At 39.6% G+C, this 57,671-nt stretch carries 54 protein-coding genes (2 of these 54 cut by a window edge); 30 read left to right on the top strand and 24 right to left on the bottom strand.

The window, feature by feature from the left end:
• The 3 genes from prs to NGC85_RS13290 all read right to left on the bottom strand — a co-directional run.
• On the bottom strand, positions 1-325 hold the 5' portion of the coding sequence (prs, locus tag NGC85_RS13300; RefSeq protein ID WP_254731790.1) for a ribose-phosphate diphosphokinase. The gene continues 554 nt to the left of window position 1, outside the view; the window shows 325 of its 879 coding nt (coding positions 1-325); its start codon is at positions 323-325; its stop codon lies beyond the left edge, outside the window.
• A gap of 196 nt (positions 326-521) precedes the next feature.
• Positions 522-1,361: a hypothetical protein gene (locus tag NGC85_RS13295; protein WP_254731788.1), complete on the bottom strand. Its 840-nt coding sequence runs from the start codon at positions 1,359-1,361 to the stop codon at positions 522-524.
• Between the two features lie 3 nt (positions 1,362-1,364).
• Positions 1,365-2,087 (bottom strand): hypothetical protein, encoded by a 723-nt coding sequence (locus NGC85_RS13290; protein ID WP_254731786.1) that lies wholly within the window; start codon positions 2,085-2,087, stop codon positions 1,365-1,367.
• 297 nt (positions 2,088-2,384) lie between these two features.
• Between NGC85_RS13290 and NGC85_RS13285 the strand changes: the two genes are divergently transcribed.
• Positions 2,385-3,560: a zinc-binding dehydrogenase gene (locus NGC85_RS13285; RefSeq protein ID WP_254731784.1), complete on the top strand. Its 1,176-nt coding sequence runs from the start codon at positions 2,385-2,387 to the stop codon at positions 3,558-3,560.
• A gap of 51 nt (positions 3,561-3,611) precedes the next feature.
• On the opposite strand, the gene NGC85_RS13280 is transcribed toward NGC85_RS13285, so the two are convergent.
• The 4 genes from NGC85_RS13280 to betI all read right to left on the bottom strand — a co-directional run bounded on the left by NGC85_RS13280 (position 3,612) and on the right by betI (position 8,328).
• A complete protein-coding gene (locus NGC85_RS13280) occupies positions 3,612-4,403 on the bottom strand; it encodes a TorF family putative porin (protein WP_254731782.1) in 792 nt (263 codons plus the stop codon).
• Positions 4,404-4,467: 64 nt separating this feature from the next.
• A complete protein-coding gene (betA, locus tag NGC85_RS13275) occupies positions 4,468-6,162 on the bottom strand; it encodes a choline dehydrogenase (RefSeq protein ID WP_005056776.1) in 1,695 nt (564 codons plus the stop codon).
• Positions 6,163-6,239: 77 nt separating this feature from the next.
• Complete coding sequence (betB, locus tag NGC85_RS13270; RefSeq protein ID WP_005057712.1) at positions 6,240-7,709, bottom strand: betaine-aldehyde dehydrogenase; 1,470 nt, start codon at positions 7,707-7,709, stop codon at positions 6,240-6,242.
• On the bottom strand, positions 7,702-8,328 hold the full coding sequence (gene betI, locus NGC85_RS13265; protein WP_005057711.1) for a transcriptional regulator BetI: 627 nt from the start codon (positions 8,326-8,328) through the stop codon (positions 7,702-7,704). The genes betB and betI overlap by 8 nt, the downstream gene beginning before the upstream one ends.
• A gap of 413 nt (positions 8,329-8,741) precedes the next feature.
• Here betI and NGC85_RS13260 point away from each other — a divergent pair, with 413 nt between their 5' ends.
• Together NGC85_RS13260 and NGC85_RS13255 are read left to right on the top strand one after the other, a co-directional pair.
• Positions 8,742-10,802 carry a choline transporter gene (locus tag NGC85_RS13260; RefSeq protein WP_254731780.1) on the top strand — a complete coding sequence of 687 codons (2,061 nt, stop codon included), beginning with the start codon at positions 8,742-8,744 and terminating at the stop codon, positions 10,800-10,802.
• Between the two features lie 270 nt (positions 10,803-11,072).
• Positions 11,073-11,915 carry an alpha/beta hydrolase gene (locus NGC85_RS13255; protein WP_254731778.1) on the top strand — a complete coding sequence of 281 codons (843 nt, stop codon included), beginning with the start codon at positions 11,073-11,075 and terminating at the stop codon, positions 11,913-11,915.
• A 24-nt stretch (positions 11,916-11,939) separates the two neighbouring features.
• Here NGC85_RS13255 and NGC85_RS13250 read toward each other — a convergent pair whose 3' ends face one another.
• From NGC85_RS13250 to mqo, 3 genes are all read right to left on the bottom strand, one after another.
• On the bottom strand, positions 11,940-12,395 hold the full coding sequence (locus NGC85_RS13250) for a hypothetical protein (RefSeq protein ID WP_254731776.1): 456 nt from the start codon (positions 12,393-12,395) through the stop codon (positions 11,940-11,942).
• 39 nt (positions 12,396-12,434) lie between these two features.
• On the bottom strand, positions 12,435-13,676 hold the full coding sequence (locus tag NGC85_RS13245) for an MFS transporter (protein ID WP_254731774.1): 1,242 nt from the start codon (positions 13,674-13,676) through the stop codon (positions 12,435-12,437).
• Between the two features lie 70 nt (positions 13,677-13,746).
• On the bottom strand, positions 13,747-15,387 hold the full coding sequence (gene mqo, locus NGC85_RS13240; protein WP_005057699.1) for a malate dehydrogenase (quinone): 1,641 nt from the start codon (positions 15,385-15,387) through the stop codon (positions 13,747-13,749).
• A 490-nt stretch (positions 15,388-15,877) separates the two neighbouring features.
• Here mqo and NGC85_RS13235 point away from each other — a divergent pair, with 490 nt between their 5' ends.
• Positions 15,878-16,327: an N-acetyltransferase gene (locus tag NGC85_RS13235; RefSeq protein ID WP_254731772.1), complete on the top strand. Its 450-nt coding sequence runs from the start codon at positions 15,878-15,880 to the stop codon at positions 16,325-16,327.
• A 63-nt stretch (positions 16,328-16,390) separates the two neighbouring features.
• Here NGC85_RS13235 and NGC85_RS13230 read toward each other — a convergent pair whose 3' ends face one another.
• The 4 genes from NGC85_RS13230 to NGC85_RS13215 all read right to left on the bottom strand — a co-directional run bounded on the left by NGC85_RS13230 (position 16,391) and on the right by NGC85_RS13215 (position 21,400).
• Positions 16,391-17,674, bottom strand: a complete 1,284-nt coding sequence (locus NGC85_RS13230; RefSeq protein ID WP_254731770.1) for a ribonucleotide-diphosphate reductase subunit beta — start codon at positions 17,672-17,674, stop codon at positions 16,391-16,393.
• Between the two features lie 107 nt (positions 17,675-17,781).
• Complete coding sequence (locus NGC85_RS13225; protein ID WP_254805607.1) at positions 17,782-18,009, bottom strand: CRISPR-associated protein Cas2; 228 nt, start codon at positions 18,007-18,009, stop codon at positions 17,782-17,784.
• Between the two features lie 350 nt (positions 18,010-18,359).
• Entirely contained in the window at positions 18,360-18,491 is a 132-nt protein-coding gene (locus NGC85_RS13220) for a preprotein translocase subunit YajC (protein ID WP_254731768.1), read from the bottom strand.
• 74 nt (positions 18,492-18,565) lie between these two features.
• Positions 18,566-21,400, bottom strand: coding sequence for a ribonucleoside-diphosphate reductase subunit alpha (locus NGC85_RS13215; RefSeq protein ID WP_254731766.1), 2,835 nt, complete (start codon positions 21,398-21,400; stop codon positions 18,566-18,568).
• A 543-nt stretch (positions 21,401-21,943) separates the two neighbouring features.
• Between NGC85_RS13215 and bfmR the strand changes: the two genes are divergently transcribed.
• Positions 21,944-22,660: a response regulator transcription factor BfmR gene (gene bfmR / locus NGC85_RS13210; RefSeq protein ID WP_004669852.1), complete on the top strand. Its 717-nt coding sequence runs from the start codon at positions 21,944-21,946 to the stop codon at positions 22,658-22,660.
• A 40-nt stretch (positions 22,661-22,700) separates the two neighbouring features.
• On the top strand, positions 22,701-24,341 hold the full coding sequence (gene bfmS / locus NGC85_RS13205; protein ID WP_254731764.1) for a sensor histidine kinase BfmS: 1,641 nt from the start codon (positions 22,701-22,703) through the stop codon (positions 24,339-24,341).
• Between the two features lie 97 nt (positions 24,342-24,438).
• Here the strand turns inward: bfmS and NGC85_RS13200 are convergent, their stop codons facing one another.
• Positions 24,439-24,795: a hypothetical protein gene (locus tag NGC85_RS13200; protein ID WP_254731762.1), complete on the bottom strand. Its 357-nt coding sequence runs from the start codon at positions 24,793-24,795 to the stop codon at positions 24,439-24,441.
• A gap of 92 nt (positions 24,796-24,887) precedes the next feature.
• Entirely contained in the window at positions 24,888-26,306 is a 1,419-nt protein-coding gene (locus NGC85_RS13195) for a sensor domain-containing diguanylate cyclase (RefSeq protein WP_254731760.1), read from the bottom strand.
• 396 nt (positions 26,307-26,702) lie between these two features.
• Here NGC85_RS13195 and ndhC point away from each other — a divergent pair, with 396 nt between their 5' ends.
• The 16 genes from ndhC (at position 26,703) to NGC85_RS13115 (ending at position 43,688) form a co-directional block, all read left to right on the top strand.
• Positions 26,703-27,254: an NADH-quinone oxidoreductase subunit A gene (gene ndhC, locus NGC85_RS13190; RefSeq protein WP_005056744.1), complete on the top strand. Its 552-nt coding sequence runs from the start codon at positions 26,703-26,705 to the stop codon at positions 27,252-27,254.
• Between the two features lie 6 nt (positions 27,255-27,260).
• Positions 27,261-27,938, top strand: coding sequence for an NADH-quinone oxidoreductase subunit B family protein (locus NGC85_RS13185; protein ID WP_004638049.1), 678 nt, complete (start codon positions 27,261-27,263; stop codon positions 27,936-27,938).
• Between the two features lie 85 nt (positions 27,939-28,023).
• Positions 28,024-29,811, top strand: a complete 1,788-nt coding sequence (gene nuoC / locus NGC85_RS13180; protein ID WP_004655448.1) for an NADH-quinone oxidoreductase subunit C/D — start codon at positions 28,024-28,026, stop codon at positions 29,809-29,811.
• A gap of 12 nt (positions 29,812-29,823) precedes the next feature.
• Positions 29,824-30,333: an NADH-quinone oxidoreductase subunit NuoE gene (gene nuoE / locus NGC85_RS13175; protein ID WP_171549368.1), complete on the top strand. Its 510-nt coding sequence runs from the start codon at positions 29,824-29,826 to the stop codon at positions 30,331-30,333.
• Positions 30,330-31,655 (top strand): NADH-quinone oxidoreductase subunit NuoF, encoded by a 1,326-nt coding sequence (gene nuoF / locus NGC85_RS13170; protein ID WP_005056741.1) that lies wholly within the window; start codon positions 30,330-30,332, stop codon positions 31,653-31,655. Before nuoE ends, nuoF begins: the two co-directional genes overlap by 4 nt.
• An 11-nt stretch (positions 31,656-31,666) precedes the next feature.
• Entirely contained in the window at positions 31,667-34,351 is a 2,685-nt protein-coding gene (nuoG, locus tag NGC85_RS13165) for an NADH-quinone oxidoreductase subunit NuoG (protein ID WP_254731758.1), read from the top strand.
• A 3-nt stretch (positions 34,352-34,354) separates the two neighbouring features.
• On the top strand, positions 34,355-35,371 hold the full coding sequence (nuoH, locus tag NGC85_RS13160; RefSeq protein WP_005057680.1) for an NADH-quinone oxidoreductase subunit NuoH: 1,017 nt from the start codon (positions 34,355-34,357) through the stop codon (positions 35,369-35,371).
• 18 nt (positions 35,372-35,389) lie between these two features.
• Positions 35,390-35,932 carry an NADH-quinone oxidoreductase subunit NuoI gene (gene nuoI, locus NGC85_RS13155; protein ID WP_005056734.1) on the top strand — a complete coding sequence of 181 codons (543 nt, stop codon included), beginning with the start codon at positions 35,390-35,392 and terminating at the stop codon, positions 35,930-35,932.
• Entirely contained in the window at positions 35,932-36,450 is a 519-nt protein-coding gene (nuoJ, locus tag NGC85_RS13150; RefSeq protein WP_254805606.1) for an NADH-quinone oxidoreductase subunit J, read from the top strand. Before nuoI ends, nuoJ begins: the two co-directional genes overlap by 1 nt.
• Positions 36,450-36,758, top strand: coding sequence for an NADH-quinone oxidoreductase subunit NuoK (gene nuoK / locus NGC85_RS13145; RefSeq protein WP_004770776.1), 309 nt, complete (start codon positions 36,450-36,452; stop codon positions 36,756-36,758). The genes nuoJ and nuoK overlap by 1 nt, the downstream gene beginning before the upstream one ends.
• Entirely contained in the window at positions 36,755-38,650 is a 1,896-nt protein-coding gene (nuoL, locus tag NGC85_RS13140; protein WP_254731756.1) for an NADH-quinone oxidoreductase subunit L, read from the top strand. The genes nuoK and nuoL overlap by 4 nt, the downstream gene beginning before the upstream one ends.
• A 1-nt stretch (position 38,651) precedes the next feature.
• Positions 38,652-40,250: an NADH-quinone oxidoreductase subunit M gene (gene nuoM / locus NGC85_RS13135; protein ID WP_005056728.1), complete on the top strand. Its 1,599-nt coding sequence runs from the start codon at positions 38,652-38,654 to the stop codon at positions 40,248-40,250.
• A gap of 3 nt (positions 40,251-40,253) precedes the next feature.
• A complete protein-coding gene (nuoN, locus tag NGC85_RS13130; protein ID WP_254731754.1) occupies positions 40,254-41,750 on the top strand; it encodes an NADH-quinone oxidoreductase subunit NuoN in 1,497 nt (498 codons plus the stop codon).
• Positions 41,751-41,856: 106 nt separating this feature from the next.
• A complete protein-coding gene (upp, locus tag NGC85_RS13125) occupies positions 41,857-42,492 on the top strand; it encodes a uracil phosphoribosyltransferase (RefSeq protein WP_005056724.1) in 636 nt (211 codons plus the stop codon).
• Between the two features lie 119 nt (positions 42,493-42,611).
• Entirely contained in the window at positions 42,612-42,905 is a 294-nt protein-coding gene (locus NGC85_RS13120; RefSeq protein ID WP_254731752.1) for a cold shock domain-containing protein, read from the top strand.
• Positions 42,906-42,992: 87 nt separating this feature from the next.
• Positions 42,993-43,688 (top strand): cold shock domain-containing protein, encoded by a 696-nt coding sequence (locus tag NGC85_RS13115; RefSeq protein ID WP_254731750.1) that lies wholly within the window; start codon positions 42,993-42,995, stop codon positions 43,686-43,688.
• Between the two features lie 10 nt (positions 43,689-43,698).
• On the opposite strand, the gene gigC is transcribed toward NGC85_RS13115, so the two are convergent.
• Positions 43,699-44,583 carry a LysR family transcriptional regulator GigC gene (gene gigC, locus NGC85_RS13110; protein WP_254731748.1) on the bottom strand — a complete coding sequence of 295 codons (885 nt, stop codon included), beginning with the start codon at positions 44,581-44,583 and terminating at the stop codon, positions 43,699-43,701.
• 84 nt (positions 44,584-44,667) lie between these two features.
• Between gigC and NGC85_RS13105 the strand changes: the two genes are divergently transcribed.
• On the top strand, positions 44,668-45,429 hold the full coding sequence (locus NGC85_RS13105) for a ferredoxin--NADP reductase (protein WP_254731746.1): 762 nt from the start codon (positions 44,668-44,670) through the stop codon (positions 45,427-45,429).
• 83 nt (positions 45,430-45,512) lie between these two features.
• On the opposite strand, the gene NGC85_RS13100 is transcribed toward NGC85_RS13105, so the two are convergent.
• On the bottom strand, positions 45,513-45,935 hold the full coding sequence (locus NGC85_RS13100; RefSeq protein WP_005056716.1) for a hypothetical protein: 423 nt from the start codon (positions 45,933-45,935) through the stop codon (positions 45,513-45,515).
• Between the two features lie 209 nt (positions 45,936-46,144).
• Here NGC85_RS13100 and NGC85_RS13095 point away from each other — a divergent pair, with 209 nt between their 5' ends.
• The 3 genes from NGC85_RS13095 (at position 46,145) to NGC85_RS13085 (ending at position 48,557) form a co-directional block, all read left to right on the top strand.
• Positions 46,145-46,345, top strand: a complete 201-nt coding sequence (locus tag NGC85_RS13095; protein WP_254731744.1) for a hypothetical protein — start codon at positions 46,145-46,147, stop codon at positions 46,343-46,345.
• 221 nt (positions 46,346-46,566) lie between these two features.
• On the top strand, positions 46,567-48,162 hold the full coding sequence (locus NGC85_RS13090) for a mechanosensitive ion channel (protein ID WP_034710279.1): 1,596 nt from the start codon (positions 46,567-46,569) through the stop codon (positions 48,160-48,162).
• Between the two features lie 212 nt (positions 48,163-48,374).
• Positions 48,375-48,557: a hypothetical protein gene (locus NGC85_RS13085; RefSeq protein ID WP_005057657.1), complete on the top strand. Its 183-nt coding sequence runs from the start codon at positions 48,375-48,377 to the stop codon at positions 48,555-48,557.
• Positions 48,558-48,600: 43 nt separating this feature from the next.
• Here the strand turns inward: NGC85_RS13085 and NGC85_RS13080 are convergent, their stop codons facing one another.
• Positions 48,601-49,797 (bottom strand): NAD(P)/FAD-dependent oxidoreductase, encoded by a 1,197-nt coding sequence (locus tag NGC85_RS13080; RefSeq protein ID WP_254731742.1) that lies wholly within the window; start codon positions 49,795-49,797, stop codon positions 48,601-48,603.
• A 138-nt stretch (positions 49,798-49,935) separates the two neighbouring features.
• On the opposite strand from NGC85_RS13080, the gene NGC85_RS13075 reads away from it, so the two are divergent.
• Entirely contained in the window at positions 49,936-50,301 is a 366-nt protein-coding gene (locus NGC85_RS13075; protein ID WP_254731740.1) for a hypothetical protein, read from the top strand.
• A gap of 42 nt (positions 50,302-50,343) precedes the next feature.
• On the opposite strand, the gene NGC85_RS13070 is transcribed toward NGC85_RS13075, so the two are convergent.
• The 4 genes from NGC85_RS13070 to NGC85_RS13055 all read right to left on the bottom strand — a co-directional run bounded on the left by NGC85_RS13070 (position 50,344) and on the right by NGC85_RS13055 (position 54,683).
• Complete coding sequence (locus tag NGC85_RS13070) at positions 50,344-51,210, bottom strand: 1-aminocyclopropane-1-carboxylate deaminase/D-cysteine desulfhydrase (protein ID WP_254731738.1); 867 nt, start codon at positions 51,208-51,210, stop codon at positions 50,344-50,346.
• Positions 51,211-51,280: 70 nt separating this feature from the next.
• Complete coding sequence (locus tag NGC85_RS13065) at positions 51,281-52,348, bottom strand: HlyD family secretion protein (RefSeq protein WP_254805605.1); 1,068 nt, start codon at positions 52,346-52,348, stop codon at positions 51,281-51,283.
• Between the two features lie 126 nt (positions 52,349-52,474).
• Positions 52,475-54,121, bottom strand: coding sequence for an MFS transporter (locus NGC85_RS13060; RefSeq protein ID WP_254731736.1), 1,647 nt, complete (start codon positions 54,119-54,121; stop codon positions 52,475-52,477).
• Positions 54,122-54,134: 13 nt separating this feature from the next.
• Positions 54,135-54,683, bottom strand: coding sequence for a TetR/AcrR family transcriptional regulator (locus tag NGC85_RS13055; protein WP_254731734.1), 549 nt, complete (start codon positions 54,681-54,683; stop codon positions 54,135-54,137).
• A gap of 183 nt (positions 54,684-54,866) precedes the next feature.
• On the opposite strand from NGC85_RS13055, the gene NGC85_RS13050 reads away from it, so the two are divergent.
• The 3 genes from NGC85_RS13050 (at position 54,867) to NGC85_RS13040 (ending at position 57,410) form a co-directional block, all read left to right on the top strand.
• Positions 54,867-55,547 carry a DUF1345 domain-containing protein gene (locus NGC85_RS13050; protein WP_254805604.1) on the top strand — a complete coding sequence of 227 codons (681 nt, stop codon included), beginning with the start codon at positions 54,867-54,869 and terminating at the stop codon, positions 55,545-55,547.
• Between the two features lie 94 nt (positions 55,548-55,641).
• Positions 55,642-56,400, top strand: coding sequence for a class I SAM-dependent methyltransferase (locus NGC85_RS13045; RefSeq protein WP_254731732.1), 759 nt, complete (start codon positions 55,642-55,644; stop codon positions 56,398-56,400).
• Between the two features lie 386 nt (positions 56,401-56,786).
• On the top strand, positions 56,787-57,410 hold the full coding sequence (locus tag NGC85_RS13040; RefSeq protein ID WP_254731730.1) for a LysE family translocator: 624 nt from the start codon (positions 56,787-56,789) through the stop codon (positions 57,408-57,410).
• A gap of 56 nt (positions 57,411-57,466) precedes the next feature.
• On the opposite strand, the gene NGC85_RS13035 is transcribed toward NGC85_RS13040, so the two are convergent.
• Positions 57,467-57,671, bottom strand: partial view of an MBL fold metallo-hydrolase gene (locus NGC85_RS13035; protein WP_254731728.1) — the 3' portion only. The gene runs 764 nt beyond the window's last position; 205 of the gene's 969 nt are visible here — the last part of the coding sequence; the start codon falls outside the window, past its right edge — the gene reads right to left on this strand; it ends in the stop codon at positions 57,467-57,469.

The following is a 57,671-nucleotide window of genomic DNA, read 5'->3' as shown; positions in this document are numbered from 1 at the left end:
CTGCAAATTTTTCACTATTGCTATTCAATAACTTGGTCATTAAATCCAGTGAGAAAGCCTGACCTTGTGCGCAGATACGATCTTGACGTGCGTAAGGAAAATAAGGGATTTCCACCGAAAGGCGCGAGCCTTGTTCAAGTAATACATTTTCCAATAACAGATAATCCATCACATCTGTACTGTTATTCAGTGAGGCTTTGACCTGAGTGTCGGCTGTTAATTGGTTTAATAATTCAGGTTGCAGTTGAATATGACGTTCGCCACCTGAAAACTGCAAAAACTCGATGGGAACATTCGCTTGAGCTGTCATAAGTTGGATCGTCATTTTTAACTTCTCTTTTATAGTGGCTTAGAGCCAGTAAATATATATTGGCATAATGACACTAATAAAAGCAAGCACTAACTTTGCCTTTAAATAAAAGAAGTGAAGGAGAAATCTTGAATATATAGTGTTTAAAAAAGACAGCACGAGGGCTGTCTAAATTGAGATATTATGAAAATCAATTGTTTATTGCATATTTTTACTTTGTGCTAGCCGCATTAAGTACAAAAGTACGCTTAGGTTTCAAAATATAAATATTTTTATTTTGGTCGAGTAACCATAGCCAATCTTGCTGTTGTTTAATCATATAGCCTCGTATTTTTTCATCATGAATCGTTGTCGCGATAACAAAGTCTGTTTGAGGTGCTTGATTGACATCTACATTTGAAAATACTTCAGTCAGTAAGGTTGCACTGTCCAGAAATGTATTTTTCAGCTGTGATTCATCCACATCCTCCCAAGTGATTTGTTTTTCGGGATGTACTGCTTCTTGGGCAAGATTATGGAAAATATATACTTGAGCTTTGGTTATTTCATTTTTTGTATTTTCTTTCGATGTTTTTAATTGATACTTAAAAATCATTTTGATTGTATTGAGTGCCGAACTCAAATGATATTCAGGGTCAATTTCGAGTTGATAGGAACGCCCATCTGACCATTTTGGTTGTTTGATGAGCTCAGTGGATAGTTGGTTCTTTAATAAAATATGTGGATTGATTGATTCAGAAAGTTTTAATAATCGCGGGATTCTTTTCTTTTGTTCAGCCTGCTCCGAAGTAGAACTAATTTTATCCGCAACCATATAGCCAACGATCACACCCGTAAGAGCAATAATCGGATCTACACCTTGAACGTTTTGGATAGGAACAGGAACAGCGGATGCATTGTTACTATCAATACTAAATTCCGTTTGATTTGATTTTAAAGTCAGTTGTATGGATGGTTGAGCTAAGGTCTGAACCTCATCTGCATATACAGATGAGGTTAGAGTGGGCAAAACAGCAACCACAAAACTAAATAGTTTGTTTAATTGCTTCATAAATTAATTAACAACAGCAGGGGCTGAAATTGCTTTATTGAAAAACTGTTTTTTATATTCTTGTTTCGAAGCTTCTACAGCTAAATCGACTGCTTGAGAAACATTTGGATAAGATGGTGGTTGGTCCCATTTACCACTTACAGGTTTAACCACATTTACTGGTTTCCACCATTTAATTTCATTTGTTTTTACATCTACAAGATGTGCGATTCCACCATATAAGCCTTGAGGGGCTGAAGTTGGAACAAACCCATAATAAGAACGAGTAGTACCAACTTGATTACTCGTAATGATGAAAACAAGATCTTTATCTTTTAAATCAGGTACAGCTGCAAGATTCATTTGGAATAACGCAGGATTTTTCTTCTGTTCAGCAGTTTTTTCTAAGGCAGGAATATTCTTTGGATCTAGCTTTACAACAGTTGCATCGAAACCACGTTGATCAAATTCTTTTTCAATGTCTTGTGCTAATGCGCTATATGGTTCGAACTGTAAGCTTTCAATAAAATTATCAAATTTATTTGAAATAGCATTGTTAATCGCAACGTCTAGTAGACCTTGATTACCTGCTTTGTACGCTGCTGATTTAGGTAATTCATGTACAACAACTGCAACCTTTTTATTCGATTGTTGCCAAAAATCAGGTTGTAATTCCATCGGTTTAAGCGTGGCGCAGCCAGTAAACATGAGTGTGGTTAATAGAGGGGCTATTAATAAAAAGCGCATTAAATGATCCTTAAAAATGGATTAGTTGTAGATATTTTTTAATGTTTAGTAAATTAATGTTAATTGTAAATGATTATATTCTCATTACAATTCCTTAAATTTTGTTTGAATAATTTTTAACCCATCTTATTGAGTGATTTATAAAGCTGACCTGATTTGATAAAAATATTGATATTTAGGTCATGGAATCTGACAATGTGTTTTGTCAGAATTAAAATGAAATGAGTTAGTCTAACTGTGTGAATATAAAATTCAGATCAGCTAACAAATGCAATAAAACAATAAGGAATGCATCCTATGAAATCTCTAGTTTGTCAAAATGCTGAGTTGAGCCTAGAAAATAGTCTTCAATTGCTGCCTGCAAAAGGACAGGTACTCCTTGAAGTGGTACGTTGCGGTATCTGCGGTTCAGATTTACATATGCAACACCACTGTGATCATATGCATGATTTGGCAGCACGTGTGGGGTTTAATGGGGTAGCAAAATCCACTGATAAGCTAGTTTTCGGTCATGAGTTCTGCGGTAAAGTGTTAGATTATGGTCCAAAAACACGCCGTAAATTAAAAGCCGATACTTTGGTTTGTGCCATGCCTTTATTGAATGTTGATTCTGTAGGTTATGCTCCGACTGGACTTTCACCAAGTGCTTCGGGTGGTTATGCTGAGCAAGTCTTGGTTCAGTCGAGCTTAATGTTTGAGGTGCCGAATGGTTTAGATGCAGACAGCGCAGCGTTGACTGAGCCGATGGCTGTTGCTTTACATGCAGTACGTCGGAGTCGCATTAAGAAAAATGAACCAGCGATTGTAATTGGTTGTGGTCCTGTTGGTTTAGGCGTGATTATTATGCTCAAAGCCGCGGGAGTTAAAACAGTGGTTGCTAGTGATTTTTCACCGAATCGTCGCAGGCTAGCTGAACTATGCGGTGCAGATGTCTTGATTGATCCTAAACAACAATCTCCATTTAGCAGTTGGAAAGAGCTTGGTCTACTCGGCAATGTTTCTGAAGCAATTAATATGGGGATGGGTATTTTTGATAAAGTTCAGACTTTCTCTTTGCCGTGGGTTAATGCTATGCGCGTGGGGGATAAGCTTGGTCTATTACCGAAACGCCCTGTGATTTTTGAATGCGTGGGTGTTGCTGGCATCATGCAGCAAATCTTGGAAGGTGCACCATTGTTCTCACGTATTGTGGGCGTAGGTGTCTGCATGCAAAGTGATAAGATTGAACCTGCATTGGCGATCAATAAAGAATTGGAAATCCAATATGTATTGGGTTATACACCACTTGAGTTCCGTGACACCCTGCATATGATTGCTGAAGGTAAAATTGATGTCTCACCGTTGATTACGGGTGTGGTTGGTTTAGAGGGTGTGGAGAATGCCTTTGATGCCTTACGTGATCCAGAGCAACATGCAAAAATCCTGATAGATCCAAAACGAGCAGGATCAGATATTCAGTTGATCAATGCTTAAATTGTATTGAATAAAAAAGCTGCATTGATTGCAGCTTTTTTATTGTGCGACTTAAAAACTTTTTGTCAGTGAGACAGCCACAGTGGAATCAATTGGATTGGAGACTTTGGCATTTGGATTACCATTGCTATATTGCTTGTAGTAATCATCTTTATCCCATGCTTTGCTATAACTTAAACTTCCCAAAAGGTTGTAGGGGAGTTCTTTATTAACGGCAAAGCTGATGTCTTGAAAGTTTGCATCAGAGAAGTTTTTGATTCGCTGATGACCATAATGCGCATCTGCCGACCAGCCTTGCCCTAAAGGTTGATGCCAACTGACATCAAGATAACCTGAACCGCGAGAATGTTTATTAGTACCAATACCTAAAGTATCCGAGTTATTCCCGAAGTAATCTTGGGTGTAGGTAATCGAATATTTAACACTTAATGGGCCATAGCTGATTTCTGGGATAATTTCACCGTAATCAAAGCGAGTATTTCCTGTTTCTGCTGTAGTTTTGGCGCCAGGATAATAGTAGTAAGCCACTTTAGTGCCTAGAGTTAAATCTCCAAAACTACGGCTGTAACCTGTATACACATCCCACTCTACTGATGCATCACGAATAAAATGATCACTCACTGTCGATGCCCAAGTTCCAGCATAAAAACCATTATCATGGTTATAGTCTAGTCCACCTTGAATTGCAGGCTTGCCCCAAGTTTGTTGAAAACCACGTGATACATACTGGCTTGTGAGTGTTAGGTTAGCGCTATAAGGTGATGTTATTCCTGTGCTTGCTTCAGTGGCATGTGCAGTGTGCAAGTAGAAACCGAAAGGGAGTATAAATAAAATTCTTTTCATTTGAATTTTCCTAATGGTTGGCAGCACCTTAGTGTCATAAGGTGCTGAACATAACTGGACTAGGTTATGCAAATGGACGTAAAGGTGTTTGACGAACAGGGTTTGATCCTGCTTTGAAGTAAGGTGCTTGCGAAGGTGGTAATTTTTGTCCGCGAATTTGATCAGCAATTTTTTCAGCCATCATAATCGTGGTGGCATTTAGGTTACCTGTGATAATGATTGGCATGATAGAGGCATCAATTACACGTAGCCCTTGTACGCCGTGAACACGACCTTGACCATCGACAACAGCCATTTCGTCTTCACCCATTTTGCAGCTACATGATGGATGGTAGGCAGTCTCGGCATGTTCTCGGACAAAAGAGTCTAGTTCAGCATCGGTTTTTAACTGCATACTTGGGCTAATTTCTTCGCCACGATAAGGGTCAAGTGCAGGTTGATGCATGATTTCACGCGTGATACGAATCCCATCTCGGAATTCGCGCCAGTCTTGTTCGGTGGACATATAATTAAACAAGATACTTGGATGCTCAAATGGATCTTTAGATTTGAGTTTGATGCGACCACGAGAAGGTGAACGCATTGAACCAACATGGGCTTGAAAGCCATGCTCATTTACGGCATTACTACCATTGTAGTTAATTGCAACGGGTAAGAAGTGATATTGAATATTTGGCCATTCAAATTCATCAGATGAGCGAATAAAACCACCAGCTTCGAATTGGTTACTTGCACCGATACCTTTGCCGAGGAATAACCACTCTGCACCAATCGCAGGTTGGTTGTACCATTTCAACGCTGGGTAAAGTGAAACTGGTTTTTTGCATTTGTATTGTAAATACATTTCCAAATGATCTTGCAGGTTTTCACCCACGCCAGGTAAGTCTTGAATGACTTCAATATCCATCGATTTGAGGAAAGTGCTTTGTCCAACACCTGAGCGCTGTAAAATTTGCGGTGATGCAATTGCACCTGCACATAACAAGACTTCACGTTTGGCATGTGCTTGTTTCATGTTGGCTTGATCTGCACCAATAATGTATTCGACACCAATTGCTTGTTTATGACTAAATAAGATTTTATTGGTCATGGCGTGGGTGACAATCGTCAAATTGGGACGACCTTTTGCCATATCTAAATAACCGCGAGCCGTACTCGAACGACGACCTTGTGGTGTCACCGTTCGATCCATCGGACCGAAGCCTTCTTGCTGATAACCGTTTAAATCATCTGTACGTGGATAACCTGCCTGTACACCTGCTTCGATCATGGCATGAAACAGTTCATTATTGCCTTGTTTTGGGGTGGTGACTGAAACAGGACCTTCTCCGCCATGATAATCGTTAGCACCAATGTCGCGTGTTTCTGATTTTCGATAATATGGTAAACAATCCGCATAGCTCCAATCTTCAAGCCCTTGATGCGTTGACCATTGGTCTAAATCCATCGCGTTACCACGGATATAGCACATACCATTAATGAGTGATGAGCCACCTAAACCTTTACCACGACCACATTCCATACGGCGATTATTCATATGTGGTTCAGGGTCGGTCAAATATGCCCAATTGTAACGACGACCTTGTAGTGGAAACGCCAAAGCGGCTGGCATTTGCGTGCGGAAATCAAGACGATAATCTGGACCACCAGCTTCTAATAATAATACTGAGATATCTGCATCTTCAGTTAAACGTGCAGCGAGGACGTTACCTGCTGAGCCTGCACCAATAATAATATAATCGTATTCTTGCTTATTCATAATCTGCCTTTATTTGTTGCAAGATCAACTGAATACTTGTGACTCAGTTGATCAAGATAAGATAAAGCGCAATGCTTTTAGAAAATGCTTTGGTAATCACCAAGCTCAACTTGAACGGATTTAATGCGTGTGTAGTGAGATAAGGTTGAGATCCCATTTTCACGACCGACACCTGATTGTTTATAACCACCGACTGGCATCTCAGCAGGGGATTCGCCCCATGTATTGATCCAACAAATACCAGCTTCGATTTGGTGAATAATGCGATGTGCTTTGTTAATGTCTGGTGTAACCACACCTGCTGCTAGACCAAAAGTCGTGTTATTGGCACGACGAATCACTTCATTTTCAGTTTGATAACTTAGGATACTCATGACAGGGCCAAAGATTTCGTCCTGCACTATTCGCATATCATCAGTACAGTCTGTAAATACTGTTGGTAATACATATGCACCGTCAGCCAATTCACCATCTGCTCGATCACCACCGATCAGCAATTTGGCACCTTGTTGTTTGCCTGCATTGATGTAGGAAAGAACTTTTTCCATATGCGGGAAACTGGTCAATGGACCAAAATTGGTATCTGTGTTCATTGGGTCGCCGATACGGATACGTTGCACACGTTCTAAAACCGCAGTTTCAAATTCTGCTTTTAATGATGTTGGAATAAAGACGCGCGTACCATTGGTACAGACTTGACCTGAACTAAAAAAGTTTGCCATTACCGCAATATCAGCGGCTTTATTCATATCTGCATCTTCACAGATGATCAGTGGTGATTTACCACCAAGTTCCATAGTCACTTCTTTTAAGCTTGAAGCAGCAGCGCTTGCCATCACTTTTTTGCCAGTTTCAACGCCACCCGTAAACGAAATTTTTTCAATGACTGGATGTTCTGTAAGCCATTGACCGATATCACGACCAGCACCTTGTACAATGTTGAATACGCCGTTTGGTACGCCTGCTTCGGTATAAATTTCAGCAAGTTTAAATGCAGTGAGTGGAGTGATTTCACTTGGCTTGAAAATCATGGCATTGCCCGCAGCTAGTGCAGGAGCGGATTTCCATAAAGCAATTTGAATCGGATAGTTCCAAGCACCGATGCCTGCAACGACACCTAAAGGTTCACGGCGAGTATAGAAAAAACTACTTTCACGTAATGGAACTTGTTCACCTTGAATGGCTGTCGCTAAACCTGCGTAATATTCAAGAACATCTGCACCTGTCACAATATCAACAGTCGATGTTTCACTATAAGCTTTACCTGTATCTAGCGTTTCAAGTTTCGCTAGTTCGTCATTGCGTTCACGTAAAATATCTACAGCTCGACGTAAAATACGAGAACGCTCAACCGCTGTCATAGCTGCCCAAACTTTTTGACCTTGTTGAGCACTTTGAACAGCTTTTTCGATATCTTGTTGAGAGGCTTGTTGGATGGTGGCAATTACTTTGCCATCGGCGGGATTGATGCTGTCAAAGCTCACACCACTTGTGGCATTGACATATTGACCGTGGATATACAATGGATGAGTTTGCACATCATTCATTTTGTCTCTCCTCAAATAATGGTTGTGCGAGTTGGAGCTGCATATTTAAATAATCATAAGCAATATGCCGTGCAGCTTGCCGATCAAATTCATTGTGACCAATTAATCCGCCACGTAACCAAAGACCATCAATTAATGCAGCAAGTCCACTTGCTGCAATACTTGCTCTGTCGTTTGGCATCAACTGTAAAAAGTGATGCTTTAAATTTGAATACAAACGTCGATCATTGATCCGTTGTAAACGTGCAAGCTCAGGACTGTGCATACTGGCAGACCAAAAATCTAACCAAACTCGCATTGCTGTTTTATTGACCTGACTAATATCAAAGTTAGAATCAATGATTGCCTTAATTTGGCTCTGTGGCTGCATGTCTATTGTTGCGGCTTTGTATTGCAATGTGACTTGATGCAATCGCTTTAACATTTCACGCATACAGTTGATCATTAATCCTTGTTTATCTCCAAAATGGTGACTCACAATACCTGTAGAGACTTGGGCTTTTTTTGCAATTTGGGCGATGGTGGTTTGTGATAAACCCACTTCATAAATGACTTCAAAAGCAGCATTTACAATTTCTTCGCGGCGCTCTTGCTCTGGTTTAACTCTGCGTTTAGTCATGGGTTGTTGCCATAATTGCCTAAATAATAAGGCTTTAAGAAAACTTAGGATGCAGATAATTATAACATAACATGATGATACTTTTAATTGATTGAACGATCAATCAATTAAAAGTATGATATTTGCAACAGCTCTGTTTTACATAACTCTTAACAGTTTTATTAGATACAGCTGTTAAAGTGTCCGAATTGTAAAAAAAATGAATCATTTATTTAGATTAAGTTTTGGCTTAAAAAAGAATAAGTGATCATTGCTTACAGTAGGGTAATTACAAAAAATCAGTGTGATTTAAATGTGATGAGATCTTTCGAATTCATCATATTGCACTGTCTTCTCGTTGTTTTCGTCAATAAATCGTGGTTGAGTTATTGAGAAAAACAACTTTTAAAATTTAAATTTTCCTTGAGGATTGTATGGTGACAGATAATCCAAGAGCAGTTGATGATTCATCTATTCAAACAAAAGATCAGTTAAATCGTGTGGTCTTTTATGTTTCAGCGCTCATAATTTTAATATTTTCACTGACGACGATTTTATTTAATGATTTTTCTAATCATTTACTCAATGTCGTACTTGCATGGGTGAGTGATAAATTCAGTTGGTATTACTTACTTGCCGCAACACTTTATCTCATCTTTGTGATCTTTATCGCCTGTTCTCGTTATGGCGATATTAAGCTTGGTCCTAAGCATTCCAAACCTGAGTTTAGCTTACTGAGTTGGTCTGCGATGCTTTTCGCCGCAGGTATCGGTACAGATTTGATGTTCTTCTCTGTTGCTGAACCACTATCACATTATATGAATCCACCAGTGGGAGAGGGGCAAACCTATGAAGCCGCTCGCCAAGGTATGGTCTGGACCTTATTCCATTATGGTTTAACAGGCTGGGGTATGTATGCCTTAGTCGGCATGGCTTTAGGGTATTTTAGTTATCGTTATAACTTACCTCTAACCATTCGTTCGGCACTTTATCCAATTTTTGGAAAAAAAATTGATGGCCCGATTGGTCATACCGTCGATACGGCAGCCGTGATTGGAACGATTTTCGGTATCGCAACGACTTGTGGTATTGCTGTTGTACAAATCAATTATGGCTTGCATGTTTTATTTGGTTGGCCTGAAGGTCTATGGGTTCAATCTGGACTGATTTTAGTTGCTGTGATTGTGACGATTATTTCGGTAACAGCTGGTGTCAATAAAGGTATTAAAGTACTTTCTGAAATCAATATTTATGCCGCTATAGGCTTAATGCTATTTGTGCTGTTTTTAGGAAATACTGAGTTCTTATTAAATGCCTTAGTACAAAACTTTGGTGACTATATCAGCCGCTTTCCAAGTTTGGCTCTGGAAAGCTTTGCATTTGAACAACCAAAAGAGTGGATGAACAGTTGGACATTATTCTTTTGGGCGTGGTGGGTAGCTTGGTCACCATTTGTAGGTCTATTTTTGGCGCGTATTTCACGTGGTCGTACCATTCGTGAGTTTGTCTGTGGAACTTTGATTATTCCATTACTATTTACGATTACATGGTTATCAATTTTTGGTAACAGTGCTTTATATAACGTTATTTTTGATGGTAATACCGCGTTAGCCCAGACGGTATTAACCGATCCTGCACATGGGTTTTATGATTTACTGGCTCAATATCCTTGGTTTGCATTTATTGCAGGCGTGGCAACCATTACTGGACTTTTATTCTATGTGACTTCTGCCGACTCAGGTGCTTTGGTGTTGGGTAACTTCACTACCAAGTTTTCTAATGTCGATAATGATGCTCCACGTTGGTTAAGAGTATTTTGGGCAATCGCAATTGGATTGCTGACTTTAGCAATGTTAATGGCGAATGGTATTACCGCTTTGCAAAGTGCAACGGTCATCATGGGCTTACCATTTAGTTTTGTGATGCTTTTGGTGATGGCAGGCTTATATAAATCTTTGCGTCTTGAAGATTATCGGAAAGCCAGCAGTAGCTTAAATGCCGCGCCTGTGGTCGGTAATGTTGATATTCTAAATTGGAAACAGCGTTTATCCCGTGTGATGCACCATCCTGGTAGTCATGAAACACAACGCATGCTTGATACAGTCTGTAAACCTGCGGTGCAAACTGTAGTGGATGAATTGATTAAACGTGGTATGAGTGTCGAAGTGACACAGGGTGAAATAGACGATAGTGACGTACTTTATCATCTTGATTTAACGATTAATATTGAAGAAGAGCACAACTTCGTCTATCAAATTTGGCCTGTACGTTATATCGCACCGACCTTTAGTGAACGCGGAAAAAGAGGTAAACAACATTATTATCGTTTAGAAACATTCTTGTATGAAGGTTCTCAAGATAATGACTTGGTTGGATATACCAAAGAGCAAGTGATTAATGACATTTTAGATAAGTATGAACGTCATATGAACTTCTTACATATCAATCGCATTAGTCCTGGAAACCGACCACTTTATCCAGATTCACAAGATTGATTAACTAAAAACCTCACTGAATGTGGGGTTTTTTTATGAGCTCAACAAACTCAACTCATTGTTAATAATGATGATCAGAGATGCTAAAATTAACTCTCAATTAGGGAAAAGCATAGCTATGAAAAAAATAATAATTTTAGTTTTATTGAGCTTTGCTTCTATAGTTGGTCTTTTTGCTTTTAGTCCATTGCCGACATTGTGGTTATTACAACAGACCTTGTTTAGTGTTCCAAAAGATGACCGCCAAAAAAATATATTGATCAACAGGTTATGGTGTTTAAAGACTTAGTCTATCCTTCTAAATTGCCAAACAATAGCTTTGACTTTTACAAGGCAAATCCATCTGTCGATAAACAAGCACTGGTCATTTGGGTGCATGGTGGCGGTTTTGCCGGTGGAGATAAGTTGGAAGTCAAAAATTATGCAACTCGCTTAGCTTATCAAGGATATGCTGTGATTGTATTGAATTATCAGCTTGTACCTGCTGCAAAATATCCAGAACCAGTTATGCAGGTCGCAGAAGCAGTAATTTATATTAAAAAGAATTTTGCACCAAAAAATCATTTGAATATGTCGAATGTATTTTTTGCTGGAGACTCCGCAGGTGCGCAGATAGCTTTACAATTTTTGCTGACGCAATCCAACCCTGAATATTCAGCATTACTTAAAATACCGAACCTGATAGATATGTCTGATATTCGTGGCGCTTTACTTTATTGTGGACCTTACGATTTGAAAAATATGGTACTTCAAGCAAACTCTACAATTTCTCGATTCGCTTTTCATCGTATTGGATGGGCATATCTAAAAGATAAAGATTGGTTAAGCAATAACGAAAATAGGGGACTTATTGTTTCTGAATACCTAAATGCTCAACTCCCTCCGATCTATTTAACCGATGGGAATACTGCTTCGTTTGAGCAACAAGCTCGATTACTGCACAAGCAATTAACGCAGGTCGGCATCCCTACAAGCACTCGATTTTTTAATCAGGCCAGTTATCTGACAGCTCATGAATATCAATTTGAATTAGAAACAGAAGCTGCTAAATTAGCCTTACAAGACACGTTGCTATTTCTAGAAAAGAACAGACTACAAAAAAAGACTAATTAGTAAAATGATTTAGAACATGGCTTTTTATAAAGCACCATACTTTTGCCATGTTTCACCCGTCTCATAAGCAGCATATTGATGTTTTAATTCTTTTAGAGATTGGGCTTGATAAAGAGCAAATACGATCATGATCAGAAAAAGCCCTATCAATTTAATCAGACGTTTAAAGCGATAATCACCTGAGTATAAATAAAAAATACAATAAAAAGCTAGAATCAAATAGGTGCAAAACAACGAGTGAAAAACTAAATAAAGCAACAATACAGCGGTAATCATCAATGCAATTTTATTTTTGAATTGATTTGAACGTAGACTTAATAAATTAAGCACGAATAAGCCTAATGATGTCCAAAAAAGATAGACATCTCCACCAATAATCACCAGATAGGTAGATTGTAGCCACAACACTGCCAGCCATACAAAAATAGAGACAATAATAAATTTCGACGACGTTGAGGATGCTGGCAAAGTATGTTTCATATGACTAAGCTTATAAAAGAGCCATTAAAAGCGTGGATACTAGAAACGAAAATTAAATAAAGCTTTTGTTTTAATTCTCGCAACAATTACACAGATTAAAGACAGTGAACCACCAATCAGCATTGCAGGAATGACACTAAAGAATCGGGTCATTACACTTGATTGTAATGCTCCAAGTTCATTGCTAGAGGTCACGAAAATCCCATTAATTGCAGCAATACGGCCAAGCATGTCTTTAGGTGGGATTAATTGCAGAAGCGTTTGGCGAATAACGATGTTGATGCTATCACATACTCCCATCATAATGAGAACTATGACAGAAAAAAAGAGTTGTCGAGTAACAGCCAATAAAAGTGTGCAACACGCAAAACCTGTTAAAGCAACTAACATGATTCGCCAAGGATGATTACGTGGTGGAAAGCGGACTAAAATTAACAAGGTCATGAAACCGCCAAATGCTGGAGCAGCTCTCAATATTCCAAAACCATCAGCACCAACATGTAGAACATCTTGAGCAAAAATTGGCAATAGAGCGATAATGCCACCAAAAAACACAGAACTTAAATCTAGAAACATTGCCCAAAATATAATTTTAGTTTTAAAAATAAAATGTACTGCTTCTTTTATACTGTGAGAGATTGATTCGGTGTGAAGCGGAGGAAATTGTCGCGGCTGTAAACGCCATAAAGCGATGCTGCCAAGCGTAAATAACACCACAATGCTAGTGAAAGTTATCTCTAAACTAAAATGAGCAAGTAAAAAACCACCGATTACAGGTGCAAGCATACCGCTCGCTTGCCAACACATAATGGTCCATGTTGCTGCATTTGCATAATGCTGTTCAGGCACGACAAAAGGGCGTAGGGAGTTAAAGCAAGGACTGTAAATGCCACGGATACATCCAAATAAAAATAAAAGACCAAAGCTTGAAATAACTAAACAATTTGAATCAATTTGTTTGGTTTGAAAAAGGTTAAAGCTAACCCATAAAGCAATCGATAATGGGATAGCCAAACTAAAACTGATTTGTAAAATTCGCTGACGATTAAAACGATCTGCAATATATCCGCCCCACAGTGATAAAGCCAAAAAGGGCAGCAAGTCCATCAGCCCAATCAACCCAAGAAGAAGAGGATTTTTTGTAATTTGATACAGGTGAAAAGCGATTAAAACTTCTTGAATAAGCACTGCAAAGGTTAGACAGCACTGATTAATCGTCAATAACTTAAAGTCACGACTTGCAAAGGCTGCAAAAGCAGATTGGGAAATATCAGCAGACATAATTTATAGACGATAAAATAAAAAAGGGAAGAGTCGAAACTCATCCCTTTTTAAATGGATTTAACGAAATTTATTGAGCAACAGCTTCGGCTTTTACCACTTTTTTAGCAGGCGCTAAATTTGCTGGAGTTGTATAGTTCAAGCCTAAAGTTGAACTGGTGTAATGACGCACTTGGTCTAATAGCTCAGGATTTTCTGAAAGATCTTGACCATATGAGCGAACAATTTCATGAAGCTGTTCATTCCATGCACCTTTGGTTTGCTCTGGGAATGCTGTTTCAAGCAAGTTGAGCATAATGTAAGGTGATGTAGATGCACCTGGAGAAGCACCGAGTAATGCTGTTACAGATTTATCTTTAGAAGCAAAGATTTCTGTACCAAATTGCAATTTAGCAGGTTTACCCGGTTCTTTTTTGATGATCTGAACACGTTGACCACCTTGACGTAAATGCCAGTCTTTTGGATCTGCTTCAGGGTAGTATTTTTTCAACTCATTGAAACGATCTTCATCTGACATTAATACTTGGCTCACCAAATATTGGACTAGATCCGCATTCTGTAAGCCAATTGCTGCCATTGGCAATACGTTGTTTTTGTTAGTTGATGCTAACAAATCAAGCTGAGAACCTTGTTTTAGGAACTTGTTTGAATACGTTGCAAATGGTCCAAATAATACATATTTCTTACCGTCAATATAACGTGTATCGATATGTGGCACAGACATCGGCGGCGCACCAAGATCAGCACGACCATATACTTTCGCAGTATGTTGCGCAGTGATCAATGGATTATCAGTCACTAAGAACTCACCACCCACAGGGAAGCCTGCGTACTGTTGCGCTTCTGGTAAACCAGTCATTTGCAATAATTTAATTGCAGCACCACCAGCACCAATAAACACAAAACGAGTTTTTACATGACTCACTTCACCAGATTTCAAATCTTTAAAAGCAACAGACCATGTGTTGTCATCATTTTTGCTGATGCCTGTGACTTCAGTTGATGTTCTTAATTTGAAGTTTGGACTTTTCTCAAGATGGTTTACCAGTTGAGTAGTAATAGCACCGTAGTTAACATCTGAACCAACGTCCATACGGGTTGCAGCAATTTTTTGTTGCGGATCACGACCATTCATCACCAATGGAGCCCATTGCTTAATTTCAGCAGGATCTTCACTGATTTTCATGCCCGCAAATAATGGATCTTGAATCATCGCCGTATAGCGATTTTCCATGAATTTAACATTATCGCCCCATACAAATGCAATGTGTGGAACAGGGTTAATGAATGTATTTGGCGTATCTAATACACCTTGTTTAACTTGATGAGCCCAAAATTGTTTTGCAATTTCGAACTGACCAGCCACTTTAACTGCTTTAGAAATGTCCATTTTACCGTCTTTTTCTTCGGTATAATTCATTTCCATAAAGCCAGAATGACCAGTACCTGCATTGTTGAAACCATTTGAACTTTCTTGTGCGACTGCATCAAGACGTTCGTACATGCGAATGTTCCAATCAGGTTGTAATTCATTAAGATAAGTACCTAATGTGGCACTCATGATACCACCGCCGATGAGTACAACATCGACAACAGGTTCGTCACTTTTAGTTTTAATTGCCTTAGACGTAATCGGTCTAAAAAGAAAGGCAATAGCGATAATAATTAGTACTACAAGTAGGACTAATAAATATTTCCAAAATTTTTTCATTCAATTTACCTTAAAAATTAAATGACGCTCTATATAAATAGCTTTATATAGAGAGAAAAGATTTAAATGATGAGTGGCGCAAAATAAAGATACATCAGCTCAGGGATCGCCTGAATTGAGGTCAAAAGAGTTTAGTGAGTGAATTTTACTTTAATAAAGACAGTGTTTTAGTATGCAAAATGTTTCAAAATGTAATAATCAAGTCTCATTTGAGTGTTAAATAACAGGCTTATTGTTATTTTTCCTGTGAAATCTTAATGTTATGGGCTAGGCACGAATGCTGTTAAATACATTCGATTTTTAACAAAATATGGATTTATCTGTTCTTTTTATAGCTAAGATTGAATATTTTATTTGATATATATTTCTTCTAAAATATCTTTCTGTTCAAATATGAAATGGTTCTAATAAAAAGATGAGATTGGTTCTACTTTTTTAATAATTTAAGCCCATCATTCAAACATATAGAAATTAAAATGGGAATTTAGGAATGAATTTAAGAGCATTGTATCAGGATGATTATGAAAATTGGTTGCTAATGTGGAAAGCGTATCAGTCATTTTATCAGGTTGAAATTGACCAACAAATAACAATGAATACCTTTGCTCGTTTACTTAATCCACAAGAAGATATGTATTGCTTGGTTATCAAAGATGATAGTGATCAGCTCATCGGTTTTGTGCATTTTATTTTCCATAGAAGCGCGTGGACAATAGGCGATTATTGTTATTTACAGGATTTATTTGTTGATCCAAATGCTCGGGCAAGTGGTTTAGGTCGCAAGTTAATTGAAGCAGTATATGAAAAAGCTGCTGCTCGAAATTGTTCCAGAGTCTACTGGCTTACTCATGAAAGTAATGACCAAGCAAGAATGTTATACGACAAAGTTGCAATAAACGCTGGATTTATTCAATATAGAAAAAACCTAGAGAATTTTTAAATTCTTAGATTGAAAAAAACCACCTTAAGGAAGGTGGTTTTTATAAAGAGTGTTGCCTGATAATTACCAGCTCAACGCTCCTCCAGTTTGGTAATCCGTGACACGCGTTTCAAAAAAGTTCTTCTCTTTACGCAAGTCCATCATCTCAGACATCCATGCAAATGGATTGGTTACACCAGCAAACTGCTCAGGCAAACCAAGTTGAGATAAACGGCGGTTACAGATGAATTTCAAATACTCTTCCATCATTGCTGCATTCATACCCAATACACCACGAGGCATAGTGTCACGCGCATATTCGATTTCAAGCATCGTGCCTTCAAGAATCATTTGAATGACTTCTTCTTGGAATTCAGCAGTCCAAAGGTGAGGGTTTTCAATCTTGATTTGGTTGATCATGTCGATACCAAAGTTCAAGTGCATTGATTCGTCACGTAAAATATATTGGAATTGCTCAGCAACACCATTCATCTTATTACGACGACCCATACTCAAGATTTGAGTAAAACCACAGTAGAAGAAAATACCTTCAAGAACACAATAGAATGCAATCAAGTTACGCAGTAAACGTTGATCGTTTTCAGGTGTACCTGTATGGAAATTAGGATCGGTTAACGATTGAGTGTACTTCAAACCCCATGATGCTTTACGTGCAACACTTGGAATCTCACGGTACATGTTGAAGACTTCGCCTTCATCCATTCCTAAAGATTCGATACAGTATTGATAAGCATGCGTGTGAATCGCTTCTTCAAAAGCTTGACGCAAAATATATTGGCGGCATTCAGGATTGGTAATATGGCGATAGATTGCCAATACCAAGTTGTTTGCAACCAATGAATCTGCGGTAGAGAAGAAACCTAAAGAACGCATTACAATGGTACGCTCATCTTCAGTTAAACCATTTTCAGACTTCCAAAGTGCGATGTCATGGTTCATGTTGACTTCTTGTGGCATCCAATGGTTTGCACATCCATCAAGATATTTTTGCCAAGCCCATTCATATTTAAATGGAACAAGTTGGTTCAAATCCGCACGACAGTTGATCATCGCTTTATCATCAACTTGTACACGCTGAGCACCCATTTCAAGCTCTTCTAAGCCTGGTGCAACATCTAAATGTTCTAAGGCTGCAGATGCTCGAGCCAACGAATCGGTTGGATTTGTTGATCGGTTGGTATTGGTTCGAGCGGGTTGTGCAACTGCCACGCTCTCCGATGATGGCTCTGTAGAAGATACCATCGGCGTATTAACCGTTTTCTGCGATTCGAGGGGCGCAGACTTGTGTTCAGGTGTAGTCGGTTTTTGCGAATCATCTTCAAAATCGTCCCAACTTAAGATGGACATGGGATTCTCCTAGTTGTAAGGAATGAACCCCTGAAACAGTAGAATGATTATAATCATTCTACTGTTTCAAAATCATTTATTACGACTAATAAACGATAAGGGGAACTTTACTCCTTCAAAATATTTAACAAATTTTGGTCGACTGGAAAGACCGCAAGGCGGTCAGTCTGATCAACACAATGCCTAAAATCAGTTGTGATTTCATCAATCGATTTTGAAGTACGAAGTAACCAAATCGATTGTTGTAATCTTTCGCAATCATAGTTTCTAAGGGATTGATATATTTTAGAATAATGAGCGCGAGACTTATTTTTTAAATCGTAACTTAGGCACATCAGGTGCATAGGAATTCTCCTTCATATTGAGTGTGAGATAACACGTTTTTGATTTCATTTTTAATACTCCTAAAAACAAAACGTTAGTTAATTGTTGAGAATTAACAGTTGACTCACGACTCAAAGTGAACGAAGATTCGATTACTTTCTTACTCGAAAGTCTTCAGAGCCAACCGTGTTCTCGGTTATCTGAGATTGATGGAGGGGATACGCCAATATCCCCAACATTTTCTCAAATTTTTCTAAATATCTAATTATTTCTTAAATTCTATAATCATCAATTTAGATTTGATTTTGTATTTCTACATAATCAAAAGAAGTAATTCGTCTTCTAAGTATTTAAGTCAAAACTACTTATTTTGCTTACGCTGTTGTTTACGAATGGCTAAGAATGCATAGACCATCGGTACATAAAAGAAAATAAAGGCGAAGATGAGAACTGCAAGTCCCAACATATAGTTATGACTGATATGGAACATCATCTTTGCCTCTATAAATTTAAATCTTTATAACCCTTGCTTTAATATTGATAAACCAAGGGTTAATTCGATTTTAATTACTGACAAGCTTCACAGTCTGGATTGTCGATTGAACAAGCCATTGGTACTGGAGCAGCAGTAGTGAACCCATCTTCTTCAACCTGAGTATCAGGTTTTTTCTCTTCAACCACTGGCGCAGCAACTACAGGTGCTTCAACCGATGCTGGTTTAACCGCATTGAGCGCACCCGTATTGATTGTTGATTTCTCTGCAGAGGTTGCACCTAAAGCTCGGAGGTAATAAGTCGTTTTAAGACCACGTAACCATGCCATCTTATAGGTAATATCAAGTTTCTTACCGTTCGCACCAGCGATATAAAGGTTAAGAGACTGTGCTTGATCAATCCATTTTTGACGACGTGAAGCAGCATCTACGATCCAGCGAGTATCAACTTCAAACGCTGTTGCGAAGATTGCTTTTAACTCCTCAGGAATACGTGCAATCTTTTGAACCGAACCTTCAAAGTGTTTCAGATCATTTACCATTACGGTATCCCATAAACCACGTTCTTTTAATGCACGAACAAGGTAAGGGTTGATAACAGTAAATTCACCAGAAAGGTTAGATTTTACATATAAGTTTTGGAATGTTGGTTCAATTGATTGAGACACACCACAAATGTTTGAAATGGTTGCAGTTGGTGCAATTGCCATTACATTTGAGTTACGCATTCCGTCTTTTTGAACTTTAGTACGTAAACTATCCCAATCTAAACGTTGTGTACGATCAACTTCGAACATACGCTCTGGACGAGACTTTGCAACAATTTCTAAAGAGTCGATTGGTAGAATACCTTGATCCCACAATGAACCTTTAAATGTTGAATACGCACCACGTTCAACCGCTAAGTTACTTGATGTTTCAATTGCGTAATAGCTGATGACTTCCATTGATTCGTCAGCAAAATCAACTGCTGCGTCAGAACCGTAAGCAAGATTCATTTCATACAATGCATCTTGGAAGCCCATGATACCCATACCCACAGGGCGGTGTTTCATGTTTGAGTTTTTCGCTTGTGGAACAGCGTAGTAGTTGATGTCGATTACGTTATCGAGCATACGTACCGCAGTTTTTACTGTACGAGCAAGCTTTTCACGATCTAACACACCACCTTGAACGTGTTGTACAAGGTTAATCGAACCTAAGTTACAAACTGCGATTTCGTCTTGGTTGGTGTTCAGCGTAATTTCTGTACACAAATTCGATGAGTGAACCACGCCCACGTGTTGTTGTGGTGAACGTAAGTTACATACGTCTTTGAATGTGATCCACGGGTGACCTGTTTCGAACAACATCGAAAGCATTTTGCGCCATAAGTCTTTTGCACGTACTTTTTTATGGAGCATGTTTTCTTGTTTTGCTACCGCTTCGTAGTGTGCATAGCGCTCAGCAAATTCAGCACCTGTTAAATCATGCAAGTCAGGTGTTTCAGAAGGTGTGAATAGTGTCCATTCAGCATCTTCAAATACACGTTGCATAAATAAGTCAGGAACCCAGTTTGCTGTGTTCATGTCGTGGGTACGACGACGATCATCGCCTGTGTTTTTACGTAGCTCTAGGAATTCTTCAACATCTAAGTGCCAAGTTTCTAAGTAGGCACAGACCGCACCTTTACGCTTACCACCTTGGTTAACTGCTACAGCGGTATCATTTGCAACTTTTAGGAAAGGTACAACACCTTGAGACTTACCATTAGTGCCTTTGATATATGAGTTCAATGCACGAACAGGTGTCCAGTCATTACCTAAGCCGCCAGCCCATTTTGACAACATTGCGTTATCGCGCATTGCGCCATAAATGTCATACAAGTCATCACCAATCGTGGTGAGGTAACAGCTTGATAATTGTGGGCGCAATGTACCTGAGTTAAACAGGGTAGGCGTAGACGCCATGTAGTCGAAACTAGACAATAAGTTATAGAACTCAATTGCGCGGTCTTCTTTATTTTCTTCATTGAGTGCAAGACCCATTGAAACACGCATAAAGAATAATTGTGGTAATTCGAAACGTACGCCATTTGAGTGAATGAAGTAACGGTCAAATAAAGTTTGTAGACCTAAATACGTAAATTGGTTTGAGCGTTCTGGTTGAATCGCTGCTGCCAATTTTGCAAGATCATAATTAAGAAGATCTGCTGAAAGTAGATCAAGCTCAATCCCTTTCTTTAAGAACGTTTCTAAGGCATCACTTTCTGGCGTATCAGTTGATAAACCTAAGAACTCTAAGCCAGTTTTAACAAGTTCATTACATAACAAACGTGCAGTGACATAAGTATAGTTAGGTTCTTGTTCAATACGAGTACGTGTTGCCATCGTCATTGTGGTGGCAATATCACTTTCTTTTACGCCGTTATATAAATTCTTAACGGTTTCATCAACAATCGCTTGAACATCAATACCCTCAAGACCTTCACTTGCAGTTTGAATAGTTGCTGTAAGTGCATCTAGGTCTAACGGTTGGAGCTGACCATTATTATCAGTGATTTGAAGCGTAGGATGATGATTTGCACCAGTTTGCTGACGAGCAGTCGCACGTTGGTCACGGTAAATCACATAGGCACGAGCGACTTTTTGTTCGCCAGTACGCATTAGAGCCAATTCCACTTGGTCTTGGATCTCTTCGATATGAATCGTACCACCAGAAGGTAAGCGACGATTAAATGTATTGAGTACCATCTCTGTAAGTTGAGTAATACGATCATGAATACGGCTTGAATCCGCACCCTGTTGACCTTCAACTGCTAAAAATGCTTTCCCAATCGCAACAGAAATTTTCTCGGCATTAAATGTCGCGATTTCACCGGTGCGCTTAATAACCTGAATTTGACCAGGAGTAGAAGTGATGATGCTCATGTCAGCATAGCTCCATTATCATCTTTTTTATGTTCATAGACCGTTTGAATCGAGCAAAAAGTATGCCACGATGTTTGAGGGATAAACACAATACTTAGTGGTTAAAGTTTATTTTCAACACAAGATACGGTATTTTTAACAGCAGATCAATATTGACATTTTACTAAAGTTTTTTTCATGTTTTAACTGCTGATTTCACAGTCACATAGCATAACAAAGCCCTTAGAAAACACGTATAGATAACTCTGTGGATAAGTCAAAAAACAAACACTTAAATTCTTTTTAGCAATTGACGAAACAAATTGTTTAATACTGGTACAAAACTTATACTAAATATTCATCCTGCTTGAAAAAGCATAGAAAACTGAAAAATATATTAAAATTCATAATTTTAATAAAAATATAACAAAACTATATTGGCGTGTATCAGTTTGGTGAACGCCTACTTGTTTACAATGTAAACGTGTGTATATTGCAAATCATAAACCAATGTATCTGTCAGATTTTAAAGATAGATTCTCGCTAAATTGTAGGGGCAAATAAATGAGCCAAGAAGAAAAGTTACCGAAGATTTTGATCGTTGAAGATGACGAACGTCTAGCGCGATTAACACAAGAGTATTTGATTCGTAACGGTTTAGAAGTCGGCGTTGAAACCGATGGTAATCGTGCAATTCGTCGAATTATCAGTGAACAACCTGATTTAGTTGTTCTTGATGTCATGCTGCCGGGTGCAGATGGTTTAACCGTTTGTCGAGAAGTTCGTCCGCATTACCATCAACCTATTTTGATGTTGACTGCACGTACTGAAGATATGGACCAAGTTCTTGGTTTGGAAATGGGCGCAGATGACTATGTCGCTAAACCTGTTCAACCACGTGTGTTATTAGCACGTATTCGTGCTTTATTACGTCGTACCGATAAAACAGTTGAAGACGAAGTTGCTCAACGTATCGAATTTGATGATCTTGTCATTGATAATGGCGGTCGCTCAGTGACTCTTAATGGTGAGTTGGTTGACTTTACAAGTGCTGAATATGACTTGTTATGGTTGTTGGCTTCTAATGCAGGTCGTATCTTATCTCGTGAAGACATCTTCGAGCGTCTACGTGGCATCGAATATGACGGTCAAGATCGTTCAATCGATGTACGTATTTCACGTATTCGTCCAAAAATTGGTGATGATCCAGAAAATCCAAAACGTATTAAGACTGTACGTAGTAAAGGTTATTTATTCGTTAAAGAAACCAACGGGATGTAATGTCCATCTTGCTTAAAATTAGCTTGGAATTATCTCCCTTATGCTAAGTCGAGTACTTAAAAACAGTATTTTCTTGCGTATCTACGCTGGTTTAGTTGTTTTAGTTGTTGTTGTTGCTGCATTTTGTTATTTACTGGTGCAAGTCATTAACTATCAACGTGCGCAAGAATATCGTGAATCTCTCACTGATGGTATTTCCTATGTCATTAGTGAGGGGGTATCTCGTCAGCCAGAAAAACAACAGAAATTAGATTGGATTTCCGATGCGTCAGACTTATTGGAATTGCCAATCTATTATGTTGATGCAAATCGAGTAGAGCTTTCTCGAACTGAAAAGAAACGTATTTCTGAGCAAAAGTCAGTGGTGCGTTATGATGCGAATAATGGTGTAGGTTATATCATTATTGGCTTAAAAGACGATCCTAAGCATTTCCTCTATATCAAAGTAGATAAGCTTGGTGAGCGTCAAATGAAGGCGCTACCGATTTTTGTATTGGATTATTTGATTTTTTATCCAGGACAAGAGCAAGAATATTTAGAAAGAATTAAAAAGCACTTTTATTATCCAATTGAAATCGCAAATATTAAAGACATCAATCTGGATTCAGAACAGGTCGGTCGATTACGCCAAGATCAAAGTGTTTTATTGTATAAAGACAGTGCCACTATTCGCGGTACAACCATTTCAATTGTATCTCCGATGCCGAATCATCCTGCTAAGGTGTTGGTATTGGGTCCTGTACCTATGTTCAATTGGATGCCTTTTCAGCTTTCAGCAGGGATCACATTATTTAGTTTATTCTTATTAAGTTTGGGTGTTTATGGTCTCATTTTACCTTTAGAGCGTAAAATTCGTCAGGTACGTCTTGCTTTAAATAAAATGAAATCAGGCGATTTGTCATTACGTGTACCGATCGAAGGTACAGATGAAATGGCAAACTTGGCATCTAGCTATAACAGCATGTCCGATCATATCCAGCGTCTGATTGAAGCTCAGCGTGAATTAATGCGCGCAGTATCGCATGAGTTGAGAACACCAGTCGCACGTATACGCTTTGGTATGGAAATGTTAGCTGAAGAAGATGATTATAATTATCGAATTCAGCAAGTAGACATGATTGATAAAGACATTGAAGCTTTAAACACCTTGATTGATGAGATCATGACTTATGCAAAACTAGAGCAGGGCACGCCATCATTAGATATCGAAGATATTGTGTTGGTCGAAGTACTTGATCAAGTTGCAATGGAAACTGAAGCATTAAAAACTCAGAAAGAAATCGAATTAATTGCACCGCCATTGTCGCTTCGTGTCGATGCTGAACGTCGTTATTTACATCGTGTTGTACAAAATTTAGTGGGTAATGCGGTACGGTATTGTGATAATAAAGTTCGTATTAGTGGTGGTGTTCGTGCTGATGGCAAAGCCTATGTCTGTGTTGAAGATGATGGGCCAGGGATTCCTGAACAAGAGCGTTCACGTATCTTTGAAGCCTTCGCACGTTTAGATGATAGTCGTACCCGTGCCTCTGGTGGTTATGGTTTAGGGTTGTCGATTGTGAGTCGAATCGCTTATTGGTTTGGTGGTGAAATCCAAGTCGATCAAAGCCCAAATTTGGGTGGTGCACGTTTTACCATGACGTGGCCAGCTAAACGTTATAAGCAGCCTGTTAAGAAATAAGTTTTTAATTAAGACGTTTTGAAATGGAAAAAAGCCAAAGTTTTAAACTTTGGCTTTTTTATGATGATTTAAAAATCAATATTTAGTCATCAATACATTATTCGTGAATAGATGAATCAGGTTCAATCAGCGGATGACCTGACCGAAGGTTGGTCAAAGCATCGCTATTAAAATCAAGCAGGAGTGAATTGTTTTTTACATCAATTTTATAGCTTTTGATTAGCGCTTGATCTCCATTTAATGTTTCAACTTTATAGCTATCAGCGATATTTAAGATACTTTCAAGATTTGTTGTTGTTGCGGCAAAATCCTCTCTAAACACTTCGTATATATCTCTCAAATCAAAAATTGCATTATCAGCATCTGGGTGTTTTCGAATATAACTTTCAATATGACGCATCAGGAGCTGCGAAAAAAAGAAATAATCAGAGTCGTGTGTATATTCTAGATGCATATTTTTCTCCTTGTTATCTTGTTTTAGAATAACCATCTATTTGCTAAACAGTGTATAAAGTTAATTAAAGCATGTAGCTGAATTGCAACATATTATGTCGAAATAACAACTTGATTCCGACCCAGTCGTTTCGCTTGATAAAGTGCATCGTCGGCTTGTTTGAATAATTGCTCAATGGTTTGCTGATTTTCAGGTGCACAAATGCAAATTCCAATACTGACCTGAATGAAAAAATGCTTTTGATTGTCGAGTAGAATTGGACTTTGACTAATCTTTTCACGAATTTTCTCGGCGTATTGATATGCCGTATCTTTTGTCGTATCCGTCATAAAAATCGCAAACTCTTCTCCACCTAAACGTCCAAGTAAATCTTGTGACCGTAAAATGGTATGAATGGTTTGAACGCAGGTTTGTAAAGCTCGATCACCCATTTGATGACCATAACTATCATTGACTTGTTTGAAGTGATCAAGGTCTAGCATCAAGAATGCGGTTGTTTGATGAATCGTATTGGCTTGTTGTTGTAGTAGCTGTACCGATTGAAGAAATTGACGTCTAGTCAAACTGAATGTGAGTTCGTCGTGTGCAATCGTATGTTGTAATTCTTGAATGAGTTTTGATCTCACCATATTGATATTTGAGACTGTGAGTGGCGCAATCGTCATCATGATCAATCCAAGACGAATTGAAATGGTGTTGTTGAAATATTGGTCGTGATAAAGCAATAAGTAGTTTTGCGATACATGGTAGATAATAAATGCGCAACTTACTGAAGTGATGATCGTGACAGAAAAGTGGCGATAGCGTAGAGCACACCAAATTAATGGAGCAATCGGATAGAGTAGAGAACCTGGTCCCGCATCGTAATAGCTGACGATAATTGAAAAAATTACACTCAATAACGGCAAACTTTCTTGTGCGGTTTGAGTTTTAAATTCTTTCAGTTGCTGTTTAAATAAAATTAAAGTTGGAGCACTTAGAATCATCGGTAATAGTAACAAAGCATTTTGAATTTCTGCCGTAAACCAATAACCAAAATCGATCCAAAAAGAACCCAGTGCAAATTTAGTATTAAAGTATGGCAGTGTAAATGCCGCAAATAGAGAGCTTGATAATGCACCTACACAGCAGAAAGTAAACAGAAATAGATAGAAATAGCCATGATGCATCGAACGGATAAATGCATTAAATCTGATATAAAGTAATAAGGTAGTCATGACATAAAGCAAATTTGCAGAGGTCATACATACGTTTAATAAGAAAGGAGTGTCTTGAAGGGTATCAGCAAGTAAATAACCAACGATCGCTCCAATGAAGCTAATAGGGTGGCGTGTTTGTGGAAATCGAATAAGTAGACCCAGTAAAACTGAATTTGCAGGCCAAAATGATGCGAGGAAAGAGAACTGTCGTGTAGCGATACCGAGAAAACAGCAAAAAAGAATAATACCAGCGAATATTAAAAAGAGTTGGAAAAGCGATAGAGGCTTTAATGCTACTTGAGATTGAGGCATTCTGACGCTTTACCTTGCAAATTTGAGTCGCGCTATTATATAAATTTTGTTTAAATTTTCATCATAAATTTGTATCAATGCAATGATTTAGTTCGGGCTGCTGCATTTGGGTGCAAAGCATGAAAATTATGTTTTTATATGTTCCATAAATAAAGAAAAAAATGATCAATATGCTTTGTTTGATTAGATTATTCGATTTTTAAGGGTGAATTGATAGTGATCTAGTACATATCCATAAATTTAAGGACAAAATCATCCGAAAGACTAAGGCGCTTCAACTAGCATGAGAAATTAGAAATCAGGTACAATTGGCGGGATTAATTTTGTGTTTGGTGTATTTGAAGGCCAATACATACATTCTTTGTTAAAAATAGGCCTGCCAGGAGTTATCCCCGCATGAGTGCCATTACTCCATACGATTGGGCGATTATCGCCTTCGTGATCGGCGTTACATTTCTTTGCGTTTTTATGCTGACTGTTCCTTTACTCCTAGGGGGTAAAGCATGGGGACGTGCGAAGCAAGAACAGTTTGAGTCAGGTGTAGTAGGTGCGGGCGGTGCTCGTATCCGCTTATCAGCCAAGTTCTATTTAGTTGCAATCTTCTTTGTGGTTTTCGATTTGGAAGCCCTTTATCTTTATGCTTGGGCGACTTCTGTACGTGAAGTTGGTTGGGTAGGTTTTGCGACTGCTGCAGTCTTTATTTTAGTTTTATTAATTGGTTTGATTTACGAACTTTCAACAGGTGCATTGAACTGGGCACCTTCGGATCGTCGTAAAGCGGCTGGTGTGAAAACGAATATTGGCTCACCAAATATGAATATTGCTGACATTACTCGATTCAATAACATTGAAGAGTTGGTTGTCGATCCGACTGGACATATTCCAGCACAGTCTTCTGGTCGTGTTAAATCTAAAACACCGACTACATCATCATTTAAAAAGGAGTAAGTCGGGATGAAATATACTTTAACCCGTGCGAATCCAGATGCCGATCAATATCCATTACAAGATCGTCAAATCGTAACTGATCCACTTGAGGAAGAAGTTAATAAAAGTGTGATGATGACACGTCTTGAAGATGTGTTGCATACAGCCGTGAACTGGGGGCGTAAAAACTCGTTGTGGCCATTTAACTTTGGTACATCGTGCTGTTACGTTGAATATGCAACGACCTTAACAGGTGTGCATGACTTATCACGTTTTGGTGCAGAGGTTATTCGTGCTTCACCGCGCCAAGCAGACTTGATGATTGTTGCGGGTACCTGCTTTGTCAAAATGGCGCCTGTAATTCAACGTTTGTATGAACAAATGCTTGAACCGAAATGGGTGATCTCAATGGGTGCGTGTGCAAACTCAGGTGGTATGTACGACATCTATTCTGTGGTTCAAGGTGTAGATAAAATTATTCCTGTTGATGTGTACATCCCAGGTTGTCCACCTCGTCCAGAAGCATTAATCCAAGCATTAATGTTGCTTCAAGACCAAATTCAACTTGAGCGCCGTCCACTTTCAGCGGTTATTGGTGATGATCTTCAGCCTGTGTATAAGCCAAAGATGATGCCAGAACGTGACCGTAAAAATGCTGAACGTATAGCAGTGAAAAACTTGCGCTCTATGGATGAAATTAAATAATTTTTAAGATGAATTTTTGACATATCGGAAGGATATGGTCATCGAGAAAATTGCCAAAATTTGTATTAAATAGGAAGCCAAGCCAATGGCTGAAACTGACATTGCTATGCCAGAGTCAACGCCAGTTGATTCACGCCCAGCATTTGCAATCGTAGAAGAGCTCAAAACCAAGTTTGGTGAGAATTTTTACGTGCAGGCGACTTTTGAAGAGTTTCCAACAGTCTGGGTTGAGCGCGCACGCGTGCAAGAAGTCCTTATGTTCTTACGTAAAGTAGAGCGCCCTTATGTGATGTTGTTTGACTTGTCTGCGGTCGATGAGCGTTTACGTGTTCATCGCGATGGTCTACCAGCATCTGACTTCACTGTGTTCTATCATTTATTGTCGCTTGAGCGTAATAGTGATATTCGTATCAAAGTTGCCTTGAATGAAAATGATTTAAGCATTCCAACTGCAACCAATATTTGGCCAAATGCCAACTGGTACGAGCGTGAAGCTTACGATATGTTCGGTATCGATTTTGCAGGGCATCCAATGCTCCGTCGTATCTTGTTGCCAACCTATTGGGAAGGTCACCCATTACGTAAAGAATATTCAGCGCGTGCGACAGAATATACGCCGTATATGCAAGACCAAGCAAAGCAAGATTTCGAACAAGAACACTTACGCTTTGTACCAGAAGACTGGGGTCTAAAACGCGGTAATGACGACGAAGACTTCATGTTCTTGAACTTGGGTCCTAACCATCCATCTGCGCACGGTGCATTCCGTGTGGTATTACAGTTGGACGGTGAAGAAGTCAAAGACTGTGTGCCAGATATCGGTTATCACCACCGTGGTGTGGAAAAGATGGCTGAACGTCAAACTTGGCATTCATTCATTCCTTATACCGATCGTGTTGACTATCTAGGTGGTTGTGCGCAAAACATGCCATACGTGATGGCAGTTGAGCAGCTTGCTGGTATTAAAGTCCCAGAGCGTGCGCAAGTGATTCGTGTGATGTTGAACGAATTATTCCGTATCAATAACCACTTATTATTCTGTGGTACAGCGATTCAGGATGCAGGCGGTATGACCCCTGTGTTTTATATGTTCGCAGACCGTCAAAAAGTCTATGACATCGTTGAAGCGATTACGGGCTACCGTATGCACCCAGCATGGTTCCGTATAGGCGGTACAGCACACGATCTTCCAAACAACTGGCAAAAACTTGTAAAAGAATTGCTAGAGTGGATGCCGAAGCGTTTGAACGAGTACTACACAGCGGCGCTTAAAAACTCAGTATTTATTGGTCGTACTCGCAATGTTGCGCAATATGATGCTAAATCTGCGTTGGCTTGGGGCGTAACGGGTACTGGTTTACGTGCGACGGGTATTGATTTTGACGTTCGTAAATATCGTCCATACAGTGGTTATGAAAACTTCGACTTTGATATTCCAGTGGAATATGAAGGCGATGCATATGCGCGTGTCTTGGTTCACTTCCGTGAAATTACTGAGTCGTTGAAAATTATTCAACAGTGCTTGGACAACATGCCATCTGGTCCATATAAAGCGGATCATCCATTGGCTGTTCCACCACCGAAAGATAAGACATTACAAGATATTGAAACCTTGATTACGCACTTCTTAAGCGTCTCTTGGGGTCCAGTAATGCCTGCGGGCGAGTCATCATTTATGACGGAAGTTGTGAAAGGTGCGAGCACTTATTATTTGACTTCAGACAAGTCAACCATGAGTTACCGTACTCGTATTCGTACACCGACTTTCACGCATTTACAGCAAATGCCTTCTGTGATTAATGGCAGTTTGGTTTCTGACTTGATCATTTATTTGGCGACCATTGACGTGGTTATGGCTGACGTGGATCGCTAGGGGTAAACGATTATGATGATTTTGACTGATAAAAAACCTCGTGTGAATGTTGAAGGGATTTTGACTGCTGAAGAAATCCATGACATTGAACATCACATTGATCACTATCCATATCCACGTGCGGCATCATTAGATGCATTAAAATGCGTACAACGTCGTAATGGCTGGGTAGATGATGCTCAAATGAATGCAATTGCACAATTGCTGACGATGAGTGTGGCGGACTTAGAGGGTGTAGCAACGTTCTATAACCGTATCTATCGCCAACCTGTAGGTCGTCATGTGATTTTATTATGTGATTCAATTGCATGCTTCTTGATGGGTGCAGAAACTTTAGCAGAAGCATTTCAGCGAGAGTTAGGCATCCAGTACGGACAAACCACAGCAGATGGTCGTTTCACCTTGCTCCCAATTTGCTGTTTAGGCAACTGTGATAAAGGTCCAACGTTAATGATTGATGAAGATACTCACGGTTTAGTGGATGTGTCATCAGTTAAACAGTTATTGGAGAAGTATGTATGAATACTGAACCAAAACCAATTTATGGCGACGGTAATCCAGAAACGCATCCACTTACTTGGCGTTTGAGCAAGCAAGAACACGTTCGTGCTGCTGATGATTATGAAGCGCTTGAAGGTTATGCGGGCTTTAAAAAAGCACTCGGTATGCCGCCAAAAGATGTACTCGACGTCATTAAAGCTGCGACGGTTAAAGGTCGTGGTGGTGCAGGTTTCCCAGCGGGTATCAAATGGTCATTGATGGCACCGAATGATGGTGGTCCACGTTATTTGATCTGTAATGCTGATGAAATGGAACCAGGTACCTTTAAAGACCGTTTGTTGATGGAAAAACTTCCACATCAATTGATCGAAGGAATGTTGATTGCGGGTTATACCCTTGAAGCAACGCATGGTTATATCTTCATTCGTGGCGAATACATCGAAGCTGCTCAATACTTAAATGAAGCATTAGAGCAAGTTCGTGCCAAAGGTTACTTGGGTGAAAACATCCTTGATACGGGCTGGAACTTTGAGATGTATGTTCACACGGGCGCAGGGCGTTATATCTGTGGTGAAGAAACTGCATTGATTAACTCGCTTGAAGGTCGTCGTGCCAATCCTCGTACCAAACCACCGTTCCCACAAGTTGCGGGTGCATGGGGTCGTCCGACGATTGTCAATAACGTTGAAACCTACAACAACTTACCCGCAATTATGTTGCGTGGACCAGAATGGTATATCAATCTTTCAGCACATAAGTCTAAAGATCCAGGCACTAAGATCTATGGTGCATCAGGTAAGGTGAAGTTCCCAGGTCTTTGGGAGTTGCCATTTGGGACAACTGCGCGTGAAGTGATTGAAGATCATGCGGGTGGTATGCGTGATGGTTTAACGCTTAAAGCATGGTTGCCGGGTGGGGCATCAACAGACTTTTTAGCTGCTGAGCATATTGATTTACCAATGGATGCGGAAAGCATCATGAAAGCAGGCTCACGTTTAGGTACGTGTTTGCTTATGGTAGTTGATGAAACTCAATGTATGGTGTCTGCAACGCGTAACTTAGAAGAATTCTTTGCACGTGAATCATGTGGTTTCTGTACACCTTGTCGTGATGGTTTACCTTGGGCGGTGAAAGCGTTGAAAGCGCTTGAAACAGGTGCTGGTAAGAAGGAAGATATCGATCATTTACAAGAACTCACTCGTAAATTATGGATCGGTAAGACTTTCTGTGCTCACGCACCGGGTGCGATGGAGCCACTTATGGGCGCATTAAAATATTTCCGCCATGAGTTTGAGGCAAAGGTTAAAACCCATGCTCCTGCTCTTGACGTAGAACAAGCTTAAGGAATTCGACTATGGCTACAATTCATGTCGATGGAAAATCGTATGAAGTCAATGGCTCAGAAAACTTGCTACAAGCATGTTTAAGCCTTGGTATCGATATCCCGTATTTTTGTTGGCACCCATCATTAGGTTCAGTTGGTTCTTGTCGTCAATGTGCGGTCACTCAGTATGCGAATGCTGAAGATACTCGCGGACGCTTAGTGATGTCATGTATGACACCAGCTACCGATAATACGTTTATCTCAATAGAAGACAAAGAAGCAACGGATTTCCGTGCGTCGATTGTTGAATTCTTAATGACCAATCACCCACATGACTGTCCAGTCTGTGAAGAAGGTGGTCACTGTCATTTACAAGATATGACCGTCATGACTCAACATGACCGTCGTCGCTATCGCTTTACTAAACGTACCCATCACAATCAAGAGTTGGGTTCGTTTATTGCGCATGAGATGAACCGTTGTATCGCTTGCTATCGTTGTGTGCGTTACTACAAGGATTACGCGGGTGGTACGGACTTTGGTGTTTTTGCCAATGCGTCACGTGTGTATTTTGGTCGTCCAGAATCAGGGACTTTAGAGTCTGAATTCTCTGGCAACTTGACTGAGGTCTGCCCAACAGGTGTATTCACTGATAAAACACATTCGGCTCGTTATAACCGTAAATGGGACATGCAATATGCGCCAAGCGTATGTCATGGCTGTTCTTCAGGTTGTAACATCTCTCCAGGCGAACGCTATGGCGAAATCCGTCGTGTTGAAAACCGTTTCAATGGTTCAGTCAACCAATACTTCCTTTGTGACAAAGGTCGTTTCGGTACGGGTTATGTGAATCGTGAAGATCGTCCACGTCAACCACAGTTCCGCAATGGTGAAACTGTTGCGACCGTGAGTGTTGATCAGGCACTTGATCAGGTGATTACTCAACTTCAAGGCAAGAAAGTATTAGGTATTGGTTCACCACGCGCAAGCTTGGAATCAAACTATGCACTGCGTGAATTGGTCGGACAAGACAACTATTCAACGGGTATGTCTCAAAAAGAGCAAAACTTGGTTGAATTAGCTGCATCAATCATGCAAACACAGGGTATTTACAACCCGAATATGCGTGAAATTGAAAGCTATGATGCAGTGTTGATCTTGGGTGAAGACCTAACCCAAACTGCTCCACGTATGGCTTTATCAGTTCGCCAAGCAGCGAAAAACAAAGCCAAAGAAATGGCTGCTGCTACGCGTACACCAGACTGGTTAGCAGAACCTGTACAACGTATTGGTCAAGAAGCAAAATCTCCAATTTATATTCTTGCTGCAACACAAACGCGTTTAGCGGATGTTGCAACAGGGGAAGTGGTTGCTTCTCCAAATGATATTGCACGTTTAGGTTTTGCGGTTGCTGCTGCTGTAAAAGGTGAAGCATTGACAGGTTTGGCTGACGATGCAAAAGCATTTGCGCAAACCATAGCTGATACTTTGAAAGCTGCGAAAAAGCCATTGATTATCTCTGGTACCAGCTTACAAGATCCTGCGATTATGGAAGCTGCGGCTCAAGTTGCTTTGAATCTTGGCGAAAATGCAGGGCTGTCTTTGACTGTTCCTGAAGTAAACTCAATGGGCTTGGCACTATTTGGTGGTTTAAGTTTAGAGCAAGCGTTTGCACAAGATTATCAAGCAGTGGTCGTGGTTGAAAATGATTTAACTCGCCGTTTACCTGTTGCACAAGTAAAGGCTGCGTTTGATCAGGCTGAAACTGTGATCGTACTCGATCATAGTGAAACTGAAACTTTGAAACTTGCAGATATCGTACTTTCAGCAGCAAGCTTTGCCGAGGGTGATGGTACTGTTGTGAGCCAAGAAGGCCGGGCACAACGTTTCTATCAAGTGTATGACCCAAGCTACTACAAACCTGAATATGCGATCAAAGAATCATGGCGCTGGTTACATGCCATTGAAACAGGTCTCAAAGGTAAAGCAGTGGACTGGACATTGCTTGATGATGTGATTGATGACATCGTGAAAAATGTTCCTGTGCTTGCTGCAATTGAAGATGTTGCACCAGATGCAGGCTATCGTATCCACGGTTTGAAAATTGCACGTGAACCACGTCGTTACTCGGGTCGTACAGCAATTCGTGCGCCGTTATCGATTCACGAACCTAAGCAACCGACTGACATCGATTCAGCCTTAACCTTCTCAATGGAAGGTTATGTAGGGAATCAGACTCCATCTTCATTGGTACCTTTCGCATGGTCTGCGGGTTGGAACTCACCACAAGCTTGGAACAAATACCAAGATGAAGTGGGTGGTCACTTAAAAGGTGGTGATTCGGGTGTACGTTTATTCGATCGTTTAACAAAACGTCCTGCGCGTAGCTATGTGGCACCATCGGTTGTGGTTGTGAATCCTGAAAGCTTCCGCCTTGTACCAATGCACCATATTTTTGGTTCTGGTGAATTCACGGTTAAAACACCAGCGATGGAATCTCGTATTCCTGAAGCCATGTTTGCTGTGGGTGAACAAGATGCGACACGCTTAAATGTTCAAGATGGTCAACGTATTACAGTGAAAGCAGGTGAAACCAGTATTAGCTTACCAGTACAAGTGATTGAATATTTACCAACAGGTTATATTGGTTACCCAATTGGTTTAGCACCAACTGTTTCATTGGCAGAGCCTGTTTCTGTGGCGGTAGGAGTGTAATTCATGAATCAAGAAATTATACGTCAAACGCCACTTTGGGCTGAGAACTGGCCAATCGCTTATTCAGTGATTCAGGCGATTGTGATCTTGCTAGTGGTGGTTTTGGTTGCTGCATTAATGTCATTTATTGAGCGTCGTCTCTTGGCATTATGGCAAGATCGTTACGGTCCAAACCGTGTTGGTCCAGGTGGTATGTTCCAGATCGTTGCCGACATGCTCAAAATCATGTTTAAAGAAGATTGGACACCAAAGTTTGCTGATAAGCTGACTTTCCGTTTAGCACCAGCAGTTGCGATGGCAACTGCGGTACTTTCATTTATGGTCATCCCAGTGAGTCCATCACTGGGCGTTGCTGATATGAGTATCGGTCTATTGTTCTTTATGGCAATGGCGGGAATTGCAGTCTATGCAGTGCTATTTGGTGGTTGGGCATCGAATAACAAATACTCATTACTTGGCGGTCTTCGTTCTGCTGCTCAAACCATTTCTTATGAAGTGTTCTTGGGTATCTCGTTGATGGGTGTGGTTGCGATTGCAGGTTCATTCAACCTTCGTGAAATCGTAGAAGCGCAACGCGATATGTGGTTCATCATTCCTCAGTTCTTAGGTTTCTTGATCTTTGTGGTTGCTGGTGTTGCGGTAACGCACCGTCATCCATTTGACCAACCAGAAGCTGAGCAAGAATTGGCGGAAGGTTACCACGTTGAATATGGTGGTATGAAATGGGGGATGTTCTTCGTTGCGGAATACGTCAACGTGGTTTTGATCTCAGCATTAATCGTCACTTTATTCTTCGGCGGATGGCTTGCACCATTTAACTTAGAAATTCCATTTGTTCCGCCAGTATTCTGGTTCGTTATCAAAACAGCGTTCTTTGTAATGATGTTTGTCTTGGCTCGTGGTTCGTTAATGCGTCCTCGTTATGACCAAGTAATGAATTTTGGTTGGAAAGTTTGTTTGCCATTGGCGTTGGTCAACTTGTTAGTGACTGGTGCTGTGATTCTGATGAATCAGGCCTAGGACAGCAGGGAGTACAAAATGTATAAAATTCTAGCTGGGTTCGGATCGATTGTACGTTCGTTGTGGATGGTGTTTAGCCATGTTACACGTAAACGTGACACGATTTTATATCCAGAAGTTCCGGCTGAACAAATTGTACCTCCACGCTTTCGTGGTCGTATTGTGTTAACGCGCGATCCAGATGGTGAAGAGCGTTGTGTAGCATGTAACCTATGTGCAGTAGCTTGTCCAGTTGGTTGTATTTCATTACAAAAAGCGGAAAAAGAAGATGGACGTTGGTATCCTGAATTTTTCCGTATCAACTTTTCACGTTGTATTTTCTGCGGTATGTGTGAAGAGGCTTGTCCAACGACAGCCATTCAAATGACACCTGATTTCGAACTTGCCGAATACGTACGTCAAGACTTAGTTTACGAAAAAGAAAACTTATTGATTTCTGGAACAGGTAAATATCCTGACTATAACTTCTACCGCGTGACTGGTATGGCAGTAAATGGGAAGGAAAAAGGTCAAGCACAAAAAGAAAGTGCACCAGTTGATGTACGGAGCTTATTACCATGATGTGGCCATTTTATTTGATGGCACTCGTGGCCATTGTTTCGACAGTGCGTGTTGTGACTAACACCAATCCTGTACATGCATTATTAAGTTTGATTGTTTCTCTACTTGCTGTTGCAGGCATTTTCATGATCGTGGGTGCGCCGTTTGCAGCTGCCCTTGAGATCATCGTTTATGCAGGTGCGATCATGGTCTTGTTTGTCTTTGTCGTGATGATGTTGAATCTCGGAGAAGACACCGTTGAGCAAGAAAGCAAATGGTTGACCTCAGATGCTTGGGCTTTCCCAGCACTAATGAGCTTTTTATTGGGCTTAATTTTAGTGTGGATGCTCGGCGGCGAATACACCACGATTTCTGCCCCAATGGGAACAGAAGTTGTTGGTCCAAAAGCAGTCGGTCAAGTGTTGTTTACTCACTATCTATTATTGGTAGAAGTTGCCGCGATGTTATTGCTTGCAGCATTGGTTGCAGCATTTCACTTAGGCAAACGTGAACCAAGTGCAGAAGAGGATAAAGAATAATGGGACACATCCCTTTAGAACATGGTTTGATTGTTGCAACCATCCTTTTTGCACTGGGTTTTTACGGTGTAATGGTGCGACGAAATCTATTATTTATGCTTATGAGCCTTGAAATTATGATGAATGCTGCTGCGTTGGCATTCGTTTTAGCAGGTAGTGTTTGGGCTCAGCCAGATGGACAAGTCATGTTTATCTTGATTTTGACCCTCGCTGCTGCAGAGGCATGTATCGGTCTTGCGATCGTCCTTCAGTTCTATCATCGCTTCCATCACTTGGATGTAGATGCTGCTAGTGAGATGCGCGGATGAGTACCTTATATTTAACCATTTTATTTCCGCTCATTGGTTTTATCCTATTAGCGGCAGGACGTAATAAACTTTCTGAAAACGTTGCAGCGATTATCGGTGTTGGTTCAGTCGGTTTATCTGCGTTATTTGCTTTAATTGCTGGTCTTGCATTTACCAGCAGTGGTCAAACTGTATTTGTTCAACATTTATGGACGTGGTTCAGTGTTGGCGGTTTTGAGCCAGGCATCAGCTTACATTTAGATGGTTTGTCATTATTGATGACAGGCATGGTTACTGGTGTAGGCTTCCTGATTCATATCTTCGCGTCATGGTATATGCGTGGTGAAGAAGATTACGCGCGTTTCTTCTCTTATTTCAACCTATTCGTTGCCAGTATGTTGTTGTTGGTACTGGGCGATAATTTAGCGTTATTGTTCTTAGGTTGGGAAGGCGTAGGTCTGTGTTCATACCTATTGATTGGTTTCTACTACTCAAACCCTGCAAATGGTTGGGCTGCAATCAAAGCATTTACAGTAACACGTGTGGGTGATGTCTTCTTACTCATCGCATTGTTCTTGCTTTATCAACAGTTTGGTACTTTGAATACTCAGTACATCGTTGAAAATGCAACAACTGTCATGACGCAAAGCTCATCATTGTCAATTTGGACAGCCTTGATGTTGTTCTTAGGTGCAGCAGGTAAGTCAGCGCAAATCCCATTACAAACATGGTTAGCTGATGCGATGGCTGGTCCGACACCAGTATCTGCATTGATCCACGCTGCAACCATGGTGACAGCGGGTGTGTACTTATGCTGCCGTATGTTCTCCGTGATGGAAATGGCACCAGAAGTAATGCAGTTCATCTCGATTACTGGTGCAGTGACTTTACTTGTTGCTGGTTTTGCAGCATTGGTTCAAACCGACATCAAACGTATTTTGGCTTACTCAACCATGAGTCAGCTCGGTTATATGTTTATGGCCGTGGGTGCAGAAGCGTACCAAGCTGGTTTATTCCACATGTTGGCGCATGCATTCTTTAAAGCATTATTGTTCCTTTCTTCAGGTGCAGTGATTCTTGCATGTCATCATGAACAAAACATTTTCAAAATGGGTGGGTTACGTAAAAAAATTCCATTCGTATTCTGGTGTTTCGTGATCGGTGGTGGGGCATTAGCAGCACTTCCAATCGTGACTGTTGGCTTCTTCTCTAAAGATGCGATCTTGGGTGCAGTATATGCACAGTCAACAATTGCAAATCTTCCGCTTTACAATACTTTGTACTGGGTCGGTGTTGCAGGTGCATTCTTAACGTCTATTTATACTTTCCGTTTAATTTGGGTGGTGTTCTTTGGCGAAGAAAAAACGCATGCGCATGCGATTCATGGCGTAACGTACTGGGGACCACTTGCGATTCTTGCTACGTTATCAACAGGTATCGGTTATTTCCTTCAAGCGCCTGTTGCAAAATTATTGACTGCTGCAAGTATTCCAAGTTTTGTTGTACCTGAAACTTTAGAAGCTGCTGTTGTGCATGCTGAACATTTAGCGAGTGGTGTTGCAATTGCTGGTTTAGCGGTGGGTATCTTCTTATTTGCTTTTGCTTATGGTGCAGTAAAATCTTTTGCTCAAACATCTTTGGGTGCAGGTTTAACACATATTTGCCGTACCGCATTTGGTTTTGATGCTTTGTATGACATCGTATTTATAAAACCTTATTTATTGATTGCGAAAATTTTAGGTCGTGATCCTGTTGATGGTTTATGGTTAGTACTTCCTGCGATTGTGAAGGGTGGTAATAGCTTTACAAGTTCGCGTCAAACAGGTTCATTACGTGAATACGCATCAAGCATGTCACTCGGTGTAGTGGTGTTATTGATGATCTTGATCGTGATTCAGGTTGTGGGGAAATAAAATGGAAAACAATTTAATTTTACCCGCACTGATTTTAGTTCCCTTCATTGCTGGTTTTATTTGTTGGTTGGTTGATAAATTCGACCAACAATTACCACGCTGGATTGCCTTGATTGGTATGCTCATTACCTTTGGTTTGGGCATTGCACTGTGGCAAAGTGGTACATTTAGTTATGAGATTGGCGGTAAAGTACCGACTTGGGCCGCTGAATTCCATCTTCCATGGATTCAATCACTAGGTATTAGCATTCACTTAGCTGTGGATGGTTTATCTTTACTCATGGTATTACTGACCGCATTACTAGGTGTACTTGCAGTCGGTTGTTCATGGGGTGAGATTCAAAAGAATGTAGGTTTCTTCCACTTAAACCTCCTGTGGAGTTTAGGTGGGGTAATCGGTGTATTCTTAGCGATTGATTTATTCTTGTTCTTCTTCTTCTGGGAGATGATGCTTGTACCAATCTACTTCTTGATTGCGTTATGGGGTCACTCAGGGTCGAATGGTCGTTCGCGTGTTTATGCTGCAACCAAATTCTTCTTATATACTCAAATCGCTGGCTTGATCATGTTGATCGGTATCTTAGGACTAGTTGTCTATGGATACATGATGACAGGTATGATCGGTTTCGATTACAACTATTTATTGGCTGTCGCGAACCACTTGCCACCTGAAGTTGCTTATGCATTCATGCTGTGTTTCTTCATTGGTTTTGCGGTGAAATTACCAGTATTCCCATTACACGGCTGGTTGCCTGATGCGCATGCGCAAGCACCAACAGCGGGTTCTGTGGATTTGGCTGGTATTTTGATTAAGACAGCGGCCTATGGTTTGCTTCGTTTTGTGATTCCATTCTTCCCAGCAGCTTCAGCACAATTTGCTGATATCGCGATTATCTTGGGTTTGATTGGTATTTTCTACGGTGCATTCTTAGCGTATCAACAAACAGATATGAAGCGCCTGCTTGCGTATACCTCTATTTCGCACATGGGTTTCATCTTACTTGCAATTTATGCAGGTAACATTTTGACCTTCCAAGGTTTAATGATCATGATGTTAGCGCATGGCTTGTCATCTGCTGCATTGTTCATTATGTCTGGTCAAGTTTATGAACGTTTACATACACGTGATTTACGCTTAATGGGCGGTCTACGTGGTCAACTTCAATACTTACCATTCTTCTTGATGTTCTTTGTCGCGGCGCTTGTTGGTGTACCAGGTTTAGGTAACTTTATTGGTGAATTCCTGATCTTGATGGGTTCATTCAAGGCTTACCCAACTTTCACAATTATTGCGGCAGTGAGCTTGGTATTTGCTGGTCTTTACGGTCTGATTCTGATTCACAAAGCATTATTTGGTGAGCCAAATCCTGAACAAAAGCAGCATTATACAAGCCCACTTAAAGATTTATCTGCTCGTGAAGTCAGTATTTTGATGATTTGTGCGATCGGTTTACTTTGGTTAGGACTTTACCCACAAACGTTCTTGGATATGTCTCATTCAAGCATGCAGTGGTTAGTAAATAGTTATATGCCAGTACAAGAAGTTGTTGAAACTGTTCAACAGGCTGCAACTCAACTTGAACATGTGGAGATGCAATAAATCATGAACTTCACAATTTCTTTTTCTGAGTTAATGCCACTTGCTCCAGTGATGATTGTGGCATTAACTGCAATCGTGGTGATGTTATTAACTGCGATTAAACGTAATCACAATCTGATTGCGACAACCTCGGTTGTAGGTTTAAACCTTGCTGCAATTTTTATTGCTTACACCATGTTTAGTGGTAAGTTTGCGCCAGTGAATGTGATGGGCATGTTTATGGTTGATCCATTTACCATGCTTTATCAATTCCTGATTCTGATTGCTGCATTGGCATGTTGTACTTTATCTCATGCTTATATCGAGAGTTATAAAGACAATCGTGAAGAACTCTATATCTTGCTACTGTCATCAGTAACAGGTGCAATGCTATTGGTTGCAAGTTCTCACTACGCGGCTTTCTTCATCAGCTTAGAATTAATGTCAATCCCAGTTTACGGCATGTTGGCTTATACCTATCAACGTAGTCAGTCTTTGGAAGCGGGGATTAAATACCTTGTACTTTCTGCGACTGCATCTGCAATGTTGCTTATGGGTATGGCTTATATTTATGCCTATACGGGTTCATTATCATTCTATGATTCTGTTCAGGCATTGATGACTGCAATCAAACAGCCGATGGTACTTTTGGGCTTAGGTTTAGTTGTGTTTGCTATTGCATTCAAACTTTCGCTTGCACCATTCCATAAATGGACGCCAGATGTGTATGCAGGTGCACCAGCACCTATGGCAACCTTTTTGGCAACGGCTGCGAAAGTTGCAACGATTGGTTTATTTGTCCGTTATTTATTGACTTCTGGCGCAATCTTAGTTGAATCCTTAGTAACAGTATTAACTGTGATTGCTGTGTTATCTATTTTAGTTGGTAACTTACTCGCAGTACGTCAAGTTAACTTAAAACGTATCCTTGGTTATTCATCGATTGCACATTTTGGTTATTTGTTGATTGCTTTAATCAGCATGACTTATGCAAGCCTTGGTAGCGTTACGGTGTATGTGATTACTTATGTTCTCACCACAATCGGTGCATTCGGTGCGGTTGCATTGATGTCGAGTCCATATAACAACGTCGATGAAGCTCAAAGTCTTGCTGACTATCGTGGTTTATTCTGGCGCCGTCCAGTGTTGACTGCCACTTTAACGGTAATGATGTTGTCATTAGCGGGTATTCCATTAACTGCGGGCTTTATTGGTAAGTTCCTTGTGGTAATGGCTGCTGTAACAACGCAACATTGGTTCTTAGCTGCGATGATCGTGGTGGGTAGTGGTATCGGTTTATATTACTATTTACGTGTGATGGTTGTGATGTATATGACACCACCAGATGTACCTCGTATTGATGCTGATGCACATTGGGGAAGCAAGGTTGGTGGGATTATGGTGTTAGGTGCTGCTTTACTTGTATTGTTGCTCGGTATCTATCCAGATCCAATGATCAATTTGGCATTGAAGTCTGAGATTCTTTCTCCATTGCACTTTATGTTGTCACAACAACAGTAATCGTCTGATTTGTACAAAAAAGCCTCCAAAAATGGGGGCTTTTTTATTGATGAGTAAAAAAACACTTTATAATAGACAAAGATTTATATTAGCTAGGTACTCAATCGTGTCGATTCAAGAAATTCGTCATCCGCTTATTCGCCATAAACTTGGTTTGTTGCGCCGTTCAGACATTAGTACCAAGAATTTCCGTGAATTGGCACAAGAAGTTACGATGTTGCTCACTTATGAAGCAACCAAAGATTTAACTGTCGTAGACCATGAAATTGATGGTTGGACAGGCAAAGTCATAACACAGCGAATTGCAGGTAAGAAAATCACCATTGTTCCGATATTACGTGCAGGTATTGGGATGCTTGAGGGTGTCCTTAATTTGATTCCGAGTGCAAAAGTCAGTGTACTTGGTTTAGAACGTGATGAAGCAACTTTAGAAGTTCGTACTTATTATAAAAAACTGGTACCAGATGTTGCCAATCGCCTAGCTATGATTATCGATCCAATGCTGGCAACAGGAAATTCATTAATTGCTGCAATTGATGTTTTAAAAGCCAGTGGTTGTAAAGATATTCGCGTAATGATCTTAGTCGCTGCGCCAGAAGGTATTGCTAAAGTTGAAGCAATCCATCCAGATGTACGTATTTATACGGCTTCTATTGATCAAGGTTTAAATGAAGAAGGTTATATTGTTCCAGGTCTTGGTGATGCGGGCGATAAAATTTTTGGTAGCGTGCAAAAAGATTGATGACTTAGGAGATAAATAAAGAGACTGGATCTATTCATAACATTTAATGATGGTTCATCAGTCTCTTTTTTTATTCTATATACTATGCTTAGAATCTTTTTAAATGAGGGGCAAACGTTATGAAACAAGAGTTTTATCACGGAAAAGTTAAACAATATAATCCTGAAAAAGGTTTCGGTTTTATTGCAACTACTGAAGGAGAAATTTTTTTTCATATTTCAGATTATCCTGCAACGGATGGTGAGCCGAAAAGAAATGAAAAAGTGAAGTTCTTAGTACAGGAAAATGAGGGTAAGTTTAAAGCAATTAAAATTGAACGAGTAGACCCGAATCCTGCAAAAACCAAGAAAAATAAAATATTGGCTCATAATGAATCAATAACATCTGAATTACTGTCAAATTTTCGCCGTTAAATTTTTTTGAAATTTTAAGGTGGAGGAGGGTAACGTTAAGTTTAGCCTCCTTTGTTTTTATGAGAAGAAAAGAGAAAGGTATACATCATGTTTCTTGAGGGAAAAATAAAAAAATATAATTCAGATCGTGGTTTTGGTTTTATCGAATTGAATAATGGACAAGCCGATGTGTTCTTCCACATCAAAGATTTTCCTAAGTTAGGTGGTGAACCTAAAGTGGGTGAAACAATCAAATTCTTAATGGTTGAAGATCACGGAAAATTTAGAGCTGCCAATATTGTACGTTTAGATTTAAAACCTGAACATCAAAACCTAGGTGCTGTCCAACAACAATTTGAACCAAACAATTCCAGTGCTTATTCGAAAACAAAAGATAAAAAAGGTATAACATTCACAGTGGTTGGCTTAATTGTTATCGCAACTTTGTTAGCACTTATTTTTCAAAAATATCAGTCTTATCGGCAAGCTCAGCAGCTAAAGACCATTCAGTTGATTGAAGAACAAAAACAAATAATAGCGCATCAACGTGAAGCGATTGGTGATTTACCCGAAGTTAAATTGTCAGCAAAGACTACAGATGCGATAAAAACTAATTCTGGTTCATCTGCGCTATCACAACAACCGATTGTCACCAACGCTCAGTTCCGTTGTGATGGTCGACAATATTGCTCAGAAATGAGATCTCTAGAGGAAGCTCGATGGTTTGTCAGAAACTGTACGAATACTAAAATGGATGGTGATAATGATGGAGAACCATGTGAAAATGATTCTCGTTGGAGATAAAAGATCAGGCTTAAACCTGATCTTCACAAAACTGTAAAAATGCTTTTAAACCAGGACCTTGATACTTTTGACGGTGAACAAGCATGTAGAGTGGTCGTGTTAATTGCCAATAAGGTGTATCCAAAATTACCAATTGACCTTTTTCTTGCAAAGGTTCAATTGCAAGTCTAGACACACATGACATCCCTAAGCCACCTGCCACAATTTTTAAAATTGCTTCGTTATGACCCAAAGTTAAGCGAATATTTGCATCGGGTAAGTCTTGTAAAATGGCATTATCAAAGACTTCACGAGTGCCCGAACCTTCTTCACGTAAAATCCACTCTACATGATGAAAATCGCTTGGTGTGATAGGGCGGTCTAATTGTGCTAAGGGGTGGCTCGGGGCGCAGCAAACAGCGAGTTCATCATCGCGCCAATGGATACATTGTAATTGCGGTAAGTGACATGAGCCTTCGATTAAGGCTAAATCGAGTTGAAACTGATTGACTGCTTCAATCATTTGCCGAGTATTGCCGACTTGGAGTTGTAAATGTGCTTGAGGGTGATGTTGTAAAAATTCAGCCATTAAATCAGGCATCAAATAATCACTAATCGTCAGTGTTGCACCTAAGCGCAAATCAATACTTTGTAATTCACCTTTTGCAGCTTGTTCAAAAGAGTCGCAGCGTCCTAAAATTTCCAAAGCTTGAGGAAGCAGGAAACGTCCTAAATCATTTAATTGTAGGCGTTTGCCTAAACGATCAAATAATGGAGCGCCAAGACCATCTTCTAAATCAGCTAAAGCCATACTTGCCGCACTTTGTGTGAGTCGGACAGCATCACTCGCCTTGGTTACAGTTCCCTCTTGAGCAACTGCCACGAAAACAGCCAATTGGCGTAATGTCATGCGCATGGTAAAAGCCTTAACGTTTAAAAGTATTCATGAATTATCTGATCATGCTAACATGAGCTTACTGTTTCGTGCCACGTTCAAATCATGTCAATTGAAAAATTTAGCGTAGAAAAAGTTTTATCTGTACACCGTTGGACACATAATCTCTTTAGTTTCACCATGACCCGTCCAGCTCATTTTAAATTTACTGCGGGACAATTTGCTCGTATTGGTTTAATGGTTGATGGTGAATTGGTGATACGTGCCTATTCGGTTGTTTCCTCACCATTTGATGAAACACTGGAGTTTTTCTCAATTGTAGTTCCAGATGGCGCATTTACCTCAAATTTACAGCATTTAAAAGTGGGTGATGAACTCTATCTAGAGAAAATCTCATATGGGTATTTAACTTTAGCCCGTTATCAGCAACCTTTACCGCAGGATTTATGGTTGCTGGCAACTGGAACAGGTTTAGCACCTTTCTTATCAATGCTACAAGATTTTGAAACATGGACTAAATATCAATATATTCATCTAGTTTACAGCGTGCGGACTGTATCAGAACTTGCTTATGTAGATCGAATCCAAGAAATTGCAGATATGTTTGGTGCAGAGCATTCTGGCTTTAAGTTTATCCCTATTATTACTCGTGATCCAAATGCAAAGTTGCATGATCGATTGCCAATTTTAATTGAGAATGGTGAGCTAGAAAAAGTTGCAGATTTAGCATTTAATCCAGCGAGTAGCCACATCATGCTTTGTGGTAATCCTCAAATGGTTGAAGATACCAAAGAAGCGTTAAAGCGGCGTGGGTTGGTGATGAATCGTCGAGGCGAAGGTAATATTGCGGTCGAAAATTATTGGTAATGAGCAGTGATTGTCGTTTCGTAGATGTTACTAAAACAGTAAAAGTGAAAATGTAGTACTGGTATGTCGGGGGAGGATATGTTTTAGTGAACAAACATATCCACAAATTCGCGAATTTCTTGAATCGCTGTATCCACATCGGTGCTTAACCAAGTCGGTTCAAATATACCAATATAATGTTCTAATCGATCTTGGGGAACAACTAATCTGACAGGGCAATCTTCTTCAAGTAAACGCCAAGGAAGAATCGGTACTTCGTTGTCTAAGAAAGGTTGAACATTACGAATATCTACAATCATCGCATTAATACAATCTGGCAGAGGCATGACTGAAAACTCTTCAGTGCGACGACGGAAATACTCTAAGTCTCCCCATTTTAAGATGTAGCTCGGCTTATTGAACTCAATAATTCCAATTAAATGTTCGTCACGTGTGTGATGTAAAAAACATTGATGTGTAACATCAGTGTCTAATTCAAGAGAAACACTTTTTTGGCTGTAGGACATAAAGCGGGACAATTTAGAAACGAGGGCGCATATTATAGCTTATTTTTACCACATTCTAAAATCGCCTATATAATAAACAAAAAATCTAAAGATAAATAGTAGAGTTCTGCAACCAAAACAACGATAGTCCGAAGCTTCTTCACACAAAGCAACACAGTGTATTGTTAAGATAAAAGCCTAAGAAAATAAAAGGATGAGGGCAAGCTACGATGCATGATTTCAGTAAGCCACAACCTCACGTGGCAAGTAAGGAAGAAGTTGCACGCAAAAGGAAACTTCCAGTTTATATGTTAATTATCGTTGGGATATTTCTCGTTGCGCTACTTGTATACATGGTGGCTGATCATTCAGCTAATCCTGCTGCTCAAGCAATTATGCTTAATTTGCAGTCGGTACTTTTGGATGCATAGACACCTTTTAAGACCAATATTCGTTTTTAAAAGCCCATTGGTGTGAACTGGTGGGCTTTTTTGCAAAATTATGAGTAATTTTTGTTGTATTAGTGATGCCATTTGTTGATTGAAAAAAATACAGAAATTAAGGTTGGAGCACCTATAAATTAATTTTTATTTATAGATAAATCATAAGTGGTTTTATCAAGAGTTAAAAACACAATATAAGGATAACAATGATGAATGAGTTTTTTAGTGATCCCTCCCAAAGAGGAGGGTTTGACGCGATGTATTATTGGGATCAGTTTCAGCCAATTCTTGCTGCAATTGTCATCCTTTTATTAGGTTGGATTATTGCTTTAATTGTGGCTGCTGGAGTAAAAAAATTACTGCAAAAACTTGATACCAACCATAGATTATCTTCTGCAACAGGTCGAACACCCAATATTGAAAATCTAGTCTCGAAGCTGGTTTTTTGGTTTGTAATGATTCTTGCTGTTGTTGGCGCATTAAACGTTTTAAATATCAGTGGTGTGAGTGATCCATTTAGTAATATGGTCGGTCGTGTACTGGCTTATATTCCGAACTTATTAGCCGCAGTTGCTGTTGGATTCATCGGTTGGATTATTGCGCGTTTAGTTCGAGCGGGCTTGACCAATGTTTTAGCAAGAACTGAGTTAGATGAAAAGCTGAGCAATGAAGTTGGCGTTAGTTCTGTTAGCTCTAACATCGCCGAGATTATTTATTGGTTAGTTCTATTACTTTTCTTGCCAATCGTTTTATCAATTTTAGGCTTAACTGGACTATTAATTCCTGTACAGAATATGGTGAATGAAGCGATTGCTTATTTACCAAATCTATTCATCACCGGTGTGATCATTTTTGTGGGCTATATTCTTGCAAAAATTGTTCGCGGTATTGTTGAAGGTTTAAGTAATAGTTTAGGTTTACAAGCTCAAGCAGAAAAAGTGGGTTTATTCAAAAATTCAAATGTTTCTAAATTCTTAGGTTCATTTGTGTTTGCGATTATCATCATTACCACTTTGATCGTGGCATTCGAAGCACTTGGTATTGATGCAATTTCACAACCAGCTACGGCAATGCTTAATGAAATCATGCACGCTATTCCGCAAATTATCGCTGCTGGTTTAATCCTGATTGTTGCTTATATTGTCTCACGATTTGTTGGACGTTTGGTGGCTGAGTTAATTTCAGGTGCAGGCGTAGACGAAGTACCAATGAAGCTTGATCTGCAACGCTTCCTTGGTCAAACGCGCGTTTCTGACATTATCGGTTACTTGATCGTATTCTTTACAATGCTCTTTGCGGTTTCCGAAGCAGCAAATCGACTTGGTTTGGAACAAGTCAGCGTATTGATTGCGATGTTTATTCAATTCGGTGCAGACATCCTGTTAGGTGCTGTAATCTTAGTGATTGGCTTCTGGCTGGCTAATGTGGTTGCCAATGTAGTTCAGCGTGGTGAATATAACAGTTCACGCTGGTTAGGTAATCTCGTTCGTATTTTAATTATGGGTTTAGTGATTGCGATGGGTCTCAAAGCAATGGGTATTGCGGACTCGATTGTGAATCTTGCATTTGGTTTAACTCTGGGTTCTGTAGCCGTCGCATTTGCGTTGGCATTTGGTCTAGGCGGACGTCAGCCTGCTGAACGTTTACTTACAGATTTGTTAGATAAAGCAAAAACTGAAGCTAAACAACCAAATCCATTACATAAAACTGAAACGACCACTTCGGCTCCTATCAATCCAACATCACCAACCCCAACCAATACAGTTAATCCGACTCCACCATCTCCACCCTATTCGGATGAATAGTCAAAATAATCTTTGATTTTTTTGAGCAATTCGACCACTCTAAGTAGAGTGGTCGTTTTGTTTGTATCAATACTATTGTCATTAATTGTGGGACTGTAGTGCGCATTTTTAAGCCAAGCTCAATGCTTTTACTGAAAAAATGACCTCAAAAGCAATTCATTTATATCTAAATTATCAATAGTCTCTAAATAAAAAGTCGATAGGAGAATGAAATGAAGAGGCCAAATCGAGTATTCGCACCTATTATTATTGCAGGTATAACTGTTGGGTTCTTAGCGAGTGCTTATAAATTTGTCGTTGCTAAATCGAACTCTTCCAAAGAGGAGCCTCTTAAAAGTACTCAAAAAATATCCGATACAGAGGCGGCGAACTCTTCAGAAATCAAACACAAATAAAAGTTGTTGCATAGATTTCAACGGATATTGAGTTTAAATCATCTCAGACAAATTGAGCTGCGGCTTGAGCTGATGCCCATGCCCATTGAAAGTTATATCCGCCAAGATGCCCTGTGACATCGAGTACTTCTCCAATAAAGTACAAGCCTTTTTGCTTTTTACTTTCCATTGTTTTGGAGGAGACTTCACTGGTATCTACACCACCGAGGGTGACTTCAGCAGTTCGATAACCTTCTGTTCCTGATGGTTTGACAGTATAAGCATGTAATTGCGCCGCAATATGCTCTAGTTGAGCATCGCTAATATTGCCAATAGCAGTTTCACTGTGATCTGCCCAAATCAATTGCTGTAATTCAATAACAATACTTTTGGCAGTAAATTCACTAAGCAAAGTTCTAAGTAGAACTTTAGGTTGTGATTTTTTTCTCTCTTTAAAAAATTGCTCAAAATCTTGGCTTGGGAAGAAGTCGATTTTAAAACTTTCACCGACATGCCAGTAATTAGATAGTTGTAAGGAACTTGGACCACTTAAACCGCGGTGGGTAAATAAAAGTGCTTCAGTAAATTGATGTCGATCGTTGACCAAAGTTGCATCTAATGCATTACCACTTAAACGAGTGGTCACCTCTTTAAATTGATCTGAAAAAGTAAAAGGTACAAGACCAGCGCGGGTTGGGAATACATGATGTCCAAACTGTTTCGCCAGTTCATAGCCAAAACCTGAACCACCTAATGTTGGAATCGATAAACCACCTGTAGCAACCACTAATGATTCACAGTGATACGTGCCTTGGTTGGTTTCAATAATAAAACCTGAATCTGCTTTATTTTTTACGTGTTCAACTTCGCAGTGTGTTTGAATTTCAACGTGCTTTGATTTGCTACATTCTGAAAGTAATAATTCCAGAATTTCTTTGGAGCCTTTCACGGTGAACAGCTGACCGTGTTTACGTTCTTCGTATTCGATGCCATATTCACAGACTAAACCAATAAAGTCCCAATTGGTATAACGAGTTAAGGCTGAAATCACAAAATGAGAATTTTCTGAAAGATAGTTGGAAGGCTCCACCTCTAAATTAGTGAAGTTGCATTTACCACCACCTGACATCAGAATTTTTTTACCGACTTTATTGGCTTTTTCAAGTATGACGACTGAACGTCCACGTTTGCCTGCCTCAGCAGCCAACATCAAGCCCGATGCACCTGCACCTAAAACAACCACATCAACTTGATGAACCATGAGCATTACTCGATAGAATACGAAAAGCGGGCAATTATAGAAGATTTAAAGCCTTTTGAGTACGTCGATTGTTTGATTAAAAATATGCCTTTAAAATCAAGGCATGCTATAAAGTTGAGTTCTATAGAGGGGAAAATAATGAACGATAATACATTCTCAAAAGAAATTCAGCCCAACGACCAAGACAAACTGAGACAATATACGTTAATTGCCTATGGTTTATATGCAGCCAGTATTTTTGTAGGTTTGACTAGTATTGCGGCTGTCATCATGAATTACATGAAACGTAATGAAGTACAAGGTACGTGGTTGGCGAGTCATTTTGAATGGCAAATCAAAACCTTTTGGTTCACGCTAATCGGTGCTGTGATTGGTTTCATCTTGTCATTTGTCCTCATCGGTATTCCAATCTTGTTTGCAGTGTCGATTTGGTTTATTTATCGCATCGTAAAAGGTCTTGTGGTGTTTATGGACAATAAACCAATCGGTGATGGATGGTTTTAAGCCCTTAGAATCAATAGATCAAAAGTCACTTCAGGGTGACTTTTATTTTATGCGTCCTTGTAGCCCACCTGTATGAATCGCTAAGACTCTCGCGTTCACAGGGAAGTGCCCTTGTTGAATTAAATCAAATAGTCCCATCATCATCTTAGCTGTATAGATTTGCTCTAGTGGAACAGCATAATGTTGTTCGAAATGCTGCATAAATTGCAGTAATTCGGAGTTGGTTTTGGCATAACCACCACAACAATAAGCATCTGTTATAGACCAGTTGGTTTTATTGATCCACTTTTGAATATCCTGTTTGAGAAAATCACCTTTAAGTGCCGAAAAACCTAAAATATGTTGCTGATCAGAACTACTTTCGATGATCCCTGCAATCGTGCCACCTGTACCTACAGCACAACAAATCACATCATAATTTTCTCGATCATCATCAGACAGAATTTCTTTCGTGCCTTGTATCGCAAGTTGATTAGTCCCGCCTTCTGGAATAATAAAAGTATTTGGATAACGCTGTTTTAATTGTTGTAAATACTCAACTTCATGGCGAAGTCGGTATTCAGCTCGACTGACAAAATGCAGTTGCATACCAAAATCTTGTGCAGTTTGCAGGGTTGAATTCAATGCTTGTTTAGCTAACTCTTCACCCCGAATAATACCAATACTTTGGAAACCAAAATAATGAGCTGCATAAGCTGTTGCAGCGATGTGGTTGGAGTAAGCCCCGCCAAAAGTCAGTACTTGATTTAAATTTTGTTGCTTAGCTTCGAGTAGATTGTATTTCAGTTTAAAAAATTTATTCCCTGAAATCTGAGGGTGAATGAGATCAAGACGTTTCACCGTCAATTGCACAGGAAAGGGAAGGTCTAATGTTTGATAAGGAGTTGGAAAAGCAATGTGATCAAACATTCGAATAAACTAAAATTGGATTTGATCACATTGTAAATGTATTTGATTGAGAATGTCAGTGCTGCTTTATTTAAGAGTCAGTATCGACAGAGCTTATCACGGACATACCAGGACGTAAATTTTCGATGCCTTTTTGGTTTGGATCTATCGCAATACGCACTGCAATCCGTTGCACCACTTTGGTAAAGTTACCTGTTGCATTATCAGGTTTTAGTACACTAAATTCTGAACCAGCCGCAGGGGAAATTTGCTCAACATGACCAGTGAATTTCTGATGATTCATAGCATCTACAGTAAAATACGCTTTCTGCCCAATTTTCATATTGGCAATTTGCGTTTCTTTAAAGTTGGCAATCACCCATGTTTGTTTCGGGATTAAATACAATAATTGTGTTCCTGCCGCCACGTATTGACCTACTCGTGGATTGACTTCACCCAGTTGTCCATCTAACGGTGCAACAATCGTGCTGTAATCCTTTGTGGTATTGGCTTGATCTAATTGCGCTTGTGCGCTATTCACTTGTGCTTTTAGTCCAGCTTGCGCAACTTGTGCCGTTTTTAATGCTTCTTGCGCCACGAGGATATTCGCCTGCGCTTGTTTAAGCAAAGCTAGATTATTTTGTGCGTCCGCAGCAGCCTTGTCCTGTTCAGATTTTGAGGCTGCACCACTATCCCCAAGTTGCTGATAGCGTTTGAGTTGTGCGACTGATAAATCATATTGTGCTTTGACTTGATCAATTTTGGCTTGCGCTGCAACTACATCTGCTTGGCGCTGAGCAATCGCTTGAGTTTGATTGGCTAGACTATTTTCTGCTTGATCGACGCCTGAAACTGCCTGCGTAACTTTTTGATCATAGGTGGTCGCATCAATATGCATCAAGACTTGACCTTGTTTGACCTGATCAAAGTCTTTGACTAAAACATCTTTGATGTAGCCATTAATCTGTGAAGAAAGAATAGTGGTTTTGCCTTTTACATAACTATTGTCTGTTTGTTCAATCGCCGTATGAAATGGACCAATCCGCCATGCCCATAAAATAATCGTAACGCCCACGATTAACACTAAAAGCATCAACCATAAGGTTGAGCGTTTGGTTTTAATCAATTTGCTGGTCGTAGGTGGGGGCGGTGGTGGCATTTTCGGCACAGATTCGGGCGCTTTTTCAGTCTGAGCATTGATATTCTGCTCAGTCTTTTCAGGTTTATTCTTTTCAGAATTTTCTTGTTCAGACATAATCTCTTTCTCAATCAAATACGATGAAAGTTAACTTGCTGTTTGCAGGTTTTTTCGCGTTTTATACTGATTACGCGCATATTTAAATAGGCCCCATAACAGTAATACAACGGCAAAGATGCCATTGAGTACAATCACATCGTTATAGGCACGCACTTGGGCTTCACGCATCACCACTTTATTCAAATTCTGTAAGGCTTGATTGTTTTGTAAAACAGGATCATTGCTACTGAGCATTGCACTTCGTTGATAGGCTTGCAAACGCTGTGCAACCAACGGATCTGTAGGGTTGAGATGACTATTAATCTCAACTTTATAATCATAAGTTTGGCGTTGTTGGTAGGTATTAAAAAATGATGAACCGACTAAACCACCAAAGTTTTGTGTGGCTGAGAACAATACAATAAAGGTCACAACATATTGAGGACCACGTTGTAAGGTACGCATAAAACCCATCAATAGCAGTGGGCCAATAAATACACCACCTGCAAAACTCACCAAAAATTGACTACGATAAAAATTGGCAGGTCGTACATCACTGCTTAGGTGATAATCCAAAGCACAGGCGATCAGAATTAAAATTTCTGCAAGAAATAAATTTAAAATCAATCGTTCACGATGAAAGGTTAAAGCACTGAATACACAACCTGAAATCGTTCCACAGAAAATAACCACATACAATGGAACAAATTGATCAGGCCCCATACCGACTGTTTTTAAAAAATTGACAGCAGCATAACTTTGTTCTGACATTAATAGTCTCAGAGCAAAAGCGCTCACTACAAAGCTGAGTAAGTCACCTGCGGCGAGCCAACGAGTCATAATCAGGGGATTGGTTCGGTAATGTTCATAGGTTAAACCCAATACAATTAAACAAAAGCCGATAATTAAGGTATAAGCCAGCCAAGGGCTATCAAACCACCAATGAATAGGACCTTGTGTTAACACGATACATAGACAGGCGAAACCCGGAGCGAGCAGTGCAAAGGTAAAAAAGTCTTGTTTCTCAAAAACCGCGAGACGTATACTTCGAGGCAGTTTTAAAGCCACCACCATTGCAAAACAACAAATTGCCAGACCCAGTTCAAATGTATAAATCACATCCCATTGATTCGCGCTCAGTAGAAATGGCGAGATAATCCATGCTAAAGGCAAACCGAGTTGCTGAAAGCCGAAAGCTAAATAAATCCCTTTTGCCATATCTGCTTTACCAAAAGCTTGCATGGTGTAATACATACCCAACGAGCTGAGAGGCGCGGCGGCTAAACCTGCAATAAAACGCACAAATAAAGCCATTTCATAGGTTTTGACAAAGATGTGTAAGATCAATACAGCAATGAAAACTAATAAGCCAATTTCTGAAAATAGACGTAAGCCATATTGCTGCCGAGCTTTAAACAGAATTAAATTTGAACTGACATTTGCCATCACATAGGCGGCGGGTAACCAAGCAGCTTGTGATGGTGTAAGTCCATATTCACCTTGGAAAATCGGTAAATTAGCGATGATAAAACCATTGCTTAAACTTGCAGCAATACATATAAACAGCCCAATAATAAAATAAGCAAAACGTTTTGGCTTTGCATGAGCAATTGCTGCTGGTGAACCGGGAAGCGTAGGACGTTCATCGGCTGACCAATCGGGTGGAGTTTCAAGATAGCGAGGGCTGTTATCCATATTATTCCTCGAACTAAATTTTGATGCCGTTTAATAATAATTCTATTGCACGTTTTGCGAGTCTAACTTGATCAGAAGCATGGTGCCCTTGAAATGAAGAGCCTAAGATCGCGGTAATCATGCCAAAATCTTGTGGGGTCAGATCAGCGCGACACAATTGATGTTCTATGGCTTTATCAATTAAAGGTTGTAATGCTTTATCTCGTCGCTCATAAATGTTTAGCATGATTGGGTCTTCGCGATCAATGATACGCCAGTAATCAATCAGTACGACCAGATGAGGGAGTTGTTCGATATGTCCTTCAATTAAGCGAATAAAACCGTCATTAAATTCAAGTAAAGCCTCAGCCCTTTGCTCTAAACGGGTGATCGCTCTTTCGAGTAATGCAGCAATTAAAGCCTTCCGATCTGCGAAGTTACGGTAAAAGGTTGCTCGTCCCACACCTGCATGATCAATAATGGCTTGTAAAGGTACATGAATGCCTTGCTTGCGAAAGATTTCTTCCGCTGCATTGAGTAATTCATCACGATTATGTGCTGCCAATTGCTGACGTTTATACATAGGTGCAAAGGATTAAGGAACTTAAATGATATTTAACGGACATTTTTGTCCGAAGTAAATAACATGAGACATATTGTTTTGTTTAATTAAGGTAAAATATAACTTAGAAAGCTGATGTATAAAAATAGAGTTGCTTCAAAACAACGCTCTCTTGGAAAATATAATGATCAAACAAGGTATGAAATGCAGCAATTTTTAAATCGACTCACTTTGGGGATTCGACAGCGCCCATACTTATCTGCAACTTTTAGTCTGGGGTTGGTGATTTATGCTGTGCTGCATTTTTTTACGGATTGGCAATGGGAAACTTGTTTGCAGATCGGCTGGAATATCGCCATTTGGTTATATTTATTTCTGACCTTAAAAATGATGTGGCATTTAGACGCAACTCATATTTTGCAAAGAGCCAAACAGCAAGATGAAGGTAAATGGGCAATATTATGTGTGGTGCTCATTGCGATTGTGATCTGTTTTATCTCGATAGTTGTTCAACTGAGCCACGTTCCAAAAGATCAAGCCACTGTGAAAGGCATACTTATTTTGTTGACCATTGGCACGATCTTCTCAACATGGTTATTGCTGCATACCTTATTCGCGATTCATTATGCACATGATTATTATCTAGCAAAAAGCCGTCATGCAGATGGTGGTCTAGATTTTCCAAAGACAGAACAGCCTGATTATCTCGATTTTATCTATTTCAGCTATATCATTGGTACTTCTGCCCAAACTGCTGATGTTTCTATTACTAGTTCTCAACTCAGACATCTGAATATTTTTCACTGTGTGTTAGCTTTTATTTTTAATACCATGATTCTGGCGGTTGCGATCAATGTTGCAGCCAGTTTGATTGGTTTTAATTAATAACTTAATTTTATTAATTTTATTAAAATTGATCATTTTTTATTTTGGTTAGGGTCGGCTATTTTAAATGAGTCAACGACTACAAGGATAAGAAATGAATACGCAACATCAAGTGAATCAACAGCAGTATCAAGATAAATCTCAGGTTTATTTAACCAGTGCGGTGCATGCACAAGGCATTGAATTTCAGAAAATGCAGCAATTGATTCAGTCCCATGAAATTAAAACAGTTTTGGATTTGGGCTGTGGAGGTGGGCATGTCAGTTACCAAATATCTCCCTTTGTAGACGAAGTTATTGCTTATGACTTAACGCCGTCTATGGTGAAAATTGTTGCTGAACAAGCTAAGCATAAAGGTTTGGACAATGTGATTACCCAGCAAGGTGCAGCGGAGGATTTACTATTTGATGATCAACGTTTTGACTGCGTGATCACACGCTATTCAGCTCATCATTGGCAAAACGTGGCACAGGCGATGGCGGAAATTCACCGTGTATTGTCACCACAAGGCAAGGTGATTATTGTTGATATTTTAGGAAACTCAAATCCTGTTCTTGATACCTTCTTTCAAACCATTGAAACGATTCGTGATCCGAGTCATGTACGTAATTATAGTTTAGAAGAATGGATGCATTTTGCTGAATATGCTGGATTTACAATTGAAACAGTTGAAAAACAGCGCTTAAATTTAGACTTTCAAAATTGGACTGAACGTATGCAAACACCCGCACATGCAGTTGAAACGATCAGATATTTACAACGTAAAGCTTCTGATCATGTACAACAGTATTATCAGATTCAATCGGATGGTTCATTTAGTAGTGATGTGATTTATTTAGTGCTTAAAAAATAAAGTTCTTGGACTCTAATGATTTATAGCGATAAGCAGGGTGTTGTTTTTATAGTTATTGGAAATAACGCCCTATTAGAATAGACCTTTTGAGATTGTTTATAGGTGAAATTTAATTAAATAAGTGGAGTAAGTTTATAAATAATGGGTATGTTTGAATGATGTGTTTTAGCTGATGGTGTTGACCCAACTAGTAAATAAATCATGCAAATTTCAAATTTTAATTGAAATTTTGAATCGATATTTGTCTGCATATTTGTCTAATATTTTGATTTTAAATAAAATAGTTATATTTTGAATATTTGATACAGACTAAAAAAACAGTATCTTGTTTGACTGCTTTTCGCATAAAATATTTATGGAAAATTATTCTAATTTTGAGGTTTATCTTGGAATCAATATTGATTTTAGGCTCGATTACATTGGCACTGATGTTAGGTGCGATTAGCCCCGGTCCGACATTTATTTATGTGGCAAAAAACTCGATTGCGATTTCACGTAAACATGGTTTATTTACTGCGCTTGGTACAGGTACTGGTGCAGCGTTGTTCGGCTTTCTTGCTGTTATGGGTTTACAAGCAATCTTACTCACAGTGCCTTCTGCTTATTTGGCTTTGAAAATCTTTGGTGGTTTGTACTTACTTTGGCTCGCGTATAAAATTATTAAGCATGCTAAAGAGCCGATGGAGTCTACAGAAGGCAGCGTCAATAATATGAGCTATGCACAAGCTTTCCGTTTAGGTCTCATCACACAGTTGAGTAATCCTAAAATTGCGATTGTGCTTGCCAGTATTTTTACGGCGTTATTGCCGAAAGAAATTCCAACCTATTTTTACGTGGTTTTGCCAATGCTGTGCTTCTTTATTGATGCAGGATGGTATTCCTTAGTCGCTGTTGCACTATCTGCGGAAGGGCCACGAAAAGTCTATTTGAAATCAAAAGCGATTTTTGATCGTATCGCAGGTGGGGTAATGACCTTGCTTGGATTGAAGTTGATCTTTGGAATGAAGTGATAAAAGAAGCGACCAAGAAGGTCGCTTTTTTATGGTCTAATTCTGAATAAAAACATTTAATCTTTGAAATGAGTTGGAATCCATTGATAGCTTTTTCCATCTACTGAATAAATATGTCCAATCCCCGGAAATGGCAAATGCGGAGCGGCAATGGTTTGTCCATTTTTAGCAAAATCAGCGAATTGCTTTAAACGCGTTTCAACGGCTTTTTTCGGGTCTATGTCGTATTCAATTGCCGTTTCAGGTTTATCAAATTGCACG

The sequence above is a fragment of the Acinetobacter sp. Z1 genome, from assembly GCF_024296945.1.
GTDB lineage: Bacteria > Pseudomonadota > Gammaproteobacteria > Pseudomonadales > Moraxellaceae > Acinetobacter > Acinetobacter beijerinckii.
This window is presented reverse-complemented; position numbering and strand designations above follow the sequence as displayed.

Bases quoted from the DNA above. Each gene is read 5' to 3' on its own strand.
- nuoF (WP_005056741.1), top strand. From the start codon at position 30,330: ATGAATACTGAACCAAAACCAATTTATGGCGACGGTAATCCAGAAACG.
- NGC85_RS13055 (WP_254731734.1), bottom strand. From the start codon at position 54,683: ATGTATAAACGTCAGCAATTGGCAGCACATAATCGTGATGAATTACTC.
- nuoH (WP_005057680.1), top strand. From the start codon at position 34,355: ATGAATCAAGAAATTATACGTCAAACGCCACTTTGGGCTGAGAACTGG.
- nuoL (WP_254731756.1), top strand. From the start codon at position 36,755: ATGAGTACCTTATATTTAACCATTTTATTTCCGCTCATTGGTTTTATC.
- NGC85_RS13195 (WP_254731760.1), bottom strand. From the start codon at position 26,306: ATGCCTCAATCTCAAGTAGCATTAAAGCCTCTATCGCTTTTCCAACTC.
- NGC85_RS13095 (WP_254731744.1), top strand. From the start codon at position 46,145: ATGCATGATTTCAGTAAGCCACAACCTCACGTGGCAAGTAAGGAAGAA.
- NGC85_RS13065 (WP_254805605.1), bottom strand. From the start codon at position 52,348: ATGCCACCACCGCCCCCACCTACGACCAGCAAATTGATTAAAACCAAA.
- NGC85_RS13220 (WP_254731768.1), bottom strand. From the start codon at position 18,491: ATGATGTTCCATATCAGTCATAACTATATGTTGGGACTTGCAGTTCTC.
- NGC85_RS13070 (WP_254731738.1), bottom strand. From the start codon at position 51,210: ATGTTTGATCACATTGCTTTTCCAACTCCTTATCAAACATTAGACCTT.
- NGC85_RS13185 (WP_004638049.1), top strand. From the start codon at position 27,261: ATGAAATATACTTTAACCCGTGCGAATCCAGATGCCGATCAATATCCA.
- NGC85_RS13250 (WP_254731776.1), bottom strand. From the start codon at position 12,395: ATGAAACATACTTTGCCAGCATCCTCAACGTCGTCGAAATTTATTATT.
- nuoI (WP_005056734.1), top strand. From the start codon at position 35,390: ATGTATAAAATTCTAGCTGGGTTCGGATCGATTGTACGTTCGTTGTGG.
- NGC85_RS13235 (WP_254731772.1), top strand. From the start codon at position 15,878: ATGAATTTAAGAGCATTGTATCAGGATGATTATGAAAATTGGTTGCTA.
- NGC85_RS13085 (WP_005057657.1), top strand. From the start codon at position 48,375: ATGAAGAGGCCAAATCGAGTATTCGCACCTATTATTATTGCAGGTATA.
- NGC85_RS13090 (WP_034710279.1), top strand. From the start codon at position 46,567: ATGAATGAGTTTTTTAGTGATCCCTCCCAAAGAGGAGGGTTTGACGCG.
- NGC85_RS13105 (WP_254731746.1), top strand. From the start codon at position 44,668: ATGTCAATTGAAAAATTTAGCGTAGAAAAAGTTTTATCTGTACACCGT.
- NGC85_RS13290 (WP_254731786.1), bottom strand. From the start codon at position 2,087: ATGCGCTTTTTATTAATAGCCCCTCTATTAACCACACTCATGTTTACT.
- NGC85_RS13285 (WP_254731784.1), top strand. From the start codon at position 2,385: ATGAAATCTCTAGTTTGTCAAAATGCTGAGTTGAGCCTAGAAAATAGT.
- bfmS (WP_254731764.1), top strand. From the start codon at position 22,701: ATGCTAAGTCGAGTACTTAAAAACAGTATTTTCTTGCGTATCTACGCT.
- NGC85_RS13075 (WP_254731740.1), top strand. From the start codon at position 49,936: ATGAACGATAATACATTCTCAAAAGAAATTCAGCCCAACGACCAAGAC.
- nuoM (WP_005056728.1), top strand. From the start codon at position 38,652: ATGGAAAACAATTTAATTTTACCCGCACTGATTTTAGTTCCCTTCATT.
- betB (WP_005057712.1), bottom strand. From the start codon at position 7,709: ATGAATGATGTGCAAACTCATCCATTGTATATCCACGGTCAATATGTC.
- NGC85_RS13050 (WP_254805604.1), top strand. From the start codon at position 54,867: ATGCAGCAATTTTTAAATCGACTCACTTTGGGGATTCGACAGCGCCCA.
- nuoK (WP_004770776.1), top strand. From the start codon at position 36,450: ATGGGACACATCCCTTTAGAACATGGTTTGATTGTTGCAACCATCCTT.
- gigC (WP_254731748.1), bottom strand. From the start codon at position 44,583: ATGCGCATGACATTACGCCAATTGGCTGTTTTCGTGGCAGTTGCTCAA.
- ndhC (WP_005056744.1), top strand. From the start codon at position 26,703: ATGAGTGCCATTACTCCATACGATTGGGCGATTATCGCCTTCGTGATC.
- NGC85_RS13255 (WP_254731778.1), top strand. From the start codon at position 11,073: ATGGTGTTTAAAGACTTAGTCTATCCTTCTAAATTGCCAAACAATAGC.
- nuoC (WP_004655448.1), top strand. From the start codon at position 28,024: ATGGCTGAAACTGACATTGCTATGCCAGAGTCAACGCCAGTTGATTCA.
- bfmR (WP_004669852.1), top strand. From the start codon at position 21,944: ATGAGCCAAGAAGAAAAGTTACCGAAGATTTTGATCGTTGAAGATGAC.
- NGC85_RS13230 (WP_254731770.1), bottom strand. From the start codon at position 17,674: ATGTCCATCTTAAGTTGGGACGATTTTGAAGATGATTCGCAAAAACCG.
- NGC85_RS13060 (WP_254731736.1), bottom strand. From the start codon at position 54,121: ATGGATAACAGCCCTCGCTATCTTGAAACTCCACCCGATTGGTCAGCC.
- nuoG (WP_254731758.1), top strand. From the start codon at position 31,667: ATGGCTACAATTCATGTCGATGGAAAATCGTATGAAGTCAATGGCTCA.
- NGC85_RS13120 (WP_254731752.1), top strand. From the start codon at position 42,612: ATGAAACAAGAGTTTTATCACGGAAAAGTTAAACAATATAATCCTGAA.
- betI (WP_005057711.1), bottom strand. From the start codon at position 8,328: ATGACTAAACGCAGAGTTAAACCAGAGCAAGAGCGCCGCGAAGAAATT.
- NGC85_RS13280 (WP_254731782.1), bottom strand. From the start codon at position 4,403: ATGAAAAGAATTTTATTTATACTCCCTTTCGGTTTCTACTTGCACACT.
- mqo (WP_005057699.1), bottom strand. From the start codon at position 15,387: ATGAAAAAATTTTGGAAATATTTATTAGTCCTACTTGTAGTACTAATT.
- NGC85_RS13080 (WP_254731742.1), bottom strand. From the start codon at position 49,797: ATGGTTCATCAAGTTGATGTGGTTGTTTTAGGTGCAGGTGCATCGGGC.
- nuoN (WP_254731754.1), top strand. From the start codon at position 40,254: ATGAACTTCACAATTTCTTTTTCTGAGTTAATGCCACTTGCTCCAGTG.
- NGC85_RS13215 (WP_254731766.1), bottom strand. From the start codon at position 21,400: ATGAGCATCATCACTTCTACTCCTGGTCAAATTCAGGTTATTAAGCGC.
- NGC85_RS13245 (WP_254731774.1), bottom strand. From the start codon at position 13,676: ATGTCTGCTGATATTTCCCAATCTGCTTTTGCAGCCTTTGCAAGTCGT.
- nuoE (WP_171549368.1), top strand. From the start codon at position 29,824: ATGATGATTTTGACTGATAAAAAACCTCGTGTGAATGTTGAAGGGATT.
- NGC85_RS13225 (WP_254805607.1), bottom strand. From the start codon at position 18,009: ATGTGCCTAAGTTACGATTTAAAAAATAAGTCTCGCGCTCATTATTCT.
- NGC85_RS13260 (WP_254731780.1), top strand. From the start codon at position 8,742: ATGGTGACAGATAATCCAAGAGCAGTTGATGATTCATCTATTCAAACA.
- NGC85_RS13115 (WP_254731750.1), top strand. From the start codon at position 42,993: ATGTTTCTTGAGGGAAAAATAAAAAAATATAATTCAGATCGTGGTTTT.
- NGC85_RS13045 (WP_254731732.1), top strand. From the start codon at position 55,642: ATGAATACGCAACATCAAGTGAATCAACAGCAGTATCAAGATAAATCT.
- betA (WP_005056776.1), bottom strand. From the start codon at position 6,162: ATGAATAAGCAAGAATACGATTATATTATTATTGGTGCAGGCTCAGCA.
- NGC85_RS13295 (WP_254731788.1), bottom strand. From the start codon at position 1,361: ATGAAGCAATTAAACAAACTATTTAGTTTTGTGGTTGCTGTTTTGCCC.
- NGC85_RS13200 (WP_254731762.1), bottom strand. From the start codon at position 24,795: ATGCATCTAGAATATACACACGACTCTGATTATTTCTTTTTTTCGCAG.
- NGC85_RS13100 (WP_005056716.1), bottom strand. From the start codon at position 45,935: ATGTCCTACAGCCAAAAAAGTGTTTCTCTTGAATTAGACACTGATGTT.
- nuoJ (WP_254805606.1), top strand. From the start codon at position 35,932: ATGTGGCCATTTTATTTGATGGCACTCGTGGCCATTGTTTCGACAGTG.